Source organism: Arthrobacter sp. SAFR-044, assembly GCF_051965175.1.
Classification (GTDB): Bacteria; Actinomycetota; Actinomycetes; order Actinomycetales; family Micrococcaceae; genus Arthrobacter.
This window is the reverse complement of sequence record NZ_JBQCMK010000007.1, coordinates 187,733-244,243: the sequence shown is the minus strand read 5'-3', so window position 1 is coordinate 244,243 and position 56,511 is coordinate 187,733. Positions and strand designations below refer to the sequence as shown.

The window sequence follows — 56,511 nt, the reverse complement described above, 5'->3', positions numbered from 1 at the left end:
TTGGCCATAACCAAGCCGGTCGGCGTACTTGAAGCCCGCCCTCATGGCGCCGCCGACTCCCAGATTGAAGGGAAGGTTCATCACCGCAGCACCAGCCGCGGCCGCTTCGAAGGCTGTCTGATCAGTTGACCCATCGTTTACGACCAACACGTCGTAAGGCTCGTCGAGTGCGAGTACCTCGGCAACTGTCGTCCCCACGCAAGCGGCTTCATTCCATGCCGGCATGATGACCAGGACACGATTGCTTTCCAAAGTGCGCATAATATCCCAACTATACCAATGCGGGCGACGGCAGACGGCGTCAGGCCATGACGATCACGGCCGTTACCGCGCAGGCACTCCGGACCTGACATGGCAGGTTAGACGAGGCGGCGCCTTGAATCCTACGCGTTAGCAGGCGCCTCCCGCTAACCGGCGGCTGCAGGCTCGGCGCGAGGAGTCCCGTCGAGTCCAGGTGCCGCCATGCCGCGCGCACCAGCCCTGGTGACCTCTTGAAATCGGCTAGTCTCGTATGCCATGACTAGTGGACAGCCCCTGTTGCCGGTTACGCCCCGGATAAGTGTGTGCATGGCCAGCTATCGTGGTGGCCTTTACATACAGGAACAGATCTCGTCCATCCTGCAGGAGCTGGGACCGAACGATGAGCTGGTGATTGTCGATGACGCGTCCCCAGATAACACCATTGACGTGATCAGCAAAATTACAGACCCCCGGGTTCGGCTGATCCGGAACGCAAGTAACTCGGGCTACGTCAGGACCTTCGAAAAAGCGATTCTCGCCAGCAGGGGCGAGTTCATCTTCCTCTCCGACCAGGATGACGTCTGGATTTCCGGGCGGGTCCACCAGATGCTCGAAGGGCTGCAAACTTCAGCGATGGTTGCCACGAATTTCGCGATGCTCGGCGGGGGACCCCGCCCATGGATACCTCCCCTGAAATCCACGATGGACTCCCGACGCCTGGCGAACCTGCTCGGAATTATGATCGGCTACCGCGCTTACTACGGGTGCGGCATGGCGTTCCGACGCGAGCTCATCCCTGTTGTTACTCCCATTCCGGAGTATGTTCGCGAGTCCCACGACCTTTGGTTTGCGATATGCGGCAACATGGCTCAATCTATTGCGCACTTGGAAGCGCCCAGCCTGCTGCGCCGCCTGCACGATCAGAACGAGACACCCAGCGGCTTTCGTTCCCTGCCGCGGATCGCTGCGGCCAGAGTCATGCTTGGACGGTTACTTCTGGAGGCGTCGCGGAGACTTCGACGGCGGCAAGGGGGATGATCAAGCAGCTAAGCTGGCCTAATGCAGAATCTCCTTGTCACCGGCGGTGCCGGCTTCATCGGTTCCAATTTTGTTCACTACGTTCTTGAAAACACTGATGACCGTGTCACCGTTCTGGACAAGCTGACTTACGCCGGAAACCTGGAATCTTTGAAGGGACTGCCCGCAGACCGCCTTGAGATTGTTGAGGGTGACATTGCCGATGCTGGGCTGGTGGACCGACTGGTTGCCGAAACTGATGTAGCGGTTCACTATGCGGCAGAATCACACAACGACAACTCCCTGCATGACCCCCGCCCGTTCCTGGATACAAACATCATCGGCACCTACACCCTGATTGAGGCTGCGCGGAAGCACAACAAGCGGTTCCATCATATTTCCACTGACGAGGTCTACGGCGACCTTGAACTGGATGACCCGGAGCGGTTCACCGAGCAGACGCCGTACAACCCGTCAAGTCCCTATTCCTCAACGAAGGCCGGCTCGGACCTGCTGGTTCGGGCCTGGGTGCGGTCCTTCGGTCTGCAGGCAACCATCAGCAACTGCTCAAATAACTACGGTCCGTACCAGCACGTCGAGAAGTTCATTCCCCGCCAGATCACCAACATCATTGACGGCATCCGCCCGAAGCTCTATGGCAAGGGCGAGAACGTACGCGACTGGATCCACGCGAACGATCACTCGTCTGCGGTGTTGGCGATCATTGCCAAGGGCAGGATCGGAGAGACTTACCTTATTGGTGCCGACGGCGAAAAAAACAATAAGGACGTCGTTGAATTGATTCTCAAGCACATGGGACAGTCGCCCGATGCATATGACCATGTTGTAGACCGGCCGGGCCATGACCTTCGCTACGCGATTGATTCCACTAAGCTCCGCGAGGAACTGGGATGGGAGCCCAGGTTTTCCAACTTCGACACTGGCATCGAAGACACAATTGCGTGGTATCGGGAGAACGAAGACTGGTGGCGGCCCCAGAAAGCCCTGACGGAGGCAAAGTACAAGGAGCAGGGCCAGTAGAAGATGCCGACCATATTTTCGAAAAAGCTTGCTGCCCACGAAACCCCAATTCCCGGCGTCGTTCTTTACGACCTCCCCGTACATGGGGATAACCGGGGCTGGTTCAAGGAAAACTGGCAGCGGGAGAAGATGGTTTCCCTGGGCCTGCCCGATTTCCGCCCCGTCCAGAACAACATCTCGTTCAACGAGAAAGCGGGCACTACCCGCGGTATCCACGCAGAGCCTTGGGACAAGTTCATTTCCGTTGCCACGGGAAAGATTTTCGGGGCATGGGTAGACCTTCGGGAGGGACCCACGTTCGGTGCTGTGTTCACGGCCGAGCTGGACCCGAGCCGGGCAATTTTTATTCCGAGGGGTGTTGGCAACGCCTTCCAGACTTTGGAAGACAATACCGCCTACACCTATCTGGTCAACGACCACTGGTCCGCGGACGCCCAAGGGCAATACACCTTCCTGAATCTTGCTGATGAGTCAGCCGCAATCCAGTGGCCCATCTCCCTGGACCAGGCAGAACTGTCGGACAAGGACAAGGCCCACCCCCGGCTGGCTGACGTCGTCCCCATGCCGCCGAAGAAGATTCTGGTGGTGGGGGCGGACGGCCAGCTTGGCCGGGCGCTGCGAAGGCTTTACGACGGCGACCCGTCGGTAGAGTTCGCTGGTCGCAGTGAGTTCGATCTCAGTGATGCTGCGAGCTTCGCGGCCCGTAACTGGAAGAACTACTCGACGGTCATCAACGCAGCGGCGTACACCGCCGTGGATGCCGCGGAGACTCCGGAAGGCCGCACAGCCGCCTGGGCCAACAATGTGACTGCTGTCGCGCTCCTGGCCAGGACCGCCGTCGAACACGACCTCACTCTCGTGCACGTCTCGTCCGACTACGTCTTTGATGGTTCACATGCCATCCATACCGAGGATGAGCCCTTCTCACCGCTGGGTGTCTACGGCCAGACAAAGGCTGCAGGTGATGCTCTCGTGCGCGTCGTACCGCGGCACTTGATCATCCGCACGAGCTGGGTTATCGGCGATGGCAACAACTTCGTCCGCACCATGGCTTCCCTTGCCGCACGTGGGGTGGAGCCCTCCGTGGTGAATGACCAGGTGGGCCGGCTTACATTTACCGACGACATCGCCGCAGGCATCCAGCACCTCCTTGCGGCAGGAGACTACGGGACGTACAACCTGACAAACGACGGCGAACCTCAGTCCTGGGCCGAAATCGCCTCTGACGTTTTTGAGTTGTCGGGGGCGTCGCGCGATGCTGTCACCGGAGTCAGCACTGCGGAGTACTTCCGGGGCAAGGAAGCGGCTCCGCGCCCTTTGAACAGCGTGCTCGACCTCGCGAAGATCAAGGCGTCCGGCTTTATCCCCAGGCCTGCCCGGGAAGTCCTGGAAGACTACCTCGCCCAGCAGACGACGCGGGCATAGCGGGTTCACCATGCCTTTTGACTCCCACTCGTTTGGCATCATCGCCCTTGCGGCCTACCAGCCAGACTGGGACCTGTTCCGCACCCAGTTGTTGTCCATCCAGGCCCAGACATACAAAAACTTCCTGTGCCTCATATCCGCGGATGGGGGAGACGCGGAGATTGAGGACTTTGTCGCACGTGAGTTAAGCGGCGATGACCGCTTCAAGGTTCTTGGTTTTCCCGACCGGCTGGGCTTTTACGGCAATTTCGAGCGGGTGCTGCGGCAAGTTCCCAGTCATGCGGATTGGGTGGCACTCTCGGACCAGGATGATTCGTGGTATCCCACCAAGATCGAAACGCTACTGCCCCATCTGGGCAGTGTGAGCTTGGTTGCCGGGCAGGCAAGAGTGGTACGGCTCCCCGGCAACCAGGTCGTAGCCGAGTCAACTCAGCGCAGCAATGTTGGACTTGGGTCCTTGCTCGCCCAGAACCAGGTGACAGGAAGCCTGTGCGTGTTCCGCCGGGACCTTCTTGACCTTGCGCTCCCTTTCCCGAGGCTTGAGACCATAACGCAGGTTCACGACCACTGGCTCGCGGTCTGCGCCAAGGCGACGGGTGGCGTACGGCTGGTCAGCGACGTCGTTCAGGACTATGTGCAGCATGGAGGAAACGTCCTGGGTGAGGTGGCTGGACGAAAGAGTCCGGCACAGTCCCTGGATCACCTCAGGGCCATGTCAAGAAAATACCAGGGCAGCGGTAGCCCCGCCGCCATGCTCAAGACTGCCAACGACCTGAGCTTCGGCTGGCGAAGGGTAATGGCCGATGCCTTGCGGAAGCGCCTGGGCATAACCGATGGCGTAGATGATGCGCTGGCGGCTTATGAGACTGGGCATGGCTGGAGGAGTACTTCCAGGACGCTGGTTGCGGGGCTGAGAAGGGGCGAGATCGCGCTTCCATGCTTCCTGGAATTCATGGCTGGCGTTCCTGTCGAGCTTTTTGCCAAGGGCTCCAGGTCTTAGCGGCTTCGGGTTCCGAAACATCCCGCCTGGCCGTGAGGGCCGGAAGGACTTCAGTCCTGCGCGTGTGCGGTCTCGAATTCCGTGCGGTTATGCAGACATTTGCGCACGACCATGAGCTGGTAACCCGCTACCACAAGTTCAGCGAGACCTACTGCCCACGCGACCCCGGGCGCGCCCAGCAGCAGACCGAGTACCAGCATCAGGGGAACGTTCAGGGCGGCCCCTACCGCTGTGGAAGTAGCCAGGGCGGCTCCTTGTCCCAAGGGAATGAGGCACGCAAGCCCTACGATCTGGGCGACCAGCACGCCGGCCAGGATAATGCCAAAGGGGATGCTGAGGCTGAAGCTGATGGCGATTGCCCCGCCCGAGAAGAGCGTGCTGGCCCACGGAGTCAGCGCGGCAAGGAGTCCGCCGGCCATGAGCCCGGTTGCCGGGGCAAGTTTTGCGACTGTTCCTATCCTGTGCAGACTCTTCGCAGGTCCGGCCTCCGGAATCCACCCCTGGATCACCTGGAGGATGGGGCCAAAACCCGCGACGGCAAAGCGGAAGAGTTTGTCCGCCAAGGCGTACTGGGGGAGTGCTCCGTTCACTACCTGGTTTACGACGAGCATGGGCAGGTTACTGTTCAGGCTGCCAGTACCCGCAGCAATCACGCCATGCTTCTGGTCCTTCAAACGCTTCATAGCCGGGCCGATCCGCAGATCGGTTTCCAGTCGGCGTCCCGCTTGGGCAAGAACGCCGACTGCCCCAGAGACAACCGCCAGCAGGTTGAAGACCAGTAGCGAGATGACAAATACGATTGGATTCGGGATGAATTGAATCAGTACGAGGCCAGCGATGGTACCGATTCCCTGTGGGAGTACGTCGAACAGAAACAGTCGCCAGGGCTTCGCCTGGCCAATAAAGAACCAAGAGGCGCCCACGAAAGGAAACACGTAAGCCACGGACGCCAATGCAGCTACAAATGGGTCAGCTTTAGTGATCAGCAGCATCACAGCGAACATCACCGGGGCCGTAAACAGCAAGAGGTAGCCGCGGCTGACAAGGGATTCGACATACATCTGAGGGCGTTTCTCGACGGGAAGCGATGCTACGAGGGCAGCTCCCACGGTTCCCCATCCGAAGGCGACGACGATCCCAAAGATGGCAGCAGTCGCTTGTGCCAGAGCCAGTTCACCCCACACTTCTTTGCCCAAGGTGGAGATGACAAACGGAATGGCCAGCAAATTAACTGCGGTCGAAAATACGAGGGAGGCCGCGAAACCGCCAAAGCGGCGAATCAAAGCAGGGGCGGCTGCAGAAACCAAATGTAACTTCCTCCGATCTGGAAATGTGCTTTCCCTTGGCAGACGTTTTCGGTGTCGTCCGTGGTCTTCCACTGCGGGAGCGCCCTGTGGTGGCCGTCCCGGGAGCCCCCCGTGGCTCACATTGACGTCCCTTGCTCGAGGCGCGACGAACAACAATGCGAATCCGAAGGGGACCCGCTATTTGAACTTGTAGACGGAGAATTCCTTGCCGGACCACGTGAGGGTGCGTTCAGGAACCAGGCAGGGAGCCTCCAGCTTGTGGGACGACGCGATGCCTTGGAGGCTCGGCCACCGATTCTTAAGGTCACAAGGATCCACTCGCACCAGGGTGGTGTCTGTTGCAACCGTTCCAAAATCAATAGGTTGTCCCACTGTCCACTCGAAGAAGACGAAACCACCGCCGCGATTCCATGCGTCCGCGTGGCGGGATTGCGGATCCAGCTTCTCCCATGCCTCCGTGTTCGGTCCCGACCGTTGCAGACCGCTCAAAGAGGGTACGCCGTTTGCTGTCATCACAGTGTCGAACGGGCTGAAGTCAGATGCCCAGACGCCGCCTGACGCCGCTGCCTGTCTGCCCTCCGCACGGAGATAAGTGGCAGTCTCGGATTCGCGCAAGTCGCCCAGGCCAAAAAGAAGTGGATTGGCGCCGATAACAGGAACAGCAGCAAGTGCCGACGTCAAAACGAGCGGCCAAACCTTTGCCGGGAATTTGGTAGTGATGAATACGCAGGCTCCTACGGCCAAGGAAGTGCCCAGAATCAGCGAGCGCGGCATTGTGGGCAGGTACGACAACTGCAGGGACGAGGCTGCGTACCCGGTTACAAGAGCACAGCTGGCTGCTGCGACGGCTGGGCCTCGCCATCCCACCCGGGACGGGAGGCGGTCGAGCAGGAAGCAAACCAGTAATGAGGCCAAAATTCCACAGACCTGGGCGGCCCGTGCCGGTTGGACGTAGTTTAGGAGCGGGATTGAGGATCCCCGCTCACCAAAATTGATGGTGCACCATGCGAGCCATATGAGAGCGAAGGCTCCCAGGACGAGAATTACCGTGTTGTCGCGGAATTTCCCCAGGTTCTTAATGAACACGATAAGCAGGGCGGCCCAGACAAAGGCTATGGTAAATGCAGTCGAAAGCTCGCTTTGGTTTATCCCTACGGGTGCCACATCCTGCATTGCTCCGAGCGCGGGTGCGCCGAAAAGCATGGCAAAGGACTGGGCTGCGCCCGCGGACCTCCGGGAACCCGGGTAAACGGTATTGAGGAGCGCGGACAATCCGGCTCGGTTCTCCCAAAGGACCCCCGCTGCAAAGACCATCGAAACAAGCCCCGCGGACCCCAGCGCAAGAAGCTTCGGCTTCCATGTTTCCCTTGACGCCATGATCCACACCGCTGTGGCTGTGAGTACGGGAAGGCCGAGGACGAGCGACCAGGGAATGTAAAAACTCGGCAAGCCGGCGAGCAATATGCCTGACAGCAGGGATTGCAGGGCCGGGATCAGACGTTGTCCCAGCGCAAATCTTCTGTAGGCAGACAGGAGCAGGCTTGAACCGGCGATTGTGTAGGCAATCAGCTGAATGGGCATCATTGTCCACCAAGAGGCAGCCGGCGACAGCGCGATCAGGAACGCTGCAAGCCAGCCCCAGCGGCGGGCCGCCCCGAGCTGGGAAAACCACGTTGGCAGGAACAGGAAGAGGAGCAGCGCGGGAAGCCACCAATGCGCTGCGAAGACCATGGCGTCGGGCAGGAATGCCGCACTCCGCAACAATGTGGAATCGAAGAAAACCAAAGTCTCAAAAAAGCCGCCGGAAGGATAGCGGTGGGCTATATCCGCGGGTGCAGCAAGGACGCTCGTCGTAGGCGCTCCGCCGGTGGCCATGATCGATAGAACGATGGGGGAGAACGCGTTGTACTCATCCGACCTGATCGGAGACGCATCCCCGATTTGAAGACCCAAAGGATGCGCCGGGTCCTGGCGGAGGGTCGGCATGCCAATCGATGACGTTGTAGCCCCCATGACCACAACGATCACGTAAAGGAGGATGACCGCTATGCGAAGAGGGTTGTCACTCCTTCCCGCGTAAGCAAGGAGCGTTACTCTCTTCCCCAACTTTTCAGCTGGCGGTGCTACTACTGAACTCAAACGTGCGTCCTTGGGTCGGGCTGGCGTCGTTATGACTCTTGCTTCATTGGAGCTTCCTGATCGGCAGAAATGAGCCCTGCCGAATGCCGCTATGGTAGGCTACAAGCTAGTCCGCAGGGCGCCTGCACGGCCGTTGCACTCGAATGACTGTTGGAATTCCAGCAAATGTAGTCTACCCGGCGCCCAGGCTCACTCTTACCGCGAGTGATTATTGCCGCCGTTCGTGGCCCGTCGATGCCGCCAGATCAGAAATTAAGAGGATAAGTGCTGAGAAGGCATTCGAAAATTGTACTAAACAGCGAGCTGGCGCGTTTCATCATTGTTGGCGGCATATCCTTTGTGATTGATCTCGGTCTGCTCATGCTGCTGCATGAAGTATTCCTGGTGGATTTGCTGATAGCCACTCCTGTCGCTTTCCTCATCAGCCTCGCCTTCAATTACGCCCTTCAGCGTGTTTTCACGTTTCGCGCCGAAAACGGCAAAAGCGTGAGCTTTATAAAGTATTGCCTCCTGGTGGCCTTTAATACTGTTGCCGTGGACGTCATCGTCAATTTTGTTGACTGGCTGGGTGCCGGTTACCAGATAGGAAAAGTCATCGCGACGATCTTGACGACCGCTTGGAACTTTCTTCTGTACAAGCACTGGATATTCAAGTCCGGAGCGCCGGACAAGACAGTGGCCGTCGACAACATCCCTGCACCGCCACTCTGACGTTCGATGGCCTGCCTGCTGACGGAGGCTCGAACGGGGCGGCTGCGAATGCCAGCAGGCTGTTGTGGAGTTCTTCGCGGTTCGTGGGGAAAGAGCCCACATGAGTGTCATGCCGCCGCTCCGGCCGCGCTTCTCAAGAGAAGAATCGATTTGTGGTTGGAGGCACTGCGGGCTGCCCTGCAGCTGAGCGTGTCGCCGCCGAGCAGGAGCAGCATCCGGTTGGCCAGGCCTTGTCGACGGCCCTGCCGCGTCGGCCCTTGACCACCGACAGCCTTGCGGCCCCTGCAATCGGACCCCAGGACTTGGCGGTGTCCAAGTTAATGATTGTCGTCATCCGTGGCTCGGACCGCGTCCTCGCTCTCGTTGGTGGGTCCCGGATGTAGCGCACGGACCAGAACCAGTGTTCGTCAATGCCGAGCACCCGCGGACTGGGTTGGTCCACGTCGGGCAGCCACAGCAAGCACGCTTCGGTGACAGCGGCACGGACCATCCACCAGGACACGGCGAAGCTGGCGGCAGTCACTGACACCGCCCTCCGGACTGGAACACGGCGTCCACGAGCTGGTCCCGGCGCCGGCGCCGGCTCGTGGACCGGGGACGCAGGACCTGAGGCGTGGATTCGAGGAACGAGAGCCGCTCACAAGCCGGTTCTTCGCAGTACCAGCCCATAGGACGCTTGCGGGGTCGTGAGCCCCGGCAGACGCTCCTGGCTCCGAGCCCTGCAAAATCAAACTTTTTCAGCGGCCCTTCGCGCCGTTCCAAGTGCCGCGCCGCAGCCTCCAGTACTGCACCAGCGTGCTAGAGGCTGCCAACAATCGCGGCTTGGGTGTATCCGTCGGTTGTTCTGGTCATTCCGTCACCGGCGTAGAACCAGAGGCTGCCGTCGGAGCGGCGACCCAGGATGTCGGATTTGCCGTCGTTGTTGTTGTCGCCGGCGCCTAGGATCTGGTCGTAGACTTCCCATCCGGTTCCGATCTGTCGGGCGTTTTGGTAGCTGTTGGTTCCGTTTCCTGCGTAAAACCAGAGCGTGCCGTCGGCCCGCCGGGCCATGAGGTCGGGTTTGCCGTCCCGGTTGAAGTCACCGGTGTTGATCAGCTGGTTGTAGATCTCCCAGCCGCTGCCGATCTTTTGCCCGGTCCGGTAGCCGCCGCTGCCGTCACCGGCGTAGGACCAGAGTGACCCGTCTGGCTGCCGGGCCAGAATGTCGGTCACTCCATCACCGTTAGTGTCTCCAGCGCCTTGGATGGTGTCGAAGATTTGCCAGCCGGTACCTATTTGTCGAGCTGGCTGGAAGTTTCCTGCGCCGTTTCCTGCGTAGAACCAGAGTGTGCCATCAGGCCTGCGGGCAATGAGGTCGGCTTTTCCGTCACGATTTGAGTCGCCGGTGCCAACGACGGCGTCATATATGTTCCATCCGTTGCCGATGAGTCGGCCAGCTTGGTAGCCACCGGAGCCTGTTCCGCTGTTCAACCACAACGAACCATCCGTACGCCGGGTGACTAAATCCGGCCGCCCATCACCATCCAGATCGCCTACGTTTGTCAGGCGGCCTTGGCTGTCCGCGCTCAACCCCAGGGGCTGTGCTTGGGTGTATCCGTCGGTTGGGCTGGTCATTCCGTCACCGGCGTAGAACCAGAGGCTGCCGTCGGAGCGGCGACCCAGGATGTCGGATTTGCCGTCGTTGTTGTTGTCGCCGGCGCCTAGGATCTGGTCGTAGACTTCCCATCCGGTTCCGATCTGTCGGGCGTTTTGGTAGCTGTTGGTTCCGTTTCCTGCGTAAAACCAGAGCGTGCCGTCGGCCCGCCGGGCCATGAGGTCGGGTTTGCCGTCCCGGTTGAAGTCACCGGTGTTGATCAGCTGGTTGTAGATCTCCCAGCCGCTGCCGATCTTTTGCCCGGTCCGGTAGCCGCCGCTGCCGTCACCGGCGTAGGACCAGAGTGACCCGTCTGGCTGCCGGGCCAGAATGTCGGTCACTCCATCACCGTTAGTGTCTCCAGCGCCTTGGATGGTGTCGAAGATTTGCCAGCCGGTACCTATTTGTCGAGCTGGCTGGAAGTTTCCTGCGCCGTTTCCTGCGTAGAACCAGAGTGTGCCATCAGGCCTGCGGGCAATGAGGTCGGCTTTTCCGTCACGATTTGAGTCGCCGGTGCCAACGACGGCGTCATATATGTTCCATCCGTTGCCGATGAGTCGGCCAGCTTGGTAGCCACCGGAGCCTGTTCCGCTGTTCAACCACAACGAACCATCCGTACGCCGGGTGACTAAATCCGGCCGCCCATCACCATCCAGATCGCCTACGTTTGTCACCTGGAATGACGACGAAGGAGACGCCGAGGCGAAAGCTTTGAGCCCGGCATAATCGCCGTTCCATACATTGGAGTCACCTGCAAGGGGACCGGTGCTGCTGTATTGCCAAATGCTGTAGGTACCCCAGCCGGCCGGTACATAGCCGGCATCGTTGCTTGGTGAACTCGGGTAAGCGGCCACCCACAAGGGGTAGTCACCGAAGTCGGGCTGGTTGCCCAAACATTGGTTCCACCAGCTCGTGTTGGTGTAAATGGCTGGTAGCCGTCCCGTCAGCGACAGCATGGTGTTGCCGAAGTCCCTGACCCATGACGCTAGCTGTGACCCATTCATGCCATAGCAGGTGTCACCGAAGTAGAAGCCGTTGATTGTCCTGCCAGCATACGGATTGAACTCGAAGTCCAGGACCGGTGGCATCGTGTAACCGTCTGCGGACCAGCCGCCCCCGTTCTGTACGAAGTAGCGCGCCTGGTCCGCGCCGGAGGACCAATTAGGAATGGCGAAGTGGTAGGCGCCGCGGATCATGCCGACCGCCCGTGAGCCTTGGTACTGGGAACTAAATAGCTCATTGGTGTAATAGTTGCCCTCAGAGGCTTTTACGTAGGCAAATCGAGCACCCATGTTCCATTGCTGCTGCCAGTCAACCGATGGCTGGTGGGCGCTGACATCCAGCCCCTGAATCCCAAAAGTTGGTGTCCAGGTGCCTTGCGTGGAAAGCGACTCGGCGCTGAGCTTCTTTGCTCCGTCGGGGGTGGTCGACGCGGTGACGCGTGCCGAGCGCTGGCCCATCTCAGCTCCACCTGGACCCACGGCCTCGGCCATGGTTTGTGGTGAAGGAGTGGGGCTCGGTGACGGTGTAGCCAGCGGGGCAGGTGCCGGTGAAGAGGCCGGCGGTGTCGGCGTCGCTGTGGCCGTCACGCCCGGGGTCGGAGCGGAAGGAGTCGGGGGAGCCGGTGACGGGCTGACTTCCGCGGCAGCGGCGACTTCGGCTAGGCCCGGCCCCGCGAGCAGAGAGATGGCCAGCAGGGCGGTCCCCAAGGACTTCATGACTGGGCGACGGGACTGAGACAGGTTCCGCTTCATATGTGCTCCGGAGACAATGGGGCGCTCCCCCGAGCGCCTCTTTGGATACTGCTCAGGTGACTTCCCCCAGGAAGGCACCTGATAGTGCTATTTCGATAAATAACGCGCTCACCATAGCATCCGTGTTACTGGCGCAACCAGTGATCCTGATGTTACTTATGTGAATCCTGTGCTTACCCGTATCGAATCCTGAGGCCCGCTGGAGCCAATCTTGAGGTTGCTGGTTTATCCACACGAGGAGATGAGGGCTTGTTGCGGTGGGGCAAGCTCCCTAGGCTGTAGCCCAGTCGCACTGCCTCCGTCGGGGGGCCAGTTGTATGGGGGAACATATGGACGCGCTGGGGATTGTCGAGGATGAAGTCCGCGAGCTCATCCGCCGCCGCGGGCTGGACCCGCTCAGGCAGTCGGGCGAGGTCCGGCGGTTGGTCGAAGCGGCGGTGACCGATTATGACGAACGCGCCTTGATGGGACCCCTGCCACCCCTTGGTCCCCTTGAAGCAGCCCGCCGGTTCCTCTTCGACGCCGTCGCAGGTTTCGGTGTACTTCAACCGCTCCTTGATGACCCGTCAATCGAGGAAATCTGGCTCAACGCACCCAACGAAATCTACGTGGCCCGCAATGGCGAGTCAGAGCTGACGTCGCTGAGCCTTACCGAACAGCAGGTACGCGATCTCGTGGAGCGCATGCTCAAAAGCTCTGGCCGGAGACTGGACATGTCGTCGCCGTTCGTCGATGCCGCACTGCCTGACGGCTCGAGGCTGCACGTGGTGATTCCAGATGTAACCCGCCGCCACTGGGCAGTGAACATCCGCAAGTTTGTGGTGAAGGCCAGCCGACTGGAACACCTGGTGGAGTTGGGAACGCTGACGCCACAAGCCGCACGCTTTCTCGGTGCGGCTGTGTCCAGCGGCCTCAACATCCTTGTGTCCGGGGCAACCCAGGCCGGTAAGACCACCATGCTGAACTGCCTGGCCGCCAGCATCGGAAGCCGGGAACGTGTCATCACCGTCGAGGAAATTTTTGAACTCCAATTTCCACTCCGGGACGTTGTCGGTCTTCAGTGCCGTCAACCGAACCTCGAGGGTGAGGGGGAAATTCCGCTCCGCCGCCTGGTGAAGGAAGCGCTTCGGATGCGTCCGGACCGGCTGGTGGTGGGGGAAGTACGCGAAGCCGAGAGCCTGGACATGCTCATCGCCTTGAATTCGGGGCTTCCCGGAATGTGCACCGTCCACGCGAACTCGGCACATGATGCAGTCACCAAAATCTGCACGCTCCCACTGCTGGCGGGGGAGAACATCTCCAGCGCTTTCGTCGTTCCCACGGTCGCATCCTGTATTGATCTCGTAGTGCACTGCAGCAGGCACGCTGACGGGCGGCGGCAAGTCACCCAAGTCCTGTCGCTGGGCCGCCGCGTGGAGAACGGCATCATCGAATCGTCATTGGTTTTTGGCCTGGAGAACGGCGTCCTGCATCCACGTGCCAACGCCATGCCTTCGGCGGAAAAATTTTCACGGGCCGGGTATGACGTCGCCGCCCTGCTGGATCCGCGATGATCTCCGCGCTGGTGGGAGCCGTGGCGGGGGTTGGCCTCTTCCTCATTTGGTGGTCCTGTTGGGAAACACCTGACCTCGGAAGCCGGGCGCGCAAGCCAAGCCGCGTGGCTGACCTCCTGGCGGCCGCCGGAGTCGACAAAGTCTCGGTGCGCGGCCTGCTCGCGACATGCCTTGGGCTTGGGATCTTCGTGGCACTCCTCTTCTACGCGCTGAGCCGTTCCTGGCCTATTGCCGGCTGCTTTGGCCTCTTCGGCACCTGGCTGCCGATCACCATCCTCCGCTGGCGGGCCAGGAAAAGGACGGCGATGCTACGCCAACTTTGGCCCGATGTCGTAGATCACCTCCGGTCTGCGATCCGGGCGGGCCTGCCCCTGCCTGAGGCCCTGATCCAGCTTGGCGACAAGGGGCCCGAGGAACTGCGGCCCGTCTTCCGCGAGTTCGGCGCTGATTACCGCGCAGGTGGGCAATTCGACGGTTCCCTGAACAAGCTGAAGCAGCGGCTTGCAGACCCCGTGGCTGACCGGATCATCGAGGCACTACGGCTGACGCGGGAAGTTGGCGGCTCCGACCTGGGGAAGCTCCTGGGCACACTGGCCGAATTCCTGCGGGAAAACGCCAGGACCCGCAGCGAGCTCGAGGCGCGGCAGTCGTGGACTATCAATGCTGCCCGGCTCGCCGTTGCGGCGCCATGGATCGTGATGATCCTCCTCGCGACCAGGACGGAAGCAATCCAGGCCTACAACACGCCCATGGGTGCGGCAGTACTGCTCGGGGGCCTGGTGGTCTCGTTGGTGTGCTACACGGTCATGCTGAAGATCGGGGCCCTGCCGCAGGACGAAAGGGTGCTTCGATAATGTTCCCTTCCCCTTCGGCGTTGGTTTGCGGAATCGGTCTTGGCGTCGGATTGTGGCTCGTGATTTTCCGGTCTCCGCCGATGCGCGCCATGACATTGTCGGACCGGATCGAGCCCCAGCTGAAGTCGCAGAACCTGGAGTCGCGACTCCTGCGCGCCGGCGAGCAGAACCTGACACCGTTTGGGCCCCTTGAACGGATCCTCCGTCCCGTCTTCCGGGATTGGCTCTCCGTCCTGGGGAAACTTAGCCCCTCACCTGGCGCGACCGCGCGGCGCCTGGCGCAGGCAGGGATCAACAAGTCACCGATCGACTTTCGCGCGGAGCAGCTGCTGTGGGCCACGGCCTGCTTCGTTGTCTCGCTGACCGTCATCCTGATTGGCGCCGCAGCGGGCAGGTTCAGCCCTTTCCTCGCGGCCGCGGTGATCATTGGCAGCGCTGCAGCGGGCTTTGTCCTGCGGGACTACTGGCTCGGCGCCCAGGTCCGGCGGCGCGAAGGCCGGATGATGGCAGAATTCCCCAGCCTTGCCGAACTGATGGCGCTGGCGGTGGGTGCGGGGGAGAGCGCGACAGGCGCCCTGGACCGGGTCTGCCGGAGCGCGAAGGGCGAACTGTCCAAGGAATTCTCGAAAATACTTGCAGAGACCAGGGCGGGCAAGCCCCTCGTCATGGCCTTGCAGGAGTTCTCCGCGCGCACCGACCTTGCGCCGCTGGTCAGGTTCGTCGACGGGATCATCGTAGCGGTGGAAAGAGGAACGCCCCTCGCAGACGTGCTCCGCGCCCAGGCGCAGGATGTACGCGATTCAGCGAAACGCGACCTCATGGAAGCTGCGGGGAAAAAGGAAATCGCAATGATGGTGCCGCTGGTGTTCGGAGTGCTTCCCCTGACCGTGGTATTCGCGGTCTTCCCCGGTCTCGCGGCAATCAACCTGGGCTTCTGATGAAGAGCAAAACCCGAAGCCCGTACTGCAGCAACACCTGCAAGTCCCCTCAGAGAAACAGGAACAGGACGCAATGATGAAAACCATGGGAATCCGCTGGGCGATGCTGCTTCTTGCCCTTGCGGCTTTGCTGCAGCTTCAGATGGTCCGGGCGGTTCGCCCTCACCCGCGTCAGGCCGCACAGCGCGAGGACGGGCCCGATCACGGACAGCAGACCCCGGCAACCGAAAGCGATAATCCGGAGCGCGGCGACGTACCGGGCTGGGTGATGATCACCTTGATGTCTGCAGTCCTTGTCGCAGCCCTGCTGGCACTGGCAGGCCCCGCACTGGAAACCATGTTCAACCAGGCAATGGACAAGGTGGGGAACTGAACCATGGGGAGGTCCGCGCCCCGGCCGCTGGAGCAGCCGGGGCTCTGCCCGGCAGGCGAGCGGGGTTCGGCCGTTGTGGACTTCGTCCTGGTTGGCGGGCTGCTGACCATGTTCTTCCTGGCAATAATCCAGCTGACCCTGGTCCTGCACGTCAGGAACACCCTCATCGATGCTGCTGCGTCCGGGGCGCGTTATGGAACCCTTGCTGACCGCAACGCCTCGGACGCCGAAGAAAGGACCCGCAGCCTCATAAGCATGGCCCTTAACCCGGGCTTCGCCGAACAGGTCAGTACCCAGGAGGTCAGTGTCCAAGGCATGCGGACCCTGGAAGTTACAGTCCGCTCTCCACTGCCTGTCATTGGTCTCATTGGACCGCGGAACCAGCTGGAGGTGAAAGGACATGCTGCTGTTCAGCCCTGACCCAGCCAGCTTCAAACCAATGACCGGCTCGAAAACTATGCCCGGCTGCAAAACAGGCCCCCGCCCCAATCCGCTGCTGGGCTCCACGGCACACGCACGCTTCCGTACCCGCCTGGCTGATGCACTCTGCCGGGAGCGGACCGGGGACGGTGACCCGGCGGACAAATTCCAAAACTCCGCACCAGTCCAAAGGGAGGACGGGAAACAGCCGGGCATGGATCGTGAACGGGGCAGCGCAGTGGTCGAATTTACGTTCCTGGCACTCCTGCTCATGGTTCCGCTGGTGTACTTCGTGATCACTGTCGGACAGATCCAGGGAGGCTCCTTCGCCGTGGTGGGCGCGGCGGACCAGGCAGCGAAGGTCTACGTGGCCCAGCCTGATGCTTCGACCGCCCAGGCCGCGGCCGAGCAGGCGGTGGCACTTGCCCTCTCCGACTTCGGTCATCAGGCAGATCGGGCCAGCATGAGCACCGCCTGCAGTCCCGCTGACTGCCAGGCGGCGGGCAGTACGGTAACGGTAACGGTCAGCCTGAGCGTTCCCCTGCCGTTTATGCCCTTCGCCGAAGGGTTGTCCGCCACAGAGGTTCAAGCATCCTCCTCCCAACTGGTAGGCCGGTACCGATGAAGAGCAGGGAACCGGACGAGAACGGCCAGTTGATGGTCATGATCCTCGGCTACGTTGTCCTGGCGCTCCTGGTGGCTACGGTGGTCATCGGCATTTCCGCCGTTTACCTGGAGCACAAACGCCTGCTCTCCCTGGCGGACGGGGCATCGCTTGCTGCCGCCGACAGCTACACCCTGGGCGAAGTCTCAACACAGGGCGGCAGCCCCTCGGCGGTCCTCAACCCTGCCCGCGTCCGGAACGTCGCAGCCGACTTCGTCGCAAGGAGCCCGGCCTCGCAGCGTTTCTCCGGCCTTGCGGTCGCCGGGGCGACGGGCACGCCGGACGGTTCCACCGCCGTCGTGGTCCTTACGGCCGCCGTCCACCCACCTGTGGTGAACTTCCTCATTCCACACGGCATCCCCATTGAGGCGACGTCCACCGCGCGCTCGCGGTTGACCCGGTAGGACGCCGGGGCGGCCAGGATTCGGCAATAGCGTAGGCTTAAACCACCATGGCCAATATTGATTTTTCCGCTGAGATCCGCGCGCTTCGCGCCACCTACGAGTCCATCGAACGCGTTACCGACGTGGAGGCGCTCAAGGAAGACATCGCCGAACTCAGCGAGCGGGCGGGGGAGCCGAACCTTTGGGACGACCCCGCGGCCGCGCAGAAAGTCACCTCCCGGCTCTCGCACCGCCAGTCCGAACTGGAACGCCTCACCAGCCTCGAGGCCCGGATCGACGACCTTGAGGTCCTGGTGGAACTCGGGCAGGACGAGGACGACGCCGATTCGATGGGGGAGGCCGCGGCCGAACTCGAATCCATCAAGAAGGCACTCAAGGACCTGGAAGTGGTCACCCTGCTGTCCGGCGAATACGACGAACGCGAAGCTGTGGTTTCCATCAGGGCCGGTGCGGGCGGCGTGGATGCCGCGGACTTCGCCGAAATGCTGCTGCGCATGTACCTGCGCTGGGCTGAGCGGCACGGGTATCCCACCACGGTCATGGACACCTCATACGCGGAGGAAGCCGGGCTGAAATCAGCCACCTTCGAGGTGAAGGCACCCTATGCATTCGGCACCCTCAGTGTGGAAGCCGGCACCCACCGCCTCGTCAGGATCAGCCCGTTCGACAACCAGGGCCGCCGCCAAACCTCCTTCGCGGCAGTTGAAGTCATCCCGCTGATCGAGCAGACAGACTCGATCGAGATCCCGGACAACGAAATCAGGGTGGACGTATTCCGTTCATCCGGCCCGGGCGGGCAGTCGGTCAACACCACGGACTCCGCGGTCCGCCTCACCCACATCCCCACCGGCACCGTGGTTTCAATGCAGAACGAGAAATCCCAGCTGCAGAACCGCGCGGCTGCCATGCGCGTGCTGCAGTCCCGGCTCCTGCTGCTGAAAAAGGAACAGGAGGATGCGGAAAAGAAGGCGCTGGCCGGCGACGTAAAGGCCTCCTGGGGTGACCAAATGCGCTCCTATGTCCTGAACCCCTACCAGATGGTGAAGGACCTGCGCACCGAACACGAAGTGGGCAACACGTCCGCAGTGTTCGACGGCGAGATCGACGATTTCATCGACGCGGGCATCCGCTGGCGTACTGACAACCGCAACGCCGAAAAGTAGGCAGTCCTCCGCCCGCCCGCCGGCTGATCCGGCGACACGCCCCGGAAAGCCCGCCCAACCACCGGGCATGCTGCGTATAGTCGAGGGGCCGGGGCCCTACCTTCCCCAAACGAAAACCCGTGCACCGGCTGCAGAACTGGGCTGCATCAAATGAAGGATCAGCCGTGCCCTGCAGGGTACTTAGGGCCATGATTCGATTCGAAAATGTCACCAAGGTTTACGACCAGAAAGCCCGTCCGGCACTGGATTCCGTCAATCTTGAGATCGACCGCGGGGAATTCGCCTTCCTCGTCGGCGCGTCCGGTTCCGGGAAGTCCACGTTCCTCCGGCTGGTGCTGAAGGAAGACCGCGCCACCTCCGGGGCTGTCTACGTCGCCGGCCAGAACGTCGCCAAAATTTCCAGCTGGCGCGTTCCCCGCCTCCGCCGCGGCATCGGCGTCGTCTTCCAGGACTTCCGCCTCCTGCCCCAGAAGAACGTGTTCGCCAACGTCGCCTTCGCCATGCAGGTCATCGGCAAGAGCCGCAGCGTAATCCGCGACACCGTCCCCGAGGTCCTCAAGACAGTAGGGCTCGAAGGCAAGGAACACCGCATGCCGCACGAGCTTTCCGGCGGCGAGCAGCAGCGCGTTGCCATCGCCCGCGCCGTGGTCAACCGGCCCGGGATCCTCCTCGCGGATGAACCGACAGGAAACCTGGACCCCACCACCTCCATGGGAATCATGGGCGTGCTGGACAAGATCAACCAGAACGGAACCACCGTGGTGATGGCCACGCACGACGATGACATCGTCAACGAGATGCGCAAGCGGGTGGTGGAGCTGAAGAACGGCGTGGTGATCCGCGACGAAGCCAGGGCCCTGTACACCTCGATGATCCCCGTCGTCGGCCAGTCCCGGCGCCTGAAGGACGCCAGCGGCAGGGAAACGCCCGACGCCGGCCTGCCGCGCAACGGTGCCGAAGGCGAGGCCCAGCGGTGAGGCTTGCATTCATTCTTTCCGAGATCGGCAGCGGCCTGCGCCGCAACCTTTCCATGGTGGTCTCAGTCATCCTGGTCACGTTCGTGTCCCTCACGTTCGTGGGCGCGGCAGGCATGCTGCAGATGCAGATCAACCAGATGAAGGGCTACTGGTACGACAAGGTCCAGGTGGCCATTTTCCTCTGCAGTGAAGGTTCGACGGCGCCCGGTTGCGCGTCCGGGCCCGTCACCCCCGAGCAGCAACAGGGCCTGAACGCGCTCCTGGAATCGCCCGCCGTGGCCCAGTACATCAACGACTTCCAGTTCGAGTCCAAGGATGAGGCCTACAAGCACTTCAAGGACCAGTTCTCCAACTCGCCCATCGTTGATTCCGTGACGCCGGACCAGCTGCCGGCATCGTTCCGGATCAACATGAAGGACCCGGAGAAGTACCAGATCATCAGCGAAACGTTCTCGTCCCAGCCCGGCGTGGAAACGGTCATCGACCAGCGCCAGCTGCTTGAACGCCTCTTCTCGGTGATGAACGGAGCCTCCCTGGTGGCGGTGGGCATCGCAGGCGTCATGATCGTTTGCGCGATCCTGCTGATTGCCACCACCATCAGGCTCTCCGCATTCAGCAGGCGCCGGGAGACCGGAATCATGCGGCTGGTCGGCGCCTCCAAGACCGTCATCCAGCTGCCGTTCATCCTCGAAGGCGTCATCGCGGCGGTCATCGGCGCAGCCCTGGCCTCCGGCACGCTGTGGGCAGTAGCTCAGTTCTTCCTGGGCGACTACATGTCCCGCCAGTACCCGGACACCGCTTTCATCTCGTCCGGCCAGACCCTGATCCTCGCACCGGCGCTGCTGGTCCTTGGCGGATCCTTGGCAGGAATTTCGTCTCTCTTGACCTTACGTAGATATTTGCGCGTTTAGGCTGTGCACACCGACCAAGGAATGCCCATGAATTTAACTGATCCAGCCTTGTCCCGTCCCCGGCGCAGCCGCGGGCGGTCCGCTGCGCGCCGGTTGGGCTTCGTCAGCGGCGTGCTCACCGTCATCCTTTCCGCCGGCCTTGCCGTTGCCACACCCATCGCCTTCGCGGACGACCTCGAAGACCGCAAAGCCGCGCTCGAGGCCGAAGCCGCGCGCGTCCAGGCGTCCCTGGAGTTCGTCGATTCCCGGATCGCCAAGGCAGCCAGCGACCTGGTGATCTACCAGGGCCAGCTGCCGGGCGCCCAGCAGGCCCTGCTTGAAGCCCAAGGCCGGGTGGCGGGTGCCGTCAAGGAAGTCGAAGCCCTTTCGGCCCGCGTGGACATGGCCCAGCAGAACAAGGCCAAGATCACCCAGCAGCTGGAAACGGACAAGCAGAAGATCGCGGACACCAAGAAACTGATTGGCCAGATCGCCACCCAGGCCTACAAGTCCGGCGGTGTCCCTTCCAACCTGTCGCTTTTCTTTGGATCCAACAGCGGCAGCAGCCTCACCGAGACCATGGACCTCGCCGACCAGGCCATGCGCAGCCAGAACGCGGCCATGGACAAGCTCAGCCAGCAGAACGCCACCAACGTCAACTCCGAAGCCCGACTCCAGGCCGTGGAAGCGGAGATTAAGGACCTCAAGGCCAAAGCCGATGCCGCCCTGGAGCGGGAGAAGGCAGCCCGCGATGAAGCGGCCGCCAAAAAGGCCCAGGTTGACCAGCTGATTGCCGACACCACCCGCCTCGACAATGAGCTCCAGGCGGCCAAGCCCGGGATCCAGGCCCAGCTCGCTGGCGTGCAGGCCAACCAGAACCAAGTAGCCAACGAAATTGCCGAACGTGACCGCAAGGCCCGCGAGGCGTGGGAAGCCGAGCAGCGCCGGCAGGCTGAAGCGGCAGCTGCAGCTGCTGCCGCGGCAGCCGCGGCAGCGAACCGCCCCGCCCCGCCCGTCCAGCCGTACGTACCCCCGGTGGCCGGTTCGCCGTCGGCCTTTGGCCTCCGCCATCCCTTCGACGGCAGCATCCCCATCACCTCGGGCTTTGGCTACCGCACCACTCCGCCGGGAACGATCGACTTCTACGGCACCGGCGGCTACATGCACACCGGCATCGACTTCGGTGCCGCCTGCGGTACCCCCGTGTATGCGGCGGCTGCCGGGGAGGTCTTCAGCTCGGGGTGGAACTCCGCCGACGGTGGCGGGTGGCGCGTCAAGATCGACCACGGCGTGATGCAGGGCAACACCCTGACCACTATCTACTACCACAACTCGAGCATCGTGGTCTCGAACGGCCAAAGGGTCTCGCAGGGCCAGCTGATTGCCTACTCGGGCAGCACCGGCAACTCCACGGGCTGCCACGCCCACTTCGAAACCTGGCTCAACGGCAGGGCTGTGGACCCGATGGGGCTGCTGTAGGGCAGAAACCCCTGCCGTAGACTGGTATAGCTCCGTGCCGAAGGCCCGGAGGAACCCGACCTGAACCTGAGGAGTTTTTCCGTGCCGAAAGAAAGTGGCCGTAAGGTGGTGGCCACCAACCGCAAGGCCCGGCACGACTATCACGTGCTGGACACTTACGAGGCCGGCATCGCACTGATGGGCACCGAGGTGAAGTCCCTGCGCGAGGGCCACGCCTCGATGGTGGACGGATTCTGCACGTTCTACAACGACGAACTGTGGATGGAAGCCATCCACATTCCCGAGTACAACCAGGGCAGCTGGACCAACCACGCTGCGCGCCGCCGCCGTAAGCTGCTGTTGCACCGCGAGGAGCTCATCAAGATTTCCCGCAAGGTCCAGGAAGCCGGTTACACCATCGTGCCGCTCCAGCTGTACTTCGTGGACGGCCGGGCAAAGGTGGAAATCGCCGTTGCCCGCGGTAAGCGTGAGTATGACAAGCGGCAGACGTTGCGGGAACAGCAGGACAACCGTGAGGCCCAGCGCGAGATGCGCGAGCGCAACCGCCGCCGGTAGGAATTATTTCGGCAGGGCGTGCGTTAGTATGGATAGTCCGGCAGGCTTGCCAGCCGGTTTGGTAACAAAATACGGGGATGATCGGTTTCGACGGTGTTAGTCGCGACAGGTGAAGCGGGCCGAGGATGCAGAATTATCTCGTAAACGCTTTCTGCAAACCAATAAGTGCCGAATCTAAGCGCACTGACTTCGCTCTTGCTGCCTAAGCAGTAAGACAGTCCGTCAGCCCGGGGTTGCTATCGCCCCGGATCCTGGCGTCATTTAGATAGCCACTGCTGTTTGCTCCCGTCATCGGAGTAAACGGGACTTTTAGGTGACTGGGCCCGGATCAGCCAGCTGTTTGCAGCATGGCTGGGGCCGAGAAAATCCGACGCAAACTGCGCCCGGAGAAGCCCTGACAACACGACATCGGACGGGGGTTCAATTCCCCCCATCTCCACCCTGGCGGGCCGGACATCCACAGGATGCCGGCCCGCTCCGTAAAACACCCCGGTCTTCGGACCGGGGTGTTTTTCTTTGCGGTGATCCACGCCCGGGCCCAAATGCTCTAGCGGGGCGGCCCGGCAGGCCGGTACCGTCCACTCTATGCACAACGACCCGCCGCAACCGCCCACTGAAGTATTGGAGGCCGGCACGTGCTGGGACCTCCTGCACGGTGTGTCCGTCGGCCATCTGGCCGTGCTGGTGGACGGATATCCGGAAGTCTTCCCGGTCAACTACAGAGTGGATCAACAGTCGGTGATCTTCCGCACGGGGGAAGGAACCAAGCTTCGGGCAGCCGGGGGACCACTCGCCGTCGCGCTTGAAGCCGACGGCCATGACGACGCCCAGGCATGGAGCGTGCTGGTCAAAGGCAAAGCCGTCATCCTGGAGCCCTCAGCGGAACTCCTGGCGGGCCCCGGCCTCACGCTGTTTCCCTGGCAGGCCGGAGAAAAAGACCACTTCGTCCGGATCGTCCCCACCTCCGTCAGCGGAAGGCGCTTCACCATCACCTCCCCGCTGACGTGGTGGAACCATGTGGGCCAATCCGCGGGCAGGAACACTGCGTAGCCGGCGGCAGGCCCATCGCCCCTTTGCTGAACGCGTCCTTGCTGGTACCACTGACCTATGATCGCGTCTCCCACCGCCGCCGCTGCCAGGCCTCCGTTTGACGCCGTCATTTTCGACCTCGACGGGGTGGTCACCAACACCGCATTGGTCCACCAGGCCGCGTGGAAGGACGCGTTCGACCGGATCCTGAAGGACCCGAGGATCCCGCCGGGTACCAACCGTGCCCCGCTCAGCAGGGCAGACTATCTCAGCTTTATCGACGGGATGCCGCGGGAGGAAGGGGTGGTGCGCTTCCTTGCAAGCAGGGGAGTGCACCTGGAGAAGGGGCACGAGACAGATGAGGCCGGAGCCTGGACCGGATTCGGCCTGGGCCGGTGGAAGAACGCACTGTTCCTGGAACACCTCCAGCGGGACGGGGTCCAAAGCTACCCCGGGACGCTGCAACTGCTGCAGAGGCTTGCAGGCGCGGGAGTGCCCACGGCCGTGGTCACGTCAAGCCGGAACGCAGCATCGGTCCTGGAAGCGGCGGGCATTCAGGGCCTGTTCACCGTGGTTTTGGATGGAACCACTGCGGCGCGCCTTGGGCTGCAGGGAAAGCCGGCCCCCGATGCCTTTTTGGCGGCCGCAACGAGGCTGGGAGCCGCGCCGTCACATGCCGTGGTAATCGAGGACTCCGCTGCCGGTGTTGAGGCAGGGCGGCGGGGCGGCTTTGGCCTCGTGGTGGGAATCGACCGCACCGGCAACCGCAGGCAGCTCGAAGCCGCGGGCGCCGGGACAGTCCTCAATGACGTGGGGGAGCTGGACCTGGGCCAGGTCATCGGCAATGCCTGGCACCTCGTGTTTGAAGGATTCGACGCCGCACACGAGGGCCACCGGGAAGCCCTGACTACCCTTGGCAACGGCTACATGGGCGTCCGTGGAGCGGCTCCCGAGGGCGGTCCGTCCAGCTACGCCGGCATGTACCTGGCCGGTGTCTACAACAGGGTCAGGGCCAGGTCCGCCGACGAGATGCTGTTGGAAGAACACATGGTCAACGCACCCGACTGCCTTCCCCTTGACCTGCGCCTGGAGGGCCGGCAATGGTGGTCGGAGAGCGGAATGGCAGTAGTACGCGAGCGCAGGGTCCTGGACCTCAAAAGGGCGGTGCTGGAACGAAGGCTGATCTTGGAGGACCCGGACCGGCAGCGCCTGGAAGTGGTGCAGACCCGCTTTGCGTCCATGGCCGAACCCCACCTGCTGGCCCTTCAGACGGTGATCACCGCACTGGGCTGGAGCGGAACGGTGGAAGTCCGCAGCGGGATCAACGCCGGTGTGCGCAATGCCAACCTGCCCGAACGCGCCCAAGGGTCCGATGTCCACCTGGCGGACAGGACAACCTCCCAGCGCCCGGACCAAAACCCGGCCCCTGACGCGACGTCCGTGGTGGAAGTGGAAACAACCCAAAGCCGCATCCGCATCGCCGCTGCGTACCGGATCAATGCGTCCCTCGAGCCGGCGGGAACCGAGTCAGGCAGGAAAGGGGCTTTCCATTTCCGGACCCTCCGGCTTTCCCTTGATGCCGGTACCGCAGTGCGGATCACCAAGACAGTGGCGGTGGTGACCTCCCGCGACCGTGCCATCTCCTCGCCGGAAACGGGTGCCCGTGCGGTGCTTGAGCGTACCGGCGGGGACTTCCATGCGCTGTTGGCAGCGCATGAGGAGGCATGGCGGCGCGAGCTCCGTCCGTTCCTGGTGGAGATTGACGCGCCGGTCCAGGTGCGCCTGGTCCTCAACCTGCATATCTTCCATCTCCTGCAGACACTGACACACCATACGGCCGAACTCGATGCAGGCGTCACGGCCCGGGGACTGCACGGTGAGGGCTACCGCGGCCATGTCTTCTGGGATGAGCTGTTCGTCCTCCCGGTACTCACCTCAAGGACTCCCGATATAGCCCGCGCGGTCATCGATTACCGGTGGCGGCGGCTGCCCGCGGCCCGTCACGCCGCAGCTGCAGAGGGACTGGAAGGGGCCAAGTTCCCCTGGCAAAGCGGCAGTGACGGCACCGAGGAGACACCCAAATGGTTGTACAACGAAAGGTCCGGCAGGTGGGTCAGGGACCACTCGCACCTGCAGGTCCACTCCGGCCTGGCCGTCGCCTTTAATGCCTGGCAGTACTTCCAGGCCACCGGAAACAAGATCTGGCTCCTTCAGAAGGGCGCGGAGCTGGTGATCGAGGTTGCACGGTTCTTCAGCTCCCTGGCCGACTACGACGAACAGGGCGGCAGGTACCACCTGCGGAACGTGGTGGGACCGGATGAGTACCACACGGGCTACCCCGGCCGCGACAAGCCCGGGCTGGACGACAACGCCTACACCAACGTCATGGCGGCGTGGGTCTGCTCCCAGGCGGCAGGCATCATGTCCTTCCTGCATGGCAGTGAGCGCGCCGGACTCATGGAACGCCTTGGCGTCACCGACGAGGAAACAGCCCGATGGACACACATGGGGACCGCAATGTACGTCCCTTTTCACAGCGACGGCGTCATGAGCCAGTTCGAAGGCTACGGGGAGTTGAAGGAACTCGACTGGGAACACTATCGGGACAGGTACGGCGATATCGAACGGTTGGACCTCATCCTCGAAGCCGAGGATGATGCAACCAACTGTTACAAACTGGCCAAGCAGGCGGATGTCCTGATGCTCCCGTACCTCCTGGGGCACGAGGGGCTGATCGCCATTCTTCAGAGACTGCAATACGGTTTCACCCAGGACCGGCTCAACCAGACCATCGAGTACTACCTCGCCAGGACCGCCCACGGCTCCACCCTGAGCCGGGTGGCGCACGCATCTGTACTGGCAGGCCTGGACGCGGACCGGGCATGGGACAGCTTCAGGGAAGCACTCGACGCCGACCTCGACGATACCCAGCACGGCACCACGCGCACGGGTATCCATCTGGGCGCAATGGGCGGGACCATCGACGTGGTACAGCGCAGCTTTGCCGGGCTGCGGTTCAGCGGGGAGACCATCCTGTTCGCTCCCAACCTCCCGACGGGCCTCCGGGCCGTCGCCTTTGAGGTTCTGTACCGGGGCCACCGCCTCCGGGTCAACCTCAAGGACGGGCACATGAGCATCGCTTCCGCACCCGGTGACGCCGGCCCCATCACGGTGCGCGTGTACGGCAATGACGTGGTCCTTCCGCCCGGCCGGACCCGGCAGTTCCCGCTGCCCGTACGTGAACCGGGGGTGGCGGCATCGTGAAGCGCTTGGGGATCCTCACCAGCGGAGGCGACTGTCCTGGGGTCAACGCGGTCATCCGCGGAGCGGTGCTCGCCGGGGACGTTGCGCACGGGTACGAATTCCTGGGTTTCCGGGACGGGTGGCGCGGCGTCCTGGAACAGGACGTTGTTCCGTTACCAAGGGCAAGTGTGCGGGGCATCTCGCGCCTGGGCGGCACCATCCTGGGTACGTCCAGGACCAACCCGCTGGTGGGGAAGGGGATCGACGGCGTACGCGACAGCTTCCAGCGCAACGGGCTTGACGGACTGATCGCCATCGGGGGAGAGGGTACCCTTGCGGCAGCCCGCGAACTGTGCGGACAGGGCATCAATGTCGTAGGGGTTCCCAAAACCATCGACAATGACCTCGGCGCCACCGACTATACATTTGGCTTTGATTCAGCTGTCCAGACTGCCACCGAGGCCATCGACCGCCTGCGGACCACAGGTGAATCGCACCACCGGTGCATGGTCGCCGAAGTCATGGGCCGCAACGCGGGCTGGATAGCACTGCATGCAGGAATGGCCTCCGGCGCACATGCCATCCTGGTACCCGAACATCCCGTCTCCCTGGACCAAGTTTGCTCATGGGTGGTTTCAGCCCGTGACCGCGGCAGGGCACCCCTCGTGGTGGTGGCCGAAGCCTTCGCCCCCGAGGGCCACCCAGCCCCTTACGCTCCCCGCGGCCTGGATACTTTCGGACGGCCGCGCCTGGGAGGCATCGGACTGCTGCTTGAAGGAGAACTGCAGATAAGGACCGGCATCGAAACCCGGGCCACAGTGCTGGGCCACATCCAGCGAGGCGGCGAACCCACAGCCTTCGACCGGGTCCTTGCCACCAGGCTGGGCATGGCTGCTGTCGAGTCCGCGGCGGCAGGACGCTGGGGCACGATGGTGTCGCTCCGTGGCACCGACATCGTGACCGTAGGCCTGGAGGAAGCGCTGGGAGCACTGAAGGTGGTGCCGGAGGCACGCTACCAGGAAGCCGCGGTCCTGTTCGGCTGATCGTCTTCGGCTGACCATCGCTCCGGGAGTGGCTGCCGGAGGAGTCGCTGCTGGAAGGACTATTCCGGCCGGACCCGCAGGATGGCCGATCCCGTAATCCTGTCGGCGGCCAGGTCTTCCAACGCCTTGTCCGCAGCCTCGAACGGGTAGGCCGTGGTGGTGAGGGCCAGGGAAAGCCTGGCGGCGAGGGTCAGGAACTCGCGCCCGTCGGCCCGGGTATTGGCTGTCACGGAGCGCACTTGGCGTTCGAGGAAGAGCTCCCGGCCGTAATCCAGGGCAGGAATGGTACTCAGGTGGATTCCCGCGATGGCCAAGGTCCCACCACGGTCCAGGGCACGCAGCGCGACCGGAACCAGGCCGCCCACCGGAGCAAAGAGGATGGCGGAATCGAGCGGTACCGGTGGGTCGTCGTAGGCGTCCCCCGCAAACGCGGCTCCCAACTCCAGCGCGAGTGCCCGGGCACTCTCAGAACGCGTCATCACGAACACAGTGGCGCCCTGTCTGAGCGCAAGCTGGGCTGTGATGTGCGCGGAACTGCCAAAGCCGTAGATGCCCAGGCGCCCACCGACGGGCAGGGCGGCACGCTTCAGGGCCCGGTATCCGATGATTCCCGAACACAGCAGCGGAGCGGCCTGTTCGTCGGTGAAGGCGGACGGGATCGGGTAGGCAAAATCCTCTGCGACAGTCAATTGCTCGGCGTAGCCGCCGTCCCTGTCCCAGCCGGTAAACACCGGCGACACGCACAGGTTCTCGTCGCCCCGGCGGCAATAGTCACAGCTGCCGCAGACACCGCCGAGCCATGCCACGCCGACCCTGTCGCCTGCCTTGAACCGGGAACAGTCCGCACCCGTTTCGATGACGACGCCGACTGCCTCGTGCCCGGGCACCACCTGCGGGTGCCGCGGTGGCAGGTCCCCTTCCGCGAGGTGGAGGTCCGTCCGGCAAACGCCGCAGACGGTTACTTCCACGAGGATTTCGCGGGCCGCCGGCCTGGGGGCGGTACGGCGCCCCAGTACCAGTGGCCGGGTTGGTATGAGGCCGGGCTCGTTCACCCACCATGCGCGCACTGGAGCTACCACCGGGTTCTGCTGACTTGTCCCCTTCTGGCTTCCCGTTTATTCGAAGCCGGCGCGGGTAGCGTCGTCCAAGGGCGTCTGCCACAGAAGGGGGGCGCCCATGGTGAAGCGCCTTCCCGTTACCGATTCCGGCGTAATGCGGATGAAGTGCTCCTGCCCCACGCCCTGCCAGGGAAACAAGGCACGCCGGATGTTGTCCAGGTCAGGCCCTGTGGGCACCGTCTCGGCAGCCTTGCCCTTGACCACGACGCTCCATGCAAGGCCGAATTGTGCGCTGACAGCATCTGCTTCCAGCGCCACGGTGGCGTCCGACTGGATGGCCTGCTGCTTGGTGCCGGCACCGGTTCGAAAAACCAGCGTTTGGCCGTCCACCTTGTAGTTGACGGGAAAGACATCGGGATGGCCATCGGCGATGACGGCCAGCCGCCCCACCCCGGTCTGGCCGAGGAGCGTCCAGCACTCTTCCGCATCGAGGATTTCCGGCACAGGTATGTTCGTGTTGTCAGTCATAGGCCACAGCGTAGGCAACTCTCCGGCGCCCGGAAAGGGCATAAAGGCCCGGCGGAGGGAAGGACCTATGGCACTGGGGGCCCTGCAGGCGCAATGGGACTGTGTGGAGGAGACCCGGAATACTGATCGCTTGTGGGAAGGTGGCCATGCTGAAGCATCTGTTCCTCAACCGCCTGCTCTGGGCTGTTACAGGACTGCTGGCGCTGTCAGCAGCTGGGACCGGAGTTTTGCGGCCGGGAATCTATGATGCAGTGGTCAGCAGCGAACTTATCCCGGGCGCTTACTCCCAGGACCTGCTTTCGGTGGCGGCCGGGCTTGGATTGCTGTACCTGTCATACGCTGCAAGACCCGACAGGCCCAAATACCAGATCGTCGCCCTTGGACTCCTTGGCTACCTGTTTTACGCGTACGGGATCTACGTCATTGAGCGGACATACAACGGCCTGTACCTGCTGTACATGGCGGTCTTTGCCCTGTCCTTTTGGGCAATGGTTACGGCTGGATCCACCCTTGATCCCGCGCTCCGAACGGTGTCACTGCCCCGGGCGATGCGGATTGCGTCGGCGTCCGGGGCGGTCCTGCAGCCACTGATCTTCTATCCACTCTGGATCGTGATGCTCCTGCCCCTGATGCGGACCGGCGAGCAAATCGATTCCCTCTACTCAATCTTTATCCTGGACCTTTGCTTCATCATGCCCGGGTTCTTGATGCTGTCCTTCCTGACGTACCGGAACCACCGCACAGGCTTGTTGCTCCTGCCGGCCTTGTACGTCCTGGGCTTCACCCTCATCTTCTCGCTGGCGGTGGGTGAACTGGTCAAACCCCTTTTCGGCACCGTGCCCAGCCAGGCAGCCCTCCTCCCGGCCCTGGCACTTTCGGGGCTCTTCCTTGTGCTTTTGATCCTGCATCTGGCCCAACTTCGGACAGAACGGCCAGCACCGGAAAGCCCAACTGCTGCACCTTCGCCCTATCCCAGGTTCACGCCAAACCGGCCTTCATCCTAAGGAGAATCCCATGAAAGCACTCGTCTATGGCGGACCCGGGGAGAAGTCCTGGACCGACGTCCCGGACCCCCGGATCCAGCAACCCGGCGACGCCATTGTCAAAGTCGACACCACCACCATCTGCGGCACGGACCTGCACATCCTCAAAGGTGACGTTCCCGCCGTCGAAAAGGGGCGCATACTGGGCCACGAAGGCGTGGGCACCGTCGTCGAAACCGGCCCATCCGTCACTGGCCTGAAGGTCAATGACCGGGTCATCATCTCCTGCATCAAGTCCTGCGGCCACTGCGCGAACTGCAGGACCGGGCTCTACTCACACTGCCTGGGCGGGGAGGGGCAGGAAGGCACCGGATGGATCTTTGGCCATCTGATCGACGGGACCCAAGCGGAGTACGTCCGCGTTCCCTACGCCGAGAACTCGCTGCACCTGCTGCCCGCGGGTGTCAGCGATGAACAAGCGGTGATGCTGTCCGATATCCTTCCCACCGGGTTTGAAATCGGCGTCCAGTACGGCCGGGTGAAGCCAGGTGACAGCGTGGCGGTGGTGGGCGCCGGGCCCGTGGGACTGGCCGCGATCACCACCGCCGGGCTCTACGGTGCGGCGACGGTGGTTGCCATCGACCTGGACGCCAACCGCCTCCAGAAGGCAAAGGAGTTCGGCGCCACGGACACTGTCCTCTCGGGCAGCGGCGACTGGAAGGAACAGGTCCTGGCCTTGACCGGCGGCCGCGGCGTCGACGTCGCCATCGAGGCAGTGGGCGTCCCCGCCACGTTCGCCATGTGCACGGAGATCGTGCGGCCCGGCGGATCCGTGGCCAACGTGGGGGTGCATGGAAAACCAGTGGAACTGCACCTGGAAGATCTTTGGATCCAGAACATTAACATCAGCATGGGCCTGGTGAACACCAACACGACGCCCATGCTGCTCAAGCTCGTGGCCCAGGGAAAGATCAGGGCAGAGAAATTCGCCACGCACCACTTCGGCTTTGATCAGTTCCTCGACGCCTACGACACCTTCTCCCGGGCCGCCGAGACCAAGGCGCTCAAGGTGATCCTCACGTCGTGACGCCTGGCTGGAACAGCGGAGGGCCGCCAGGACCTACAGCCAGTCCGCGGAGAAATCGACCGGCGGCCACCACCGCGTGCGTGACCTGACGGCGAAACGGCGTCCGGTGATGTCCGTGGGGGCGATGACGACCAAATGGTCCTTGATACCCGGCTCCCAGGGCTCCCGGTCGGCATCGCCCTCCGGAAGGGCCATCCGGGTTTCATCGAACGGTTCCGGCCTGCCCTTGGCCACCACGCTCCAAACCTCAGTGGCGTACGGGTTGAGCCCATCAACCTCAAGCGCCGCAACTGCGCCGCTGAGCAGGGCGCGCAGCTTGGTGCCCGGCGCGGTGCGAAACACCAGCGTTTCCCCGGCAACGGAGAAATTCACGGGGAAAATCTCGGGAACGTCACCATTGATGACCGCCAGCCGGCCGATGTAGGAGGACCGAAGATACCGCCAGCATTCGTCAGGATTCAACAGTTCGGTTTGGGAACCGGCGGGGGAATCAGTCATGCTACCGATCCTAAAGCCTGGACAACAGCCACGCACGGGTGCCGCGTTCACCCAAGGCGTAGCCGGCGCGGGACTGGATTCCGGCCCTTCATCGTTGACTTCCGTAAGGCCCCCTGAGGGCACCCGAGAGCGGAACTACATCCGGAGGTGCGCCATGGAACAGGCGCAGGAACCCATGCCAGCGGACACAGACGACGTCCTGGACTCGTACTCGCAGACGGTGATGCGGGTAGCGGCGGCAGTCACACCCCACGTGGCAGCCATTGAAATGACGGCGCAGCGGCGCAATGGACGGGTCAGGGTGGGCGCAGGCTCCGCAGTCCTCTTCACGGAGGACGGCTACCTGCTCACAAACTCCCACGTGGTGGCCGGCACCCGGCAAGGCTTCGCGGTCTTCGGCGACGGCAGCAGGATGGAGCTGGAACTGGTGGGCGCGGACCCCTTGTCCGACCTTGCAGTGGTGAAAGGTTCGCGGCCCAGGGTCCGCCCCGCGGAGTTCGGCGCGGCGGAATCCCTCCGGGTGGGCCAACTGGTGATCGCAGTCGGAAACCCGCTGGGACTGGCCGGCTCCGTGACCGCAGGGGTGGTCAGCGGCCTGGGCAGGGCCATTCCGGTTTGGTCCGGCGGCAACCGGCGGGTCATCGAGGACGTGATCCAGACAGACGCTGCCCTGAACCCCGGAAACTCCGGCGGTGCGCTGGCGGACACCCACGCCAGGATCGTGGGCATCAATACCGCAGTGGCCGGTGCCGGACTGGGGCTGGCCATCCCCATCAACGCGACCACCCGGAGGATCATCTCGGCGCTGCTGTCGGATGGAAGGGTGCGCCGCGCCTACCTTGGCCTGGTGAGCACTCCGATGCAGCTCGGTTCGAGCGCTGTGATCCGTACAGGGCTGCGCGAAGGGCTCCGTGTCGTAGAGGTGCTGCCAGGTTCTCCGGCGGACAAGGCGGGCCTGGCGGCAGGGGACGTCATCGTCACCGCCGGCAGCCGTCCCGTCAGCAACGCCGAAAGCCTGCAGCGCCTGCTGTTCGCCGATGCCATCGGCCAGCCCCTCGACCTGGCCGTGCTGCGCGACGGCGCCGAGCTCCACCTGACGGCCGTTCCCGAGGAAATGACGGCCAACGGCACTGGCTGACGTTCGACGGCGGCCGCACCGGGGCCGGCACGTACCGAAGGCGAAGTATGGGAGGGCTACGGGCTGGCCGGAGGCGCTTCCACGTCAGCGATGCCCACGAAACGCGTCCCCACGCCGTCGTACTCGCTGCGGACGAAGCCGGGACGCACGGCGGGAACGTCGGAAGGGGCGTGGTGCCCGCACACCACGTAGGTGAAGTCCGGCCACCACTTCTTGGGCCGGGCCGCGTCCTCATACCCGCAGACGGCGCACTCAAGGTGTACCCAGACGGGCCGCTTGCCGGTCCGGTTGGCACGCGACTGGACCAGCCAGGGCGGGGGATTGTCCAGGATGCTGCGGAGGTCGGCCTCGGACATCCACTTCGGCAGGCCGTGGCGCTGTGCCATCTCCAGGGGAACATCAAGGGTAATTGCTGCGTCGCGTCTGCTGATCATCACCTTCCACCATACGGGAGGCGGCCAAATCGGCGGCCGGGACCTGGCTTAGCTCTCCAGGACGCAGCCCCGGTGCGGGGTGTCGCTGGAGACCCACAACGCTGAGGCGATTTCATCTGCCAGGTCGTAGTCTCGGGTGCCGCCGGAACCGGCAATCCGCACCATCAGGGCACCACCAAACGGCCTCCGTCCCAGCACCTCGACGTCCGCGTCGAGGTCGATGTCCTGGGCGGCGAGGTACCGCAGGAGCTCAGGATTGTCGTCACTGATCCGGGTGATTTTGCCGCTGTGTCCCTGGTCCAGCGCGGCGAGCAGGTGGGCGCGCGGCATCAGGACCTGGCCGTCCGCGGTAGGGATGGGGTCGCCGTGCGGGTCCCGCTTGGGGTCCCCGAGCTTGGCGGCAACGCGTTCGATGAACGTATCCGACACGGCGTGCTCCAGCTGTTCAGCTTCATCGTGGACCTCGTCCCAGCTGTAGCCGAGCCGCTGGACGAGGTAGGTCTCGATGAGCCGGTGCCGCCGGACCATTGACAGGGCCAGGCGCAGGCCGGCCTCGGTCAGCGTGACGGCGCTGTAGGGCTTGTGGTCCACCAGGCCCTGGTCCTTCAGCTTGCGGACCATTTCCGACACTGAAGAATTGGCCACTCCCAGCCGCTGTGCCAGCTGGGAGGACGTGATGGGCTTGTCCTGCCATTCGGTGAATGAATAGATGACCTTGACGTAGTCCTCGATTGAGGAGGAGGGCGCGCTGGTCTTCACATGTTCAAGCCTACCGGTTAGGCCGGTGAGGCAGCGCGCGTTCCTTCCTTCACACAGTCGGAGACGGCAGGTGTCATGCCTTGACGGCGCGCCAGGCCAAGGTGAGGTAGGGAAGGTCAAGCTCCTGGTCCGGGGCATAGGCCAGGTGTTCATGCAGGTACCAGTCCAGGTTGGCCAGGACTTTCGCCCGCGTCGCCTCGCCGGCCCGCAAATAATAGCTCCGCGACTTGGTGAGCTCCATCAGATCCCCGGTGGTCACCCTGTCCTGCCAGTGGGTGACATGCCCTTCAAGCACGTGGAATTCGGCTCCGACGACGGGCTTATGGCCTGGCCGGTACACATCGCCGGCGTGCATGATCCGGGAGAGCCGGTGCACCCAGGGGACGGAGGTGTCCAGCTGGTTCCAGACAAGGCCGAGAGTTCCGTGCGGGCGCAGGACGCGGGCCAGCTCGGTGCTTGCGGCGTGGGGGTCGCACCAGTGCCACGCCTGTGCAACGGTGACGACGTCGAAGGCCGAGCCGGGAAGGCCTGTCGCCTCGGCAGTCCCCGGCACAGCCGTGGCGGCGGGGCAATGGTCCTTCAGCTGGGCGAGCATGTCGGCAGAAGGATCGACGGCGGTGACGTCCAGTCCCAGCGCCAGCAGCAACGCGGTGAACTTTCCCGTACCGGCACCCACGTCCAGGGCGTCACGGGCTCCGGCGGGCACCAGCCACCTGGCGGACTCCGCAGGGTAGTCGGGGCGGACCCGCTGGTAGTGCCGGCCGCCGTCCTGGAAGCTCTGCCCGAGTTCCCTGCGCCGGCCGTGATCAAGCCTGGGGCCACCCCGAACCACGCGTGGCCTCCTTCTGATGCTGCCGATGTGGATGTCTTTCGAATCTACCGCACGGAAGGGATCAGCAGGGTGGGCGTGTGTCCGGGCCTAGTCGTCCGTGCAGGGGGCTGCGCCGGCAGTTCCGGGGGTGTTGGGTGCCCAGTGGGGGTAGGTGCGGAAGTCGTTGGCGGGCACCCAGCGGCCCGCGTCCACCACGTAGTCCCAGCCCAGTCCGCTGCTGCGCAGCGTCTGGATGCCGGCGAGGAGGCGTTCGGCGTCCTCCAGCCGTGAGCCCACGCCGAAACTTGCGCGGAGGGAGCCGGACGGCAGGCCCAGGCGCTTCAGCAGGGGGTGGGCGCAGAACCGTCCGTCGCGCAGGCCCACCCCGTGCTCTGCGGAGAGGTAGGCGGCTACCAGCCCTGCGTCGTAGCCCTCCACAGAGAAGTTGACCACGCCGATGGTGTCCGTTTCCGGGTTGGTGTCCTTGAAGATCTGGTGGACGGTGACGCCGTCGATGCGCTGCAGCCCCTCCACCAGGAAGGAACGGATGGCGGATTCGTGGGCGTGCCACCGGTCCTGGTCGAGTTCGGCGATGACCTGGGTGGCGCGGGCCAGGGTGGCGGCGCCGAGGACGTTCGGCGAGCCCCCCTCGTGGCGGGCCGGACCGGTGGCCCAACTGACGCCGTCGAGCCTTGCCTCCTTGACCGCCCCGCCACCGGCGAGGTGCGGGACACCGGTGTCCAGCCAGTCGGGCCGTCCCACCAGCACGCCCGCGCCGAACGGCGCATACAGCTTGTGGCCGGAAAAGGCGAGGTAGTCGACGTCGTCCGCGCTGATGTCCACCCGGCGGTGCGGCGCAAGCTGGGCCGCGTCCACCACGATCCGTGCACCGTGCTGATGGGCCAGCGCGGCCAGCGCCCGGATCGGGAGAATTTCGCCGGTGACGTTGGAGGCGCCAGTGACCGCCAGCAGGCTGACTCCGCCCTGCTCCAGTTCGGCGCGAACGGCGTCCAGGGTGCCGGTAATGGTGTCGGCCGCAACGATGCTGCGGTGCGGAACGCCCTGCCATGGCAGCAGGTTGGCGTGGTGTTCGATGTCCAGGTAGAGGACGTCGCCGTCGTGCCGGCCGTCGGTGGCGGGCAGGCAGCCGGCCAGGAGGTTCAGGGAATCCGTGGTGTTGCGGGTGAAGATGACCGAATCGTCGGGGCGTCCGCCCACGAAGTCCCGGACAATGCTGCGTGCATTTTCGTATACGGAGGTGCTGATCTGGGATGCGTAGCCGGCCCCACGGTGGACGCTCGCGTAGTAGGGCAGGATCTCGTTCAGGTAGGCGGAAACCACGGAGAGGGCCGGAGCGGAAGCGCCATAGTCAAGGTTCGCGTACCGCACATGGCCGCCGGAGATCAGCGGTGCCTGGATCTCGGCGCCGGTGACGGCAGCAAGGGGGCGGCCGGCAATGCGGTGGCGTTCTTCGGTGATACCGGCGTCGGCAATGGCAGGCTGGGGGGAGACGGTGGCAGTTGTCACAGAGACCTCACTTGAATACAGGACCCCGCATAGGGAATCCGCGCTTGCCGCATCCACTCCGGACCGGCCTGGTCGTCACCCGGGGCACCCCGCCGCGAATGGAGGGTTGCCGGCCAGCAAACCGGGGTTTTGCGCTGGCACTCGTGACCTGCCTAAAAGCGTAGGACATGGGGCGGCCAGGACTAAAGCCGCGGCAATTGTTAAGGCCTTTGTTACGCTGCATCGAATAAACGACGCCGGACACCCCCTCCTGGAGGTGTCCGGCGTCGCAATGTTCGCTGAAGTGGGGAAACTGTGGCAGTTACAGCAGATCGTCCAAATACGGGTTGAGGCGGTGCAGCACCTCTGAGTGCAGGATCGAGTTCGTGGCCAGCGCGTTTCCGCCGAAGGGTCCGTCCTCGCCTTCGAGGGAGGTGAACCGGCCGCCTGCCTCCACCACGATCGGCACCAGTGCAGCCATATCGTAGAGGTTGAGCTCCGGTTCGCAGGCGATGTCCACGGAGCCCTCGGCGACCATGCAGTACGACCAAAAATCACCGTAGGCCCGCGTCCGCCAGACGTCCTCGGTCAGGCCGAGGAACTCGTCAAGGTTCCCGCGTTCCTTCCAGCCTCCCAAGCTGGAGTAGGACAGGGAGGCGTCGGAGAGGCTGGACACATTGGAGACGCGGAGCCTGGTGGCGGCTGCGAGGGACCTGCCCATGTACGCACCCATGCCCTTCGCTGCCCACCAGCGCTTGCCGAGGGCCGGGGCGCTGACCACGCCCACCACGGGCTCGCCTTCATCCACCAGGGCAATCAGCGTGGCCCAGACCGGGACGCCGCGGACAAAGTTCTTGGTCCCGTCGATGGGATCGATGATCCAGCGCCGCGAGCCGTGGCCGGTGCTGCCGAATTCCTCGCCCAGGACGGCATCGCGGGGCCGGGAGCGGGAGAGCTGGCCGCGGATGGCTTCCTCGGCTGCCTTGTCGGCGTCGGTGACGGGCGTCAGGTCCGGCTTGGTCTCAACGTGGAGGTCCAGGGCCTTGAAGCGGCTCATGGTCTGGTCATCCACGGAGTCGGCCAGGACATGGGCCAGGCGCAGGTCATCGTTGTAGCTCGAAGCGGGTTGGATCATGGTTCCAAACTACCGTCTGCGGACGCTTCTGCCGGGAGAACGCGTCAGTTGACGGTGCCGAGCTCCTTGGTTTCCTGTGCCTCCATGCGTGGGTCCGTGCCGAGCAGCCGCCTCAGGGACGCCAGCCGTGCCGCTCCGGTGGGACCCGCGTGTCCGCCAGCCACCCAGTCATCGAGGCCGCAGTCCACTGCCGTTGCAGTGTGCTTGCAGCCCCGCTCACAGTTTTCGATGCCGGGGGAGAGGTCCGGGAAGGAGCGCAGGATCCGGTCCGGGTCCACGTGCGCCAGGCCAAAGGAACGGATGCCGGGGGTATCAATGATCCAGCTGCCCGCCGGGGCGTCCGCCAGGCGCAGGGCCAGGGCCGACGACGAGGTGTGGCGGCCACGCCCGGTGACCGCGTTCACTCCACCCGTGGCCCGCTCGGCGCCGGTCAGCGCGTTCACCATGGTGGACTTGCCCACGCCCGAGTGGCCCAGCATCACGGTGACCTTGCCGTCGAGGTGGGCGCGGAGGTCGGCCACCGCCGCGCTGTCCAGCCGCGCCGAGAGGCCGTCGTCGGACCGTGCATCGATCCCGGACGCCTTTGCATCGGCGGTCCGGCTGATGATCACCGGGAAGTCCAGGTGGGTGTAGTTGGACAGCAATTCCGCCGGGTCCTTGACGTCGGCCTTGGTGACCAGCAGGATCGGCTCGATCCCGGCGTCGTAGGCAGCCACCAGGGCGCGGTCAATGAATCCGGTGCGCGGCTCCGGGTTGGCGGCTGCCACCACAATCACGAGTTGGTCGGCGTTGGCCACCACGGCCCGCTCGACTGGGTCGGTGTCGTCGGCGCTGCGGCGCAGCAGGGTGTGGCGGTCCTGGATCTTTACCAGTCGGGCAAGCGTGTCCGGCTCCCCGGACACGTCCCCCACGAGCGAGACGAAGTCGCCGGCAACCACCGGCGAGCGGCGCAGTTCGCGGGCCCGCGCTGCGATGACAACGCGCTCGTTGTCCGAGTCTTCGCCCACCACTGCCGTGTACCGGCCGCGGTCCACCGTGATGATCCGTCCGGTGACGGCGTCATCATGGCTGGGCCTGTCCTTGGTACGGGGCCGGGAGCCCTTCTTGCTGGGGCGGATCCGGACGTCTGATTCGTCCCAGGAGTCAGTGCTCCGCGCCACTGCCGCGCCTTTCCTGCGCCGCCACGCCGGCATCCTGGGCCAGCATGTTTGCCCACAGCTGCGGAAAGTCGGGCATGGTCTTGGCGGTGGTGGCGATGTCCTCCACCTGGACGCCGTCCACCGCGAGGCCCAGGATTGCCCCGGCAGTGGCCATGCGGTGGTCGGCGTAGCTGTGGACGACGCCGGCGTGCAGCCTGGCGGGCCGGATCACCAGGCCGTCGCTGGTTTCCTCGGCGTCGCCGCCGAGCCGGTTGATTTCCGCGACCAGGGCCGCCAGCCGGTCGGTCTCATGTCCCCTGAGGTGGGCAATCCCCGTGAGTCGGGAAGGTCCAGTGGCAAGGGCGCACAGGGCCGCGACGGTAGGAGCCAGCTCACTGGTGTCAGCGAAGTCGCCGCCCGTGATTTCCGGGCCGCCGGTGACGGTCAGGACGCCGTCAGCCAGGGTGACGGTGGCTCCCATCCGGGCCAGGATGCCGCGCCAGAGGTCCCCCACCTGCTGCGTTTCCGTGGGCCAGTTGGGGATGCGGACCGTTCCCCGTGACGCCAGGGCCGCCGCCAGGAAGGGCCCGGCGTTGGAGAGGTCCTGTTCAATCCTTTGGTCGAAGGCGCGGATGGGTCCCGGTGCCACCACCCAGTGGTTGGGAACGGAGTCGTCCACGGATACACCGGCACCACGCAGGACCGACACCGTCATATTGATGTGGTCCAGGCTCGGCACCGGCTTTCCCACGTGCTCAAGGTGCAGGCCCTCGTCGAACCTCGCTCCCACCAGCAGGAGGGCGGAGACGAACTGCGAAGAGGCGCTGGCGTCGATGACCAGGTGGCCGCCCCGGACCGCGCCGGTGCCTTCCACTACGAACGGGAGCGACGACGGCGCGCTGCCGTCCTCAGCGGAAACGGCGACGCCCAAGGCTTTGAGGGCCTCGATGATGGTCCCCATGGGACGCTTCCTGGCGTGCGGGTCGCCGTCGAACACGCTGGCTCCGCTGCGGAGCGCCGCGAGGGGCGGGACGAACCGCATCACGGTGCCGGCGAGTCCGCAGTCGATCCTGGTGGCGGACGGCGCCGCTGCCGAGGGGAGTGGAACGACCTCCAGGTCAGGCCCGAAGGCGCCGTCTCCCGGCACTTCGGTGATGGTGGCGCCGAGCTGCCTGAGCGCTTCGACCATGAGTGCGGAGTCCCTGGAGTGCAGGGGAGCCCGGAGCCGGGACGGGCCGTCGGCGAGGGCCGCGAGGACCAGGTACCTGTTGGTCAGGGACTTCGATCCGGGCACCGTCACGGTGGCGTCGACGGGCCGGGACGCAAAAGGTGCGGCCCAGTGCTGGACGGGTGTTCCGGATGCGTCCCGGGTGGCAGCTGCTGCGGTCATTCGTGCTTAGGCTCCCGCGGCGTGTTCGACGGCGCGGCGCACGGCCTTGTCCGCCTTGTTCAACTTCTTCGTGGTGGTCCGGCGGGCGTCGGCGGCCAGGTGCGAAGCGTTCCGGCGCGCGTCGGCGGCGAGGTGTTCGGCGCGCCATGCCAGGCCGGGCTTGCCTGCGGTGTCCACGGATGCGAGCAGGGCGCCGCCACTCAGGGAGAGGTTCTTGAGCAGCTGGTTCCTGCGGCTTTCGCGCCCTTCCTTGCTGCTGATGTCCGCGCTGCGCCACTCAACGAAGGTGTTCAGGAGGGAAACCACGGTGAGCAGGCCGGCAGACAGCCTGGAAAACTTGCCAAGCCCGAACAGGACGCCGGCGCCCACCTGGGTCCCGCCGATGACACGGGCCAGGGTCTTCTCATTCGTCTGGAAAGGAAGCGATGCCGCAGCCTTGCGCAGCAGGGGGGAGAGCTGCTGTGCGGTGTCGTCGGAATTCTTGAGCTTATCCAGTCCGGCAAGAATGAAACTGGAGGCGAGCATGGGCCTGGCGAGCGTGCGGACAAAGGACATGGATTTCCTCCTGGATGGACGAGCCGCGGCGAGCGGCGGAGTCGGTCCTAGTCTTGCACTTTTAGGGAATATTTGCCCGCGGGAGGCGGTTATGGCTGTCGGGTCCGCGAGAAGGGGCCCGGCGATCATTCACCCGATACAGAGCGGAGTTGGGCCTTGCGGAAGGTGTTGGACGGAACCAGGCCGGCGGGACCGGTGGCAGTGGACAAGCTGGCCGCCGTGCCGCCGGAGTACGGCATGCCCCCGACCGGGAGCCTGACAGTAGACTTGAAGGCAATGAGCACCCTGGATCCGGCCGTTGCGGCCATGTATGAGGCTTCCGCCGGCGAAGTAAACGGCAGGGCAGGCGCACCCCTGCCCGCGGGACAGGCTGCTGCCGGTTCGTTGGCCCCGGCAGCGGACACTGAGGACAGCGCCCTGGACGTGGCCACCGAGAGCGCGGAGCAACGCCGCCAGCGGTTCGAGCGGGACGCCATGCAGTATGTCGACCAGCTGTACTCCGCGGCGATGCGCATGGCACGGAACCCGTCGGACGCGGAGGACCTGGTCCAGGAGGCCTACACCAAGGCTTTTTCGGCCTTCCACCAGTACAAGCCGGGGACAAACCTCAAAGCGTGGCTCTACCGGATCCTGACCAACACGTACATCAACCTGTACCGCAAGCGGCAGCGGGAGCCGCTGCAGTCCAATTCGGACAGCATCGAGGATTGGCAGTTGGCCCGGGCCGAGTCGCACACGTCGAGCGGACTGCGGTCGGCGGAGGCAGAAGCCCTTGACCACCTTCCGGATTCCGACGTCAAGCGGGCGCTCCAGGATATTCCGGAAGAGTTCCGCCTGGCGGTCTACTTCGCGGACGTGGAGGGCTTCGCCTACAAGGAAATCTCAGACATCATGAACACGCCCATCGGCACGGTGATGTCCCGGCTCCACCGCGGCCGGCGTATGTTGCGGGACATGCTCGCGGAATACGCCGCCGAGCGGGGATTCAAAACGGCCGCGGATGCGTCGGATGCGGCAGGAAGCAAAGCACAGGAGAACAGGAAATGAGCGACTGCCAGGGATTGGGCGACTGCGACGATACCCGGATGCAACGCATCTACGAGTACCTTGACGGGGCACTGACCCGCGAGGACATTACCGAAATCAAGAACCACCTTGATGACTGCCCCGAATGCACGGAGCAATATGACTTGGAATGCGTCATCCGCAACATGGTCAAACGCTCCTGCACGGAGTCTGCGCCGGACAACCTGAAGAACGCGATCCTGGACCGGATCCACGCGATCCGTCCCGTGGAGGCGTAGGCACAGGCCGCTCGTGCGACCCCTCGGGGCCACAGACAGCAAAGGACCCCGCAAGCCGATTGGCGTGCGGGGTCCTTCGCTTGAACCGTAGTCCCTGGCATTTGCCTAGGTGTTGGGGCGCTTCCCGTGGTTCGCGCCGCCACGCTTACGGTCACGACGCTTGCGTGCACGCTTGCTCATAGCTGGCCTCCTTACTGTTGGTACTCAAAAGAGCTGCCCTCCAGTCTCCCACATGATCCGGCGCCCCGCGAACCGGAAACGGCGGATGACCTGCGGCGGGGCTGCCTGGGCGGGATGCTACGGCCGGAGCGTACTGCGGATGGTGGCACGGGCCTGGTCCAGGGCTGTCCTGACGGTCTCCAGCAGCATGGGACTGATGGGCTGGTGCATGGCCTGGCGCCGCAGATCGGCGCGAAGCTCGTCGCGGAAATCCTGCAGCAACAGCTCCGCGTCCTTGAGCGCCTGGCCTCTTCGCTGTTGCGGCTGGCTGCTTCCCGGCAGGGCGGTGCCCGGCGCAGCCGCGGCGCGGGCAGCCTCCGCTGCTGCAGCAAGGTCGCTGCGGAGACCCCGCATGCTGTTGCGGATGTCCTCCCTGAGGGTGCCCGAAAGCCGCTGGACAGATGCTGCGATGTCATGCTCAACGCCTGCCAGATCCTCCCGGCGGCGGTTCAGTTCAGCAAGGCCGGCGGCGGTGATGCGGTAGTTGGTCCGGCGTCCCGCCGGTTCGGTAGCCACCAGGCCGTCCTCTTCGAGCTTGCCCAGGCGCGGGTAGATGGTTCCGGCGCTCGGCGAATAGGTCCCGCCGAACCGGTCCTTGAGCGCCTTGATGAGCTCGTAACCGTGCTTGGGGCCGCTTTCCAGCAGGGAAAGGAGATAGAGCCGCAGCGCACCGTGTGCGAAGACGGGAGGCATCAGCGTGCCGCTTCCCCATGGGAGTCTACGGCTGCAGGAGCATGGAAGATGGAGGTTTTGCCGGACACCGAGTTGGCCCGGACAAGCATCAATTGTCCATCAGGGCCTGCGATAGTCTCCACTTTGCCGTTGGTGAGGAGGCATTGCCTGCCATCCAGGATCACCGCTCCGCCCGCGGACTTGGCCACGATGTCAACGCCCACGTCCGCTGGCAGGCTGATGGTGAGGTCTCCCGACACGGAGTTGGAGCCAAAATCCTGCGTGTAATCGAACAGGTCGAAGCTGAGGTGCCCGCTGACCGTATTGGTGCGCACATGGGTGAAGTGGCCGGAAGCCGTGACCTCCCCGGAGATGCTTTTGGCGGTGAGGACGCCCCTGTGGTTCCTGACAGCAACTCTGCCGCTGACCGTATTGACCTGCAGTTCACCGGCGGTGCTGTCCGCCGTGACGGAACCCGACACGGTGTTGAGCCGCACGTGGGCGGAGATGCCCGAAACGAGGCCGTCGCCGCTCACAGTGCCCGCTTCCACCCCGACTCCACGGGGAACAGCGACAGTGATGACGGCGGAATTGTCGCTGTTGTGATTAACGGTTTCCATGAGGTTCTTGAACCAGCCCTGGGCGCCGTGCAGTTGGTGCCGGACTTCCAGCCTGCCGGTGTTCAGGGACACTGCCACGGGGTCCCCAAGCACCTCGGAGAACTCCAGCCGCACCACGGGTTCGTCGTGCTCGATGATGTGGAACGTGCCCCTGACCATGCCCAGCTTCACGGACGTCACGGCGTCGACGTCGATCGTTTGCGCGCTTGCGACAGTCCAGTGTTCTCCGGTCATGATCCCTCCAAAAGACGATATATCGCGTGTGCTCCCCAAAGTATCGCTGCCGGGTGGCAGGGGTCAAGATATATCGCGTGAAGGGGCTACTGGGGAGCGTCCATGCCCAGCCACTGGAACCAGCCGCGGTGCAGCACCAGCCAAGCCATGAGGCCGTAGCCTGCCTGGCCGGGAGTTCCCCCGTTCGCGGCAAGGTCCTGGCGCCACTGTTCGTGGTTGAGCAGGGGAGAGAAGGTGTCGACGTAGAGGTGCTTGCGCCGGGTGGTCACATCCGCGAAGGCAGTGTTCAGTTCGTCCAGCCGGCGGTTCTGGGCCGGGTCAAGCGTGGGGGGTGGCCCCACGACGAACACCTCGATCCGGTTTTGGGAAGCTGAGTCCAGGATGTTGGCCAGGTTCAGCCGGCTCCTTGCGGTGGACAGGCCGAACTCGATGTCACGCCCCGAGAGTCCGATGACCAGCCGGTTCTCTGCCTGGGGGCTGAAGCGCCTGCCGGCCTCATCCAGCCAGCGCGCAGCCAAACCTTCGGTACCTTCCTGCGGGCAGGGGAGGGCATAGCTTTCCAGCAGCATGCCATCCTGGGGAGTGCGGGCCAGCACGCGGCCCAGCCAGCCCAGCGCCCGGGGGTCGCCCAGTCCGGCCAGCAGTTCATCTCCTACAGCCGCGATCCGCAGCTTCCTGTCTTCCACGCGTTCCTCTTTACTTCGGTACGGGTTTACTTCGGTACGGCCGCTGCCATCGTTGCCGCCGCGGCTGCGGAGGCTAGGGGAGGCGCTGTCCATCCATTAAACAGAACTGCCCGGCCGGAGTCTGGTATTTCGACTCCGGCCGGGCAGCCTTACTGCTTACTTCCGTGCAAATGCCTGCTTCAGGAGGACATCCTGTTCCGCGGCGTGCCGCTTCATGGAACCGGCCGCCGTGGAGGCCGATGCCGGCCGGGACACCAGGCGGACCCGGCGGTCAAGGGCCTCCGGGAGGTGCAGGCCGATGAACGGCCAGGGCCCCTGGTTGGCAGGCTCGTCCTGGGCCCAGACCACGTCGGCGTTGGGGTACTTGGCAAGCTCCGCTTCGATCTCCGCATGCGGCAGCGGGTAGAGCTGCTCCACGCGGATGATCGCTGTGGTCTTGTCGCCGGTCTTCTGCCGGGTGGACAGGAGATCGTAGTACAGGCGGCCGGAGACCAGGAGCACGCGCTCGACGGCGGTGGCCGGCAGCTGCTCGTGGTCACCGATGACAGGGCGGAAGGTGCCGTTGGTGAAGTCCTCGACGGACGACGCGGCTGCCTTCAGGCGCAGGAGCTGCTTGGGCGTGAAGATGATCAGCGGCTTTCGCGGGCGGCTGTACGCCTGGCGGCGCAACAGGTGGAAATGCGAGGCTGCCGTGGTGGGGTTGGCCACGATCATGTTGTCCTCTGCACACAGCTGCAGGAACCGCTCGATCCTCGCGGAGGAGTGGTCCGGGCCCTGTCCCTCGTAACCGTGCGGGAGCATCAGGACCAGGGAGGAGCGCTGGCCCCACTTCTGCTCCGCGGACGAAATGAACTCGTCGATGATGGTCTGCGCACCGTTGACGAAGTCACCGAACTGGGCTTCCCACAGGACCAGGGCGTCCGGGCGTTCCACGGAGTAGCCGTACTCGAAGCCCATGGCGGCGTATTCGGACAGCAGCGAGTCGTAGATCCACAGCTTGGCCTGGTCATCCGAAAGGTTGCCCAGGGGCAGCCATTCCTTGCCGTTGGCACGGTCGTGGAAGACCGCGTGGCGCTGCACGAAGGTGCCACGGCGCGAGTCCTGGCCGGCAAGGCGCACGGGGACGCCTTCCATGATCAGGGAGCCGAAGGCCGCGATCTCGCCGAAGCCCCAGTCGATGCCGCCTTCGCGGGACATCTGCTCGCGCTTTTCAAGCAGCTGCTTCAGCTTGGGGTGGACCGTGAAGCCGTCGGGGATCTCGACGTGCGCCTTGCCGATCCGGGCCAGGGTCTCGGCACTGATGGCCGTGGAAGCCGGTGCGCTGACGCTGGAATCGGACTGCTGGGCCTTGGGCCGTTCGATGTCGGAGACGGCTGCTGAATCAGCGGTCACGATCGGAATAGGCGAGGTCTGGGCGGCGTGCGTCTCGGCGAAGACCCGCTCCAGCCGTTCCTGGTAGTCGCGGAGCAGCTGCTCGGCTTCTTCCTCGGTGATGTCGCCGCGGCCGATGAGGGACTCGGTGTACAGCTTGCGGACGGACCGCTTGGCTTCGATCAGGTTGTACATCAGCGGCTGGGTCATCGAGGGGTCGTCGCCCTCGTTGTGGCCCCGGCGGCGGTAGCACACCATGTCGATGACGACGTCCTTGTGGAAGCGCTGCCGGAATTCGTAGGCGAGCTGGCCGATGCGGACAACAGCCTCCGGGTCGTCACCGTTCACGTGGAACACCGGCGCCTGGATCATCTTGGCAACGTCCGTGGAGTACGTGGACGACCGCGACGAGGACGGGGCGGTGGTGAACCCCACCTGGTTGTTGACCACGATGTGGATGGTTCCACCCGTGCGGTAGCCCCGGAGCTGGGACAGGTTGAGCGTTTCAGCCACAACGCCCTGGCCCGCGAAGGCGGCGTCGCCGTGGACCATGATGGGCAGGACGGGGAACGATTCGCCCTGGTCCAGCCGGTCCTGCTTGGCCCGGACGATGCCTTCGAGGACGGAGTCCACGGCTTCCAGGTGCGACGGGTTCGCAGCGAGGTAGACCTTGGTCTCCTTGCCGTTGTCCGAGGTGAAGGTGCCTTCGGTGCCCAGGTGGTACTTGACGTCGCCGGAACCCTGCACGGAGCGCGGATCCTGGGTTCCCTCGAATTCGCGGAACACCTGGGCGTAGGTCTTGCCGGCGATGTTCGTCAGGACGTTGAGGCGGCCGCGGTGGGCCATCCCGATGGCGACCTCGTCCAGGCCGTCGTCCGCGGCATCGGACATGATGGCGTCCAGCAGCGGGATCAGGGACTCGCCGCCTTCCAGGGAGAAGCGCTTCTGGCCCACGAACTTGGTCTGCAGGAAGGTCTCGAAGGCCTCGGCTGCGTTCAGCTTGGAGACGATCCGCAGCTGTTCCTCGCGGCTGGGCTTGGAGTAGGCGTGCTCCAGCTGGTCCTGGAACCACTTACGCTCGGCAGGCTCCTGGATGTGCATGTACTCGATGCCCGTGGTGCGGCAGTAGGCATCGCGCAGGACGCCCAGGATGTCGCGGAACTTCAGCATCGGCTTGCCGCCGAACCCGCCGGTGGGCCATTCGCGGTCCAGGTCCCAGAGGGTCAGACCATAGGTGAGGACGTCCAGGTCCGGGTGCTTGCGCTGGACGTATTCCAGCGGATCGGTGTCCGCCATGAGGTGGCCGCGCACGCGGAAGGAGTGGATCAGCTGCTGGATCCGGGCCACCTTGTTGATCTCGTCGGCCGGATCAACCTGCAGGTCGGGGCTCCAGCGGACGGGCTCGTACGGAATGCGCAGGGCTTCGAAGATCTCGTCGTAGAAATTCTGCGCGCCAAGCAGCAGCTGGTGCACCAGCTTCAGGAATTCGCCGCTGCCGGCACCCTGGATGACGCGGTGGTCGTACGTCGAGGTGAGGGTCAGGACCTTGCTGATGGCGTTCTGGGCGATGATCTTTTCGCTGGCGCCCTGGAACTCTGCGGGGTAGTCAAGGGCGCCGACGCCGATGATGGCCGCCTGGCCCTTGGAGAGGCGCGGTACCGAGTGCACGGTGCCGATGCCGCCGGGGTTGGTCAGGGACACTGTGGTGCCCTGGTGGTCTTCGGCGGTGAGCTTGCCGTTGCGGGCCCGCTTGATCAGGTCCTCGTAGGTGTGCCAGAACTCGGCAAAGTTGAGGGTCTCCGCCTTCTTGATGTTCGGGACCATGAGCAGGCGGGTGCCGTCGGGCTTGGGCATGTCGATGGCGATGCCGAAGTTGACGTGCGCCGGCTGGACCGCAACAGGCTTGCCGTCCACCTCGTCGTAGTACACGTTCATGGACGGGAACTGGGAGAGAGCGCGGATCACGGCGTAGCCGATGAGGTGCGTGAAGGAAACCTTGCCGCCGCGCGCGCGGGCCAGGTTTGAGTTGATGACCACGCGGTTGTCGATGAGCAGCTTGGCCGGAATGGCACGGACGCTGGTGGCGGTGGGCACCTGGAGGCTGGTGACCATATTGGTGGCGATGGCTTTTGCCGGTCCGCGGAGGACGGAGACGACGTCTTCCTCGGGTGCAGTGGGCGCCTTGACGTTCTTGGGCAGCTGGGCCGGGATGGGCTGCGAACCGGTGCCGGCCTCGGTCTTCTTGCCGCCGTCGCGCGCTTCGGTGGCAGGGGCCTTCTTGACGGGTGCAGGGGCTGCGGGTGCGGCCGGGGCAGCGGCTGCCGGTGCAGCGGGGGCAGCGGGGGCAGCAGCCGGCGACGGTGCCGGTGCGGCGGGAGCCTGCTTTACAACGGGAAGTTCCCGCGTGGGTGGGTTGGCGGCATGCGCGGAATTTCCATTGGAAGAAGAACCGTTGCCCGAGTCGAAGGATTCGAACAGGGGCCACCACTTGGCGTCCACGGCGTTCTTGTCCTGCTGGTACTGCTCGTACAGTTCGTCAACGAGCCACTCGTTTCCGCCAAATTCCTCTGGTAGACGGTGGCTTGGCTGCTCTGGCACTTGAAATACGCCTCTTCCATGAGTTTGATTTCTCTTTGGCCCCCCGGTGCTTCAGCACTACGTTCGAACCAGTCTCTGTCCGCTGAACCCGGACCTTTGCAAGTCTAGTGAGCATCCTGTGTTAACTGCCAATAAGGGTGACTCAAATCATGAAGTGACGAACCATCGCCTGAATATGGCGGCCGCCGGGGCCTGGGGACCCACCGCGCAGGCGGCCCGCCGGAAGGCAAACGGGCTGCCTGTGGCCGCCCTCCCGAGCGTCCGGGACAGGGCTGCTCCTGTAGACTGAAATTCTTATGGACAGTAAATCTAGGTGCCGGCCTGGGCGCTGTCAGCGGAGCTCGAAGAGCAGCGCCGCGCAGTCCGCCCCCAGAGCCGGCAAACCCCGACAACGCGCCCATCACCAGCCAACGGCCCAGCTTGCCGCAACCCGCACGGACCAGGCGGTATCCGCCGATCATCCTCCGCCGGGACGAAACAGCTTTTCCACTCCGCCGCTTTTCATGATTGCGGAAAAGTTCGCACGCCAGGCGGGATGCTGAATGGAGTGGCTCCTTCTTGCAGCAGGCTTGCTGCTCATCGCCGGCACAGGTTTCTTCGTGGCCGTCGAGTTCTCCCTCATCGCCCTGGACCAGGCAACAGTCCAGCGCGCCATCGACGACGGCGACACCGGGGCGGTGCCTTTGCTCACCTGCCTCAAGTCACTGTCAACCCAGCTGTCCAGCTGCCAGCTCGGCATCACCTTGACCACTTTGCTCACTGGTTATGTCATGGAACCCTCGGTGGGCCGCCTGCTCAAGGCGCCGCTGGGCGCCGTCGGCCTTCCCGACGTGGCGGTGGAGTCTGTTTCCCTGATCCTGGCGATGGTGGTGGCAACACTGCTGTCCATGCTCCTGGGTGAGTTGGTGCCCAAAAACATGGCCATCGCGCTGGCGTTTCCCGTGGGCCGGGCGCTGGCCGGGCCGCAGCTCGTCTTCACCACCATCTTCAAACCGGCAATCCTGGTCCTCAACGGGTTCTCCAACAAGGTCCTGCACGTTTTCGGGCTGGAAGCCAAGGAGGAGATTTCCGGGGCGCGGACGCCGGCGGAGCTTGCCTCGCTGGTCCGGAGGTCCGCTGCGATGGGAACGCTTGACGCCGGGACCGCCAACTTCATCGCCCGCACCCTCAACTTCTCCACGCGGACAGCGGCCGACGTCATGACGCCCCGCATCCGGCTGGAGACGATCGACGCCGACCAGCCGGTCTCCGACGTCGTGGATGCGGCGCGCAGGACCGGCTACTCCCGCTTCCCTGTCATCGGCGATTCAGCCGATGACATCCGCGGCCTGGTGCACGTTAAAAAGGCCGTTGCCGTTCCGTGGGAACGCCGGCAGAACCTCGAAGCGGGTGCCATCATGACCGAAGTTCTGCGCGTGCCCGAGACCATCCACCTGGATGCCCTCCTGGCCGAGCTCCGCGAGGGAAACCTGCAGCTGGCCGTCGTGCTGGATGAATACGGTGGGACCGCCGGCATCGCCACCCTGGAAGACCTGGTGGAGGAAATTGTCGGCGAGGTGGCGGACGAGCATGACAAGGTCCGTCCGGGACTCCTGCAAAGTGCCTCCGGCGACTGGTATTTCCCGGGTCTGCTCCGGCCCGATGAGTTGTCCGAGCAAATCCCTGGCCTGAGCGTTCCGGACGAAGCAGCCTACGAAACCGTGGGCGGCTACGTCATGAGCAAGCTGGGCAGGATCGCCGCCGTGGGGGACAGGGTGCCGGTAAATGGCGGCACCCTCAGTGTCACCAGGATGGATGGCCGCAGGATCGACCGGATCTGCTTCCACCCCGCGGCGGAACCGGCTGCGCAGGACACCAATCACAGGAGCAAGCCATGAGTGACTGGGCCGGAATAGCGTGGCTGGGTGTCCTCCTGCTGGGCAACGCCTTCTTTGTGGCCGCTGAGTTCGCCATCATGTCCGCGCGCCGAAGCCAGATTGAACCCCTGGCCGACGCCGGTTCAAAGCGCGCGCAGACCACCCTTCGTGCCATGGAAAACGTCTCCCTGATGCTGGCGTGCGCACAGTTGGGCATCACGGTCTGTTCGCTGTTGATCCTGCTGGTGGCGGAGCCGGCAATCCACCACCTGCTCGCGGTCCCCATCGAGACGGTGGGCCTGCCGGCGGAAGTGGCCGACGTGGCAGCCTTCGCTGTGGCCCTGATGCTGGTGACCTTCCTGCACGTGACGTTCGGCGAGATGGTGCCCAAGAACATTTCGGTGTCCGTGGCTGACAAGGCGGCACTGTTCCTGGCCCCGCCGCTGCTGTTCATCTCGCGGCTGGTCCATCCCGTGATCTCCGTCCTCAACTGGTCGGCCAACCACATCCTCAAGCTGATGCGGATCGAGCCCAAGGACGAGGTGACGTCCTCCTTCACCTTGGAAGAGGTGCAGTCGATCGTCCAGGAGTCCACCCGCCACGGGCTGGTGGATGACGACGCCGGGCTCATCACCGGAGCGCTTGAGTTCTCGGAGCACACGGCGGAGGACATCATGGTCCCGCTCGGAAACCTGGTCATGCTGGGGGCATCCACCACGCCCGTGGAGTTCGAGAAAGCCGTCAGCCGTACTGGCTTCTCCCGGTTCCCCATGCTCGACGACGAGGACATGCTCTACGGCTACCTCCATGTAAAGGACGTGCTGTCCATACCGGAGTCCGCTTATGAGCTGCCCATCGCCGAAAGCCGGGTCCGGTCGCTGGCAAACCTGGCGCTGGGTGACGAGATCGAAAAGGCCATGTCCGTCATGCAGCGCACCGGGTCCCACCTTGCGCGCGTGATTGGCCCGGACGGCAATACGCGGGGGGTGCTCTTCCTGGAGGACGTCATCGAACAGCTCGTCGGGGAAATCAGGGACGCAACGCAGGCCACCGGAATCCGCCGGCTGGGCCAGCCGAACGGCAGCTGAGACCCCGGACGCCCCTGCCTCTGCGCAGGGGCGCGCCAGGGATGGGCCTGACGAAGCAGCTCACCCACCTAAATAGGAATCATTCGCATTTAGGTATAGGCTGGGCACTGTTGTCCTCCCCATCCTGTGTGAACTGAGGTTTTCCGTGCGCCGTCCAGCCGCTGCCAGCTCTTTCCTTGCCGCCCTCGCGGGGCTCGGCCTCCTGCTCAGTGCCTGCAGCCCCCAGCCGTCGCAAACCTCGGAGCAGGCGCAGGGGATCAACGTCGTAGCCTCCACAAACGTCTACGGTGACATCGCCCGCACGATCGGCGGGGACAAGGTCAAGGTGACTGCCATCATCAACAGCGCCGGGCAGGATCCGCACTCCTACGAGGCCACAGCCCAGGACCGGCTGGCGGTATCCAAGGCCCGGCTCGTCATCGAGAACGGTGGCGGATACGACGACTTCCTCCACACCCTGGTGGAGAGCAGCAAGCTCGACAGCGCGTCCGTGCTGACTGCCGTCGAAGTTTCCGGCCTTGCCCATCCGGAAGAAACTGCCTCCGCCGGGCCATCGACCACACCGGAGACGACAGACGGGCACGCCGGCCACGACCACGGCGGGCTCAACGAACACGTCTGGTACAGCCTGCCCGCCATGGAGCGGATGGCTGACGGCATAGCGGACAAGCTTGCCGCCCTGGACCCCGGCTCTGCCCCCACGTTCTCCGCAAATGCCCAGTCCTTCAAGTCCTCCCTGTCATCCCTGCACGGCCAGCTGGACGCCATGAGAGCCTCCGGGGGCGGTGGCCGCGTGGCCGTAACGGAGCCCGTGCCCCTGTACATGCTCGAAGATGCCGGACTCACCAATGCGACGCCTGAGCAGTACACCGCGGCCATCGAAGAGGGCACTGACGTTCCACCCGCCGTCCTGAAGGAGGCCACGGACCTGGTCGGGTCCAAAGCCGTCCGCCTGCTCGCCTACAACGCCCAGACAGAGGGTCCCCAGACCGAAGCGCTGAAGAAGGCGGCTGAGAGCGCCGGAGTGCCCGTGGTGGACTTCACCGAGACCCTGCCCGAAGGCAAGACCTACCTGCAGTGGATGACGGACAATGTGAACAACATCAGCAAGGTTCTGGAGACAAACAGGTGAAATCCGTCGTTAGCCTCAACGGGGCGTGCCTCAGGTTCGGCCAGCGCACGCTCTGGGAGGGCCTTGACCTGGACATCAGGCCCGGCGAGTTCTTTGCCGTGCTGGGTCCCAACGGCAGTGGCAAGACCAGCTTCCTGAAAGTGCTGCTGGGCCTGCAGAAGCTGGAGGCGGGAGAAGCCTCCATTGGCGGACGGCCCGTGGAACGCGGCAGCAGCCTGATCGGCTACATCCCCCAGCAGAAATCCTTTGCGCCGGATACCCCCATGCGGGCCCGCGACCTGGTGGGACTTGGAGTGGACGGCCACCGCTGGGGAATCCGGCTCTCGCCGGCCAGGACAAACCGGAAGGTGGACCAGCTCCTGGAGCTGGTTGGTGCCTCCGATTACGCCAACGTCCCGGTTGGGCAGCTCTCCGGCGGCGAGCAGCAGCGGCTGCGGGTGGCACAGGCCCTGGCGACTGATCCGCAGGTCCTGCTCTGTGACGAACCGCTGTTGTCGCTGGATTTGCACCACCAGCAGGCAGTGAGCGCCCTGATCAGCAAGCAAAGCCGTGAGCACAACAGTGCCGTCGTCTTTGTGACCCATGAGATCAATCCGATCATCGAGTACGTGGACCGTGTCCTCTACCTGGCCGGGGGACGTTTCCGGGTCGGGGCACCGGACGAGGTCATGACCACCGAAGTGCTGTCCGACCTATACGGCAGCCATGTGGAGGTGATCCGCGCCAATGGCCGGCTCGTGGTGGTCGGCCTGCCCGACGCCACCACGCACCATCACACCGTGGCGGACACGATGGCAGGGGAGGTGGCGTAATGGACGCGGACAGCATCCTGGGTGCCATTTTCAATTTCGACAACTACGGCGAACTGCTGGTCCTGGTCCAGAACTCCATCTGGGCCGGCGCTATCCTGGGGCTCCTCGGCGGCCTGGTGGGCACTTTCGTCATGAAGCGCGACCTTGCCTTCGCTGTGCACGGCATTTCCGAGCTGTCGTTTGCAGGGGCCGCTTTTGCGCTGCTGGTCGGGACGGATGTGGTCTTCGGCTCGCTGGTTGGATCGGTGGCGGCCGCACTGCTGCTGGGCCTGATGGGGGTGCGCGCACGGGACAAGAACTCGATTATCGGGGTCATCATGCCGTTCGGGCTGGGACTCGGCATCCTGTTCCTGTCGCTCTACCAAGGCCGCGCCGCGAACAAGTTCGGGCTGCTGACCGGGCAGATCGTTTCCGTGGACACGGTCCAGCTCCAGGCACTGGCCGGGACTGCCGTCGTCGTGATGCTCGTGCTGCTGGCCGTCTGGCGGCCGCTCAACTTCGCCAGCGTCGACCCCGAACTCGCCGAGGCGCGGGGAGTACCTGTCCGCAGCCTGGGCATCGTGTTCATGATTGTCCTGGGGGTCAGCGTGGCCCTGTCCATCCAGGTGGTGGGCGCCCTGCTGGTCCTTGCCCTGCTCATCACTCCTGCGGCCGCGGCGCTGCGGGTTACCTCCTCGCCGGTGGCGGCGGTGGTCCTCAGCGTGGTCTTCGCCGTGACGGCCACGGTGGGCGGAATCCTGCTGGCCCTGGGCGGGCGGATCCCCATCAGTCCCTATGTCACCACGTTGTCGTTCCTGATCTACGTGGTGTGCCGTACCATCGGCTCGGTACGGGAGGCCCGTGGCCTCAACGGGCGGGTCCTTACAGCTTCCCGGCAGCCTTAAGGGCCGTGCAGTCCGGGCACAGCCCGAAAATTTCCACCGTGTGGTCCACTTCCGTGAACCCATGCTCCGCGGCCGTGCGCACGGCCCACGTCTCCACGGCAGGGGCTTCCACCTCAACGGCCTTGCCGCAGTTCCGGCACAGCAGGTGGTGGTGGTGGGAGGTCACCGCGCAGCGCCGGTACACCGCCTCGCCGTCGCCGTTGCGGAGCACGTCAACCAGGCCCTCATCGGCCAGCGACTGCAGGATCCGGTAAGCGGTGGCAAGCGAAACGGATACGCCCTGGTTCTGCAGGATCCGGTAGAGCTCCTGTGTGCTGACGAAGTCGTCCAGGCGGTCCAGGGCAGCGCTGACGGCTTTGCGCTGCTTGGTAACGCGCTGTTCCTTGCCGCCTCCTGCCGGGGACGGGGCGGCGGAATCAGCCTTGACGCCGATCGGCATGGACGAACTCGCTTCCGTGGGGGGCAAACATCAAGATTACCAGCCGGATCTTCGTGGACAGCGTTCCGGAACGGACCCTAGGCTGGCCGTTATGAAGCTGACCAAATACACCCACGCCTGTGTCCGGCTCGAGAAGGAGGGCGGGGTCCTGGTCCTCGACCCCGGCAACTTTTCCGAATCGGCGGAGGCGCTGTCAGGGGCCCAGGCCGTACTGGTGACGCACGAACACGCAGACCACCTGGACACCAAGGCCGTGGTGGACGCCCTCCACGGGAACCAGCACCTTGAACTCCACGCTCCCGCGGGCGTGGCACAGCAGCTGCGCCAGGATGCTCCCGGTGCCGCGGACCGCATCCACACCGTGGACCCTGGGTCCTCCTTCCAGGCGGCCGGCTTCGACATCCGCAGCTTCGGCGGCCAGCATGCCCTGATCCACCCCCAGATTCCCGTGGTGGCCAACATCGGCTACCTGGTGGACCAGAACGTGTACCACCCGGGAGACTCGTTCATCATCCCGGACGGCATCACGGTCCGGACACTCCTGGTTCCGCTGCACGCCCCGTGGAGCAAGTCCGCCGAGGTGGTGGACTTTGTGATCGGGGTGCGGGCGCCGCGTGCGTTCCAGATACACGACGGGCTGCTCAACGACAACGGCCTGGGCATCGTTGAAGGGCACGTCAAGCGGATTGGGGCCAAGTACGGCACTGAATACCGGCACCTGGCACCGCGCGAGTCGGTGGAGGTCTAGCCGGTCCAATCCCCAGTGTCCAGGAAGCGCGCAATCACCGCTTCGTACGGCGCCGGGTCCAGTCCCTGGCCGGCCAGCCAGTCCTGGTTCCAGTAGTTGCCCGCATAGCGCTCGCCGCCGTCGCACATCAAGGACACGACGCTGCCACGGCGGCCCTCCGCCAGCATGCCGGCAATTGTCTGCCAGACGCCCCACAGGTTGGTGCCGGTGGACGGGCCTGCGTGCAGGCCCGCGAAGGAGTTCAGGTGCCGCATCGCGGCAATGGACGCCGCGTCCGGTACCTGGACCATCCTGTCGATCACCGTGGGAATGAAACTTGGCTCCATCCGCGCCCGGCCAATGCCTTCGATCCGCGAGGGCAGGCCGGTGGGCTGGCCGGCTGATTCCCCCAGCCAGCCGGGGTAGAACGCGGAGTTTTCCGGGTCCACCACCAGCAGCCTGGTGGGATGGCTGTGATACCGCAGGTACCGGCCAATCGTGGCGCTGGTTCCGCCGGTGCCGGCGCCCACCACGATCCAGTCCGGCACCGGGTGCGGCTCCAGTCTGAGCTGGCCGAAGATCGATTCGGCGATGTTGTTGTTGCCCCGCCAGTCCGTGGCCCGCTCAGCAAAGGTGAACTGGTCCATGTAATGCCCGTTGCAGGTGGCAGCGACCTCTTCTGCCGCCGCGTAGACGTCAGAGGCGTTTTCCACCAGCAGGCAGGAGCCGCCGAACTGTTCGATCAGCGCTATCTTCTCCGGACTAGTGGTGCGTGCCATGACGGCGACGAAGGGCAGCCCCAGCAGCTGGGCGAAGTACGCCTCCGAAACTGCCGTGCTTCCGCTGGAGGCCTCGACGATGGTGGTGTCCTCCCGGATCCAGCCGTTCACCAAGCCGAACAGGAACAGCGACCTGGCCAGCCGGTGCTTGAGGCTGCCGGACCGGTGGGTGGACTCGTCCTTGAGGTACAGCTGGATGCCCCAATGCTCCGGCAGG

At 64.2% G+C, this 56,511-nt stretch carries 53 protein-coding genes, 1 other RNA gene and 1 riboswitch (1 of these 55 running past the window's edge); of the genes, 32 read left to right on the top strand and 22 right to left on the bottom strand.

The features are described from left to right. A protein-coding gene (locus ACTHQS_RS13190) for a glycosyltransferase family 2 protein (protein WP_440169571.1) crosses the window boundary here: on the bottom strand, positions 1–261 show its 5' end (the start). Its footprint begins 492 nt before the window's first position; 261 of the gene's 753 nt are visible here — the first part of the coding sequence; its start codon is at positions 259–261; the stop codon falls past the left edge of the window. A gap of 306 nt (positions 262–567) precedes the next feature. On the opposite strand from ACTHQS_RS13190, the gene ACTHQS_RS13185 reads away from it, so the two are divergent. From ACTHQS_RS13185 to ACTHQS_RS13170, 4 genes are read left to right on the top strand one after another with little or no spacing between them, the layout of a single operon-like run. Then, complete coding sequence (locus ACTHQS_RS13185) at positions 568–1,278, top strand: glycosyltransferase (protein WP_440169569.1); 711 nt, start codon at positions 568–570, stop codon at positions 1,276–1,278. A 21-nt stretch (positions 1,279–1,299) separates the two neighbouring features. Next, on the top strand, positions 1,300–2,298 hold the full coding sequence (gene rfbB, locus ACTHQS_RS13180; RefSeq protein WP_440169566.1) for a dTDP-glucose 4,6-dehydratase: 999 nt from the start codon (positions 1,300–1,302) through the stop codon (positions 2,296–2,298). A gap of 3 nt (positions 2,299–2,301) precedes the next feature. Further along, a complete protein-coding gene (locus ACTHQS_RS13175) occupies positions 2,302–3,723 on the top strand; it encodes a sugar nucleotide-binding protein (protein ID WP_440169563.1) in 1,422 nt (473 codons plus the stop codon). A 10-nt stretch (positions 3,724–3,733) separates the two neighbouring features. Further along, positions 3,734–4,723, top strand: a complete 990-nt coding sequence (locus ACTHQS_RS13170; protein WP_440169561.1) for a glycosyltransferase — start codon at positions 3,734–3,736, stop codon at positions 4,721–4,723. 50 nt (positions 4,724–4,773) lie between these two features. Here the strand turns inward: ACTHQS_RS13170 and ACTHQS_RS13165 are convergent, their stop codons facing one another. Both ACTHQS_RS13165 and ACTHQS_RS13160 read right to left on the bottom strand, forming a co-directional pair. Beyond that, positions 4,774–6,030, bottom strand: a complete 1,257-nt coding sequence (locus tag ACTHQS_RS13165) for a hypothetical protein (protein ID WP_440169559.1) — start codon at positions 6,028–6,030, stop codon at positions 4,774–4,776. 177 nt (positions 6,031–6,207) lie between these two features. Then, positions 6,208–8,136: a DUF7657 domain-containing protein gene (locus tag ACTHQS_RS13160; RefSeq protein WP_440169619.1), complete on the bottom strand. Its 1,929-nt coding sequence runs from the start codon at positions 8,134–8,136 to the stop codon at positions 6,208–6,210. Positions 8,137–8,433: 297 nt separating this feature from the next. Between ACTHQS_RS13160 and ACTHQS_RS13155 the strand changes: the two genes are divergently transcribed. After that, entirely contained in the window at positions 8,434–8,880 is a 447-nt protein-coding gene (locus ACTHQS_RS13155) for a GtrA family protein (protein ID WP_440169556.1), read from the top strand. Between the two features lie 798 nt (positions 8,881–9,678). Here the strand turns inward: ACTHQS_RS13155 and ACTHQS_RS13150 are convergent. Further along, positions 9,679–11,973 (bottom strand): FG-GAP-like repeat-containing protein, encoded by a 2,295-nt coding sequence (locus ACTHQS_RS13150; RefSeq protein WP_440169554.1) that lies wholly within the window; start codon positions 11,971–11,973, stop codon positions 9,679–9,681. 623 nt (positions 11,974–12,596) lie between these two features. Here ACTHQS_RS13150 and ACTHQS_RS13145 point away from each other — a divergent pair. The 16 genes from ACTHQS_RS13145 (at position 12,597) to ACTHQS_RS13070 (ending at position 27,852) form a co-directional block, all read left to right on the top strand. After that, positions 12,597–13,820 (top strand): CpaF family protein, encoded by a 1,224-nt coding sequence (locus ACTHQS_RS13145; RefSeq protein WP_440169552.1) that lies wholly within the window; start codon positions 12,597–12,599, stop codon positions 13,818–13,820. Then, entirely contained in the window at positions 13,817–14,674 is an 858-nt protein-coding gene (locus tag ACTHQS_RS13140; RefSeq protein ID WP_440169549.1) for a type II secretion system F family protein, read from the top strand. Before ACTHQS_RS13145 ends, ACTHQS_RS13140 begins: the two co-directional genes overlap by 4 nt. Then, positions 14,674–15,612 (top strand): type II secretion system F family protein, encoded by a 939-nt coding sequence (locus ACTHQS_RS13135; RefSeq protein ID WP_440169546.1) that lies wholly within the window; start codon positions 14,674–14,676, stop codon positions 15,610–15,612. The genes ACTHQS_RS13140 and ACTHQS_RS13135 overlap by 1 nt, the downstream gene beginning before the upstream one ends. A gap of 76 nt (positions 15,613–15,688) precedes the next feature. Then, positions 15,689–15,985: a hypothetical protein gene (locus ACTHQS_RS13130; RefSeq protein WP_440169616.1), complete on the top strand. Its 297-nt coding sequence runs from the start codon at positions 15,689–15,691 to the stop codon at positions 15,983–15,985. 3 nt (positions 15,986–15,988) lie between these two features. Beyond that, positions 15,989–16,405, top strand: coding sequence for a TadE family protein (locus ACTHQS_RS13125; RefSeq protein ID WP_440169540.1), 417 nt, complete (start codon positions 15,989–15,991; stop codon positions 16,403–16,405). Positions 16,406–16,619: 214 nt separating this feature from the next. Continuing rightward, entirely contained in the window at positions 16,620–17,030 is a 411-nt protein-coding gene (locus ACTHQS_RS13120) for a hypothetical protein (RefSeq protein ID WP_440169538.1), read from the top strand. Beyond that, positions 17,027–17,473, top strand: coding sequence for a pilus assembly protein TadG-related protein (locus ACTHQS_RS13115; RefSeq protein WP_440169535.1), 447 nt, complete (start codon positions 17,027–17,029; stop codon positions 17,471–17,473). The genes ACTHQS_RS13120 and ACTHQS_RS13115 overlap by 4 nt, the downstream gene beginning before the upstream one ends. A 47-nt stretch (positions 17,474–17,520) precedes the next feature. Further along, positions 17,521–18,636 (top strand): peptide chain release factor 2, encoded by a 1,116-nt coding sequence (prfB, locus tag ACTHQS_RS13110; RefSeq protein ID WP_440169531.1) that lies wholly within the window; start codon positions 17,521–17,523, stop codon positions 18,634–18,636. Positions 18,637–18,824: 188 nt separating this feature from the next. Further along, positions 18,825–19,613 (top strand): cell division ATP-binding protein FtsE, encoded by a 789-nt coding sequence (ftsE, locus tag ACTHQS_RS13105; RefSeq protein WP_440169529.1) that lies wholly within the window; start codon positions 18,825–18,827, stop codon positions 19,611–19,613. Beyond that, complete coding sequence (gene ftsX / locus ACTHQS_RS13100) at positions 19,610–20,524, top strand: permease-like cell division protein FtsX (RefSeq protein WP_224026502.1); 915 nt, start codon at positions 19,610–19,612, stop codon at positions 20,522–20,524. Before ftsE ends, ftsX begins: the two co-directional genes overlap by 4 nt. 27 nt (positions 20,525–20,551) lie before the next feature. Beyond that, positions 20,552–21,982, top strand: coding sequence for a peptidoglycan DD-metalloendopeptidase family protein (locus ACTHQS_RS13095; protein ID WP_440169526.1), 1,431 nt, complete (start codon positions 20,552–20,554; stop codon positions 21,980–21,982). Between the two features lie 81 nt (positions 21,983–22,063). Next, the gene (gene smpB, locus ACTHQS_RS13090) at positions 22,064–22,537 is read left to right on the top strand and encodes an SsrA-binding protein SmpB (RefSeq protein WP_043453530.1); all 474 of its coding nucleotides are present in this window, start codon (positions 22,064–22,066) and stop codon (positions 22,535–22,537) included. Positions 22,538–22,610: 73 nt separating this feature from the next. Then, positions 22,611–22,979, top strand: a transfer-messenger RNA (tmRNA) gene (ssrA, locus tag ACTHQS_RS13085). Between the two features lie 143 nt (positions 22,980–23,122). Beyond that, entirely contained in the window at positions 23,123–23,587 is a 465-nt protein-coding gene (locus ACTHQS_RS13080) for a pyridoxamine 5'-phosphate oxidase family protein (protein WP_440169523.1), read from the top strand. A gap of 57 nt (positions 23,588–23,644) precedes the next feature. Next, positions 23,645–26,830: an HAD-IA family hydrolase gene (locus ACTHQS_RS13075; protein WP_440169521.1), complete on the top strand. Its 3,186-nt coding sequence runs from the start codon at positions 23,645–23,647 to the stop codon at positions 26,828–26,830. After that, positions 26,827–27,852: an ATP-dependent 6-phosphofructokinase gene (locus ACTHQS_RS13070; RefSeq protein WP_440169518.1), complete on the top strand. Its 1,026-nt coding sequence runs from the start codon at positions 26,827–26,829 to the stop codon at positions 27,850–27,852. The genes ACTHQS_RS13075 and ACTHQS_RS13070 overlap by 4 nt, the downstream gene beginning before the upstream one ends. A gap of 59 nt (positions 27,853–27,911) precedes the next feature. Here the strand turns inward: ACTHQS_RS13070 and ACTHQS_RS13065 are convergent, their stop codons facing one another. Both ACTHQS_RS13065 and ACTHQS_RS13060 read right to left on the bottom strand, forming a co-directional pair. Then, positions 27,912–28,931 carry a zinc-dependent alcohol dehydrogenase family protein gene (locus tag ACTHQS_RS13065; RefSeq protein ID WP_440169515.1) on the bottom strand — a complete coding sequence of 340 codons (1,020 nt, stop codon included), beginning with the start codon at positions 28,929–28,931 and terminating at the stop codon, positions 27,912–27,914. A 36-nt stretch (positions 28,932–28,967) separates the two neighbouring features. Next, entirely contained in the window at positions 28,968–29,438 is a 471-nt protein-coding gene (locus ACTHQS_RS13060) for a pyridoxamine 5'-phosphate oxidase family protein (RefSeq protein WP_440169512.1), read from the bottom strand. 146 nt (positions 29,439–29,584) lie between these two features. Between ACTHQS_RS13060 and ACTHQS_RS13055 the strand changes: the two genes are divergently transcribed. Both ACTHQS_RS13055 and ACTHQS_RS13050 read left to right on the top strand, forming a co-directional pair. Then, the gene (locus ACTHQS_RS13055; protein WP_440169510.1) at positions 29,585–30,442 is read left to right on the top strand and encodes a hypothetical protein; all 858 of its coding nucleotides are present in this window, start codon (positions 29,585–29,587) and stop codon (positions 30,440–30,442) included. A gap of 10 nt (positions 30,443–30,452) precedes the next feature. Then, positions 30,453–31,508, top strand: coding sequence for a zinc-dependent alcohol dehydrogenase family protein (locus ACTHQS_RS13050; RefSeq protein ID WP_440169508.1), 1,056 nt, complete (start codon positions 30,453–30,455; stop codon positions 31,506–31,508). Positions 31,509–31,541: 33 nt separating this feature from the next. Here the strand turns inward: ACTHQS_RS13050 and ACTHQS_RS13045 are convergent, their stop codons facing one another. Then, positions 31,542–32,006 (bottom strand): pyridoxamine 5'-phosphate oxidase family protein, encoded by a 465-nt coding sequence (locus tag ACTHQS_RS13045; RefSeq protein ID WP_440169506.1) that lies wholly within the window; start codon positions 32,004–32,006, stop codon positions 31,542–31,544. Between the two features lie 154 nt (positions 32,007–32,160). On the opposite strand from ACTHQS_RS13045, the gene ACTHQS_RS13040 reads away from it, so the two are divergent. Further along, positions 32,161–33,144 carry a S1C family serine protease gene (locus ACTHQS_RS13040; protein WP_440169504.1) on the top strand — a complete coding sequence of 328 codons (984 nt, stop codon included), beginning with the start codon at positions 32,161–32,163 and terminating at the stop codon, positions 33,142–33,144. A gap of 56 nt (positions 33,145–33,200) precedes the next feature. On the opposite strand, the gene ACTHQS_RS13035 is transcribed toward ACTHQS_RS13040, so the two are convergent. From ACTHQS_RS13035 to ACTHQS_RS13000, 8 genes are all read right to left on the bottom strand, one after another. After that, a complete protein-coding gene (locus ACTHQS_RS13035; protein WP_440169502.1) occupies positions 33,201–33,578 on the bottom strand; it encodes a hypothetical protein in 378 nt (125 codons plus the stop codon). A gap of 48 nt (positions 33,579–33,626) precedes the next feature. Next, positions 33,627–34,337 (bottom strand): metal-dependent transcriptional regulator, encoded by a 711-nt coding sequence (locus ACTHQS_RS13030; RefSeq protein WP_440169500.1) that lies wholly within the window; start codon positions 34,335–34,337, stop codon positions 33,627–33,629. Positions 34,338–34,410: 73 nt separating this feature from the next. Continuing rightward, a complete protein-coding gene (locus tag ACTHQS_RS13025; protein WP_440169498.1) occupies positions 34,411–35,169 on the bottom strand; it encodes a class I SAM-dependent methyltransferase in 759 nt (252 codons plus the stop codon). A gap of 87 nt (positions 35,170–35,256) precedes the next feature. Beyond that, complete coding sequence (locus ACTHQS_RS13020) at positions 35,257–36,675, bottom strand: aminotransferase class V-fold PLP-dependent enzyme (protein WP_440169495.1); 1,419 nt, start codon at positions 36,673–36,675, stop codon at positions 35,257–35,259. 35 nt (positions 36,676–36,710) lie between these two features. Next, a riboswitch (SAM riboswitch) is annotated at positions 36,711–36,824 on the bottom strand. A gap of 152 nt (positions 36,825–36,976) precedes the next feature. After that, positions 36,977–37,789: a histidinol-phosphatase gene (gene hisN / locus ACTHQS_RS13015; protein WP_188571124.1), complete on the bottom strand. Its 813-nt coding sequence runs from the start codon at positions 37,787–37,789 to the stop codon at positions 36,977–36,979. A 44-nt stretch (positions 37,790–37,833) separates the two neighbouring features. After that, complete coding sequence (gene rsgA, locus ACTHQS_RS13010; RefSeq protein WP_440169490.1) at positions 37,834–38,949, bottom strand: ribosome small subunit-dependent GTPase A; 1,116 nt, start codon at positions 38,947–38,949, stop codon at positions 37,834–37,836. Then, positions 38,933–40,318, bottom strand: coding sequence for a 3-phosphoshikimate 1-carboxyvinyltransferase (aroA, locus tag ACTHQS_RS13005; RefSeq protein WP_440169487.1), 1,386 nt, complete (start codon positions 40,316–40,318; stop codon positions 38,933–38,935). The genes rsgA and aroA overlap by 17 nt, the downstream gene beginning before the upstream one ends. 6 nt (positions 40,319–40,324) lie before the next feature. Further along, positions 40,325–40,873, bottom strand: coding sequence for a DoxX family protein (locus tag ACTHQS_RS13000; RefSeq protein ID WP_440169484.1), 549 nt, complete (start codon positions 40,871–40,873; stop codon positions 40,325–40,327). A gap of 237 nt (positions 40,874–41,110) precedes the next feature. Here ACTHQS_RS13000 and ACTHQS_RS12995 point away from each other — a divergent pair, with 237 nt between their 5' ends. Beyond that, positions 41,111–41,920 carry a sigma-70 family RNA polymerase sigma factor gene (locus ACTHQS_RS12995; protein WP_440169613.1) on the top strand — a complete coding sequence of 270 codons (810 nt, stop codon included), beginning with the start codon at positions 41,111–41,113 and terminating at the stop codon, positions 41,918–41,920. Continuing rightward, complete coding sequence (gene rsrA, locus ACTHQS_RS12990) at positions 41,917–42,177, top strand: mycothiol system anti-sigma-R factor (protein ID WP_056334975.1); 261 nt, start codon at positions 41,917–41,919, stop codon at positions 42,175–42,177. The genes ACTHQS_RS12995 and rsrA overlap by 4 nt, the downstream gene beginning before the upstream one ends. Positions 42,178–42,282: 105 nt before the next feature. Here the strand turns inward: rsrA and ACTHQS_RS12985 are convergent, their stop codons facing one another. The 5 genes from ACTHQS_RS12985 to ACTHQS_RS12965 all read right to left on the bottom strand — a co-directional run bounded on the left by ACTHQS_RS12985 (position 42,283) and on the right by ACTHQS_RS12965 (position 48,577). Continuing rightward, a complete protein-coding gene (locus ACTHQS_RS12985) occupies positions 42,283–42,357 on the bottom strand; it encodes a 50S ribosomal protein bL37 (RefSeq protein WP_369299106.1) in 75 nt (24 codons plus the stop codon). A 117-nt stretch (positions 42,358–42,474) separates the two neighbouring features. Beyond that, on the bottom strand, positions 42,475–43,089 hold the full coding sequence (locus tag ACTHQS_RS12980) for a PadR family transcriptional regulator (protein WP_440169482.1): 615 nt from the start codon (positions 43,087–43,089) through the stop codon (positions 42,475–42,477). After that, positions 43,089–43,922 carry a DUF4097 family beta strand repeat-containing protein gene (locus ACTHQS_RS12975; RefSeq protein WP_440169479.1) on the bottom strand — a complete coding sequence of 278 codons (834 nt, stop codon included), beginning with the start codon at positions 43,920–43,922 and terminating at the stop codon, positions 43,089–43,091. Before ACTHQS_RS12975 ends, ACTHQS_RS12980 begins: the two co-directional genes overlap by 1 nt. 86 nt (positions 43,923–44,008) lie before the next feature. Continuing rightward, on the bottom strand, positions 44,009–44,608 hold the full coding sequence (locus ACTHQS_RS12970) for a GDSL-type esterase/lipase family protein (RefSeq protein ID WP_141160025.1): 600 nt from the start codon (positions 44,606–44,608) through the stop codon (positions 44,009–44,011). A gap of 156 nt (positions 44,609–44,764) precedes the next feature. Continuing rightward, positions 44,765–48,577 (bottom strand): multifunctional oxoglutarate decarboxylase/oxoglutarate dehydrogenase thiamine pyrophosphate-binding subunit/dihydrolipoyllysine-residue succinyltransferase subunit, encoded by a 3,813-nt coding sequence (locus ACTHQS_RS12965; protein WP_440169477.1) that lies wholly within the window; start codon positions 48,575–48,577, stop codon positions 44,765–44,767. Between the two features lie 542 nt (positions 48,578–49,119). On the opposite strand from ACTHQS_RS12965, the gene ACTHQS_RS12960 reads away from it, so the two are divergent. The 5 genes from ACTHQS_RS12960 to ACTHQS_RS12940 all read left to right on the top strand — a co-directional run bounded on the left by ACTHQS_RS12960 (position 49,120) and on the right by ACTHQS_RS12940 (position 54,349). After that, complete coding sequence (locus tag ACTHQS_RS12960; RefSeq protein WP_440169474.1) at positions 49,120–50,454, top strand: hemolysin family protein; 1,335 nt, start codon at positions 49,120–49,122, stop codon at positions 50,452–50,454. After that, the gene (locus ACTHQS_RS12955) at positions 50,451–51,521 is read left to right on the top strand and encodes a hemolysin family protein (protein ID WP_440169471.1); all 1,071 of its coding nucleotides are present in this window, start codon (positions 50,451–50,453) and stop codon (positions 51,519–51,521) included. Before ACTHQS_RS12960 ends, ACTHQS_RS12955 begins: the two co-directional genes overlap by 4 nt. A gap of 145 nt (positions 51,522–51,666) precedes the next feature. After that, entirely contained in the window at positions 51,667–52,653 is a 987-nt protein-coding gene (locus ACTHQS_RS12950; protein ID WP_440169469.1) for a metal ABC transporter solute-binding protein, Zn/Mn family, read from the top strand. Continuing rightward, complete coding sequence (locus ACTHQS_RS12945) at positions 52,650–53,465, top strand: metal ABC transporter ATP-binding protein (protein ID WP_440169466.1); 816 nt, start codon at positions 52,650–52,652, stop codon at positions 53,463–53,465. Before ACTHQS_RS12950 ends, ACTHQS_RS12945 begins: the two co-directional genes overlap by 4 nt. Further along, a complete protein-coding gene (locus tag ACTHQS_RS12940; RefSeq protein ID WP_440169463.1) occupies positions 53,465–54,349 on the top strand; it encodes a metal ABC transporter permease in 885 nt (294 codons plus the stop codon). The genes ACTHQS_RS12945 and ACTHQS_RS12940 overlap by 1 nt, the downstream gene beginning before the upstream one ends. On the opposite strand, the gene ACTHQS_RS12935 is transcribed toward ACTHQS_RS12940, so the two are convergent. Beyond that, on the bottom strand, positions 54,327–54,788 hold the full coding sequence (locus tag ACTHQS_RS12935) for a Fur family transcriptional regulator (protein WP_440169610.1): 462 nt from the start codon (positions 54,786–54,788) through the stop codon (positions 54,327–54,329). The two genes, ACTHQS_RS12940 and ACTHQS_RS12935, sit on opposite strands and share 23 nt — an antisense overlap. Before the next feature lie 91 nt (positions 54,789–54,879). On the opposite strand from ACTHQS_RS12935, the gene ACTHQS_RS12930 reads away from it, so the two are divergent. After that, complete coding sequence (locus tag ACTHQS_RS12930; RefSeq protein ID WP_440169457.1) at positions 54,880–55,536, top strand: MBL fold metallo-hydrolase; 657 nt, start codon at positions 54,880–54,882, stop codon at positions 55,534–55,536. Here ACTHQS_RS12930 and ACTHQS_RS12925 read toward each other — a convergent pair. After that, a partial coding sequence (locus tag ACTHQS_RS12925; protein ID WP_440169455.1) for a PLP-dependent cysteine synthase family protein occupies positions 55,533–56,511 on the bottom strand: 979 nt, incomplete at its 5' end. The genes ACTHQS_RS12930 and ACTHQS_RS12925 overlap by 4 nt on opposite strands.

What these genes read in the sequence shown, in the direction of transcription:
- ACTHQS_RS13185 (WP_440169569.1), top strand. Translation starts at nt 568, where the DNA reads ATGGCCAGCTATCGTGGTGGCCTTTACATACAGGAACAGATCTCGTCC.
- rfbB (WP_440169566.1), top strand. Translation starts at nt 1,300, where the DNA reads ATGCAGAATCTCCTTGTCACCGGCGGTGCCGGCTTCATCGGTTCCAAT.
- ACTHQS_RS13175 (WP_440169563.1), top strand. Translation starts at nt 2,302, where the DNA reads ATGCCGACCATATTTTCGAAAAAGCTTGCTGCCCACGAAACCCCAATT.
- ACTHQS_RS13170 (WP_440169561.1), top strand. Translation starts at nt 3,734, where the DNA reads ATGCCTTTTGACTCCCACTCGTTTGGCATCATCGCCCTTGCGGCCTAC.
- ACTHQS_RS13150 (WP_440169554.1), bottom strand. Translation starts at nt 11,973, where the DNA reads ATGGGCCAGCGCTCGGCACGCGTCACCGCGTCGACCACCCCCGACGGA.
- ACTHQS_RS13145 (WP_440169552.1), top strand. Translation starts at nt 12,597, where the DNA reads ATGGACGCGCTGGGGATTGTCGAGGATGAAGTCCGCGAGCTCATCCGC.
- ACTHQS_RS13140 (WP_440169549.1), top strand. Translation starts at nt 13,817, where the DNA reads ATGATCTCCGCGCTGGTGGGAGCCGTGGCGGGGGTTGGCCTCTTCCTC.
- ACTHQS_RS13135 (WP_440169546.1), top strand. Translation starts at nt 14,674, where the DNA reads ATGTTCCCTTCCCCTTCGGCGTTGGTTTGCGGAATCGGTCTTGGCGTC.
- ACTHQS_RS13130 (WP_440169616.1), top strand. Translation starts at nt 15,689, where the DNA reads ATGAAAACCATGGGAATCCGCTGGGCGATGCTGCTTCTTGCCCTTGCG.
- ACTHQS_RS13125 (WP_440169540.1), top strand. Translation starts at nt 15,989, where the DNA reads ATGGGGAGGTCCGCGCCCCGGCCGCTGGAGCAGCCGGGGCTCTGCCCG.
- ACTHQS_RS13120 (WP_440169538.1), top strand. Translation starts at nt 16,620, where the DNA reads ATGGATCGTGAACGGGGCAGCGCAGTGGTCGAATTTACGTTCCTGGCA.
- ACTHQS_RS13115 (WP_440169535.1), top strand. Translation starts at nt 17,027, where the DNA reads ATGAAGAGCAGGGAACCGGACGAGAACGGCCAGTTGATGGTCATGATC.
- prfB (WP_440169531.1), top strand. Translation starts at nt 17,521, where the DNA reads ATGGCCAATATTGATTTTTCCGCTGAGATCCGCGCGCTTCGCGCCACC.
- ftsE (WP_440169529.1), top strand. Translation starts at nt 18,825, where the DNA reads ATGATTCGATTCGAAAATGTCACCAAGGTTTACGACCAGAAAGCCCGT.
- ACTHQS_RS13095 (WP_440169526.1), top strand. Translation starts at nt 20,552, where the DNA reads ATGAATTTAACTGATCCAGCCTTGTCCCGTCCCCGGCGCAGCCGCGGG.
- ACTHQS_RS13080 (WP_440169523.1), top strand. Translation starts at nt 23,123, where the DNA reads ATGCACAACGACCCGCCGCAACCGCCCACTGAAGTATTGGAGGCCGGC.
- ACTHQS_RS13075 (WP_440169521.1), top strand. Translation starts at nt 23,645, where the DNA reads ATGATCGCGTCTCCCACCGCCGCCGCTGCCAGGCCTCCGTTTGACGCC.
- ACTHQS_RS13060 (WP_440169512.1), bottom strand. Translation starts at nt 29,438, where the DNA reads ATGACTGACAACACGAACATACCTGTGCCGGAAATCCTCGATGCGGAA.
- ACTHQS_RS13055 (WP_440169510.1), top strand. Translation starts at nt 29,585, where the DNA reads ATGCTGAAGCATCTGTTCCTCAACCGCCTGCTCTGGGCTGTTACAGGA.
- ACTHQS_RS13050 (WP_440169508.1), top strand. Translation starts at nt 30,453, where the DNA reads ATGAAAGCACTCGTCTATGGCGGACCCGGGGAGAAGTCCTGGACCGAC.
- ACTHQS_RS13045 (WP_440169506.1), bottom strand. Translation starts at nt 32,006, where the DNA reads ATGACTGATTCCCCCGCCGGTTCCCAAACCGAACTGTTGAATCCTGAC.
- ACTHQS_RS13040 (WP_440169504.1), top strand. Translation starts at nt 32,161, where the DNA reads ATGGAACAGGCGCAGGAACCCATGCCAGCGGACACAGACGACGTCCTG.
- ACTHQS_RS13035 (WP_440169502.1), bottom strand. Translation starts at nt 33,578, where the DNA reads ATGATCAGCAGACGCGACGCAGCAATTACCCTTGATGTTCCCCTGGAG.
- hisN (WP_188571124.1), bottom strand. Translation starts at nt 37,789, where the DNA reads ATGATCCAACCCGCTTCGAGCTACAACGATGACCTGCGCCTGGCCCAT.
- aroA (WP_440169487.1), bottom strand. Translation starts at nt 40,318, where the DNA reads ATGACCGCAGCAGCTGCCACCCGGGACGCATCCGGAACACCCGTCCAG.
- ACTHQS_RS13000 (WP_440169484.1), bottom strand. Translation starts at nt 40,873, where the DNA reads ATGTCCTTTGTCCGCACGCTCGCCAGGCCCATGCTCGCCTCCAGTTTC.
- ACTHQS_RS12995 (WP_440169613.1), top strand. Translation starts at nt 41,111, where the DNA reads ATGCCCCCGACCGGGAGCCTGACAGTAGACTTGAAGGCAATGAGCACC.
- rsrA (WP_056334975.1), top strand. Translation starts at nt 41,917, where the DNA reads ATGAGCGACTGCCAGGGATTGGGCGACTGCGACGATACCCGGATGCAA.
- ACTHQS_RS12980 (WP_440169482.1), bottom strand. Translation starts at nt 43,089, where the DNA reads ATGCCTCCCGTCTTCGCACACGGTGCGCTGCGGCTCTATCTCCTTTCC.
- ACTHQS_RS12975 (WP_440169479.1), bottom strand. Translation starts at nt 43,922, where the DNA reads ATGACCGGAGAACACTGGACTGTCGCAAGCGCGCAAACGATCGACGTC.
- ACTHQS_RS12960 (WP_440169474.1), top strand. Translation starts at nt 49,120, where the DNA reads ATGGAGTGGCTCCTTCTTGCAGCAGGCTTGCTGCTCATCGCCGGCACA.
- ACTHQS_RS12955 (WP_440169471.1), top strand. Translation starts at nt 50,451, where the DNA reads ATGAGTGACTGGGCCGGAATAGCGTGGCTGGGTGTCCTCCTGCTGGGC.
- ACTHQS_RS12940 (WP_440169463.1), top strand. Translation starts at nt 53,465, where the DNA reads ATGGACGCGGACAGCATCCTGGGTGCCATTTTCAATTTCGACAACTAC.
- ACTHQS_RS12935 (WP_440169610.1), bottom strand. Translation starts at nt 54,788, where the DNA reads ATGCCGATCGGCGTCAAGGCTGATTCCGCCGCCCCGTCCCCGGCAGGA.
- ACTHQS_RS12930 (WP_440169457.1), top strand. Translation starts at nt 54,880, where the DNA reads ATGAAGCTGACCAAATACACCCACGCCTGTGTCCGGCTCGAGAAGGAG.